This is a genomic window from Micromonospora sp. NPDC048835 (assembly GCF_040649995.1).
Classification (GTDB): Bacteria; Actinomycetota; Actinomycetes; order Mycobacteriales; family Micromonosporaceae; genus Micromonospora.
The window spans coordinates 1-57,096 of the sequence record NZ_JBEZGM010000006.1 but is presented as its reverse complement, the minus strand read 5'-3'; the positions used below and the strand labels follow the sequence as shown (position 1 = coordinate 57,096).

Here is a 57,096-nt window from a genome sequence, read left to right as displayed (position 1 = left end):
CCAGCCACCACGGCTGGTCCGCGGTGCAGGCGACCAGCTCGTTGATCACGGCGTGTTCGTGGGCGTCGAGGTCGACGCCGTCGGGCGGGTAGAAGGTGCCGTACGCCTCGAACACGGGCGGGATCGCGGTGGTGATCGAGAAGCCCGGCGCGACCCGCCCGGGCAGCCAGGCGACGTCGCCGGCCGTGCCGATCCGCCAGGTCCGCCCGTCCTTACCGACCTCTGTGGGTGCGGTCGAGGGCGTTGCCTCTGCCGCGTCGCCGGCGACGGCGGTGGGCGTTGCGTATGGAGCCCAGCCGGGTCGGCCTGCGGCCCGCCACCGATGCCCCTCCGGGCAGACCAGATCCATCGGTCCTTCCAGGTCTGTGTAGACGGTGGGCGTGCCGGGTCGACCACAGGTGGGACAGGTGCCGGCGGGCGACGTCATGCCGCGCACGATACGTGTTCCGCGATCAGGTCCGGCCGTTCTTGCGCGGTCCGGCCGGCCGTCGTGCGTACCGTCGTTGCCACTGCGAGCGCCGTTGCGGCCGTCCGAGCCGCGGCGGGTGTCGGCGATGAGTGGCGCTCCGAGTACCTGTCGAGTTGTCCCACGTACGGGGCGCGGCAGTGTTCGGGGCCCGGAGGTGCTCCGCTCCCCCTCGCTCACCCGCTTCCCGGAAACACGAAAATGCTGCATAATATCCCTTATGCATGACAAAAAGGACGAATCGCTCGGGGTGCTGATCGAGGAGTTCCTGACCGCTCGGGCCACCCGCAAGCCCTCCCCGCACACCCTGGCCGCGTACCGCAGGGATCTGCACACGGTCGCGGCCCTGGTCGCGGAGGCCACTCCCCTCCCCCTCGACGCGCTGTCGATCACCGACCTCTCCCCCCGGGTGATGCGGGCGGCCTTCGCCCGGTTCGCCGCTCCCCGGGCTCCCGCGTCGGTGCACCGGGCCTGGTCCACCTGGAACACCTTCTTCACGTTCCTGGTCGCTGACGGGTTCGTGGCGGGCAACCCGATGCCGGCGGTCGGGCGTCCCCGGGCGCTACTCCCCCAGCCGAAGCCGCTGCGCGGCGCGGACACCCCCGAGGTGCTGCTCGCGTCCGTCGCGCGCGACGAGGGTCGGCAGCGGGACCCGTGGCCGGAGCGGGACGTGGCGGTGTTGGCGGTGGCGCTGTGCGCCGGGCTGCGCCTGTCGGAGCTGCTGGCGTTGCGGGTCGACTCGCTCGGTGGTCGGCCCGGTGAGCGGCGGGTCGAGGTGGCGGGCAAGGGCGGGCGGCCCCGGGTGGTGCCGATCGAGGCGGACCTGGATCGGGTGCTGCGGGACTACCTGGACAGTCGGGTGCGGCGCTTCGGTGCGCGGTCGGTACGCCCCGACTCGGCGTTGCTCGTGGATCGGCGTGGTGAACCGTTGCGCCGTGGCGGCCTGCAGTATCTCGTCGAGTCGTGTTACCGGCGGGCCGGCATCGGTGACCGGGTGCCGCGTGGTGCGCGGTTGCATGCGCTTCGGCACACCTTCGCCACCCGGTTGGCGGAGGACGGTGCGAGCGCGGCGGAGATCATGCGGTTGTTGGGGCACGCGTCGTTGGCGTCGTCGCAGACGTACATCGAGGTGACGGCCGGGCAGCAGCGCGACGCGGTCCGCGCGAACCGGACCAACCGCGCGCTGGCGGGTCTGGTGCGGCCGGAGTGAGGGTGGTCAGTGTGCGCGGTGGCCGGTGCCGTCGGCGGTGACGGGCAGTGGGCCGAGGACCGCGTTGATGATGTGGATGCGGGCGTTGGTGGCCTGGTAGTCGGCGCAGACCGTGTCGGCGCGGTCGCCGAGGCGGGCGGTGGGCCCGGTGCGGGTGACGGTGACGGTGACGCCGTCGAGGGTGGTGGCGGTGCCGGCGGTGGTGAGGTCACCGATCGGGTGGGTTCCGGTGATGAGGTGGGCTTTCAGCAGGGTGCGGAGCTGGTCGGTGTGATGGGTCATGAGGTCGTCCCAGTTGTCCTCGGAGAACGTCGCGGCGAAGGCGTCGTCGGAGGGTGCCAGGACGGTGACGCCGGCGGGCAGGTCGGTGCGGACGCCGCTGGCGCGCAGTGCCGCTTCGAAGGTGGTGAGGGTGGGGATCCAGCGCAGCGCCGCCTCGACGGGTTGACCGGCGAGGAAGCTCGGGTTGCCCGGCTCGGTGCCGGTGGGCAGGGCGGCGCAGAGTGGCCCGGTGACCTGGGGTGCGGCGGTCACTGGCGCGGTGTCCGCGCGGGGGGTTGCGGGGCTGCCGGTGCAGGCGGCGAGCAGCAGTGTCGGCACGAGGAGGAGCCCGAGGGCCCGGAGTCGGGGGTGTCGCGGTGGGGTGGCGGGGTGCGACACGGCGGCCTCCACGGGTACGGGGGTTGGTGGGTTCTCGGGTGCCGGCGGCGGGGGCGGGGCCCGCGCCGCCGGCACGACGGTTCGCTAGTTGTCGGTCACAGTGCCGCGCACTGGGTGGTGCGGGGACCCCTGACGGTGTTGGCGATGCCGAGGTTGTGCGGGGTGGGGTTGTTGCCGGTGCAGGTGAGCGGGCCTCGGATGGTGGTGCCGGCCAGCACGGGTGTGTCGGTGCCGGTGGTGTTGGCGGACAGGTCGACGGGCCCGGCGATGGTGGTGTCGATGATGGAGATCGCGTCGGTGGTGGTGATGCGGAGCGGGCCGTTGACGGTGCTGTCGGCGAGCAGGATGCCTGCGGCGCCGGTGGCGGTGAGTGGGCCGCTGACGGTCGTGCCGGTGGTGACGAGTGCCGCGCCGGCCCGGACGGTGACCGGGCCGTTGATGGTGGCGTCGTCGGCGCAGGTGAAGCCGGTGACGGTCAGGGGTCCGTTGCGGCGGCCGGTGAGGGTGGGGTAGACGCGTTCGCCGTCGGTCAGTTTCTCCACGCCCTTGGCGTCCAGGAGCAGTGGGATGAGGCCGCGTTCGGGTTGGTTGAGAGGTACGTAGTGGTCGTCGCCGATGGTGATGACGGTCCAGCCGTGGGCGGCGATGCGTTGGGCGACGGTGGTGCCGACGCCGCCGGGGCCGTCGGTGCGGGCGCCGTGGTACTGCGCGTCGGTGAGTTTGTAGGCGCAGGGTGGGTTGTCGAGGATCAGGTCGGTGGGGGGCGCGTCGAGTGGTGGTGGGCTGTCGCCGGGGTGGGGTGCGGGGTGGGCGGGGATGGGGCGGGAGCCGCGGAAGACCAGCCGGCCGGTGTTGGCGGCCTGGGAGGTGATGGCGGTGTTGCGGGCGTTCAGGATGTCGGCGCGGTCGGCGCGGTGGTAGTCGAGGAACTGCTGGAACGTCCACAGGGCGGAGTAGGTCTTGCGGCGTCGGTTGTTGGCGGTGTTGCCCTCGTCGGGGCGGGTCTGGCCGCCTGCGCTGCGCAGTTCGAGCAGGGAGTTGGTGACGTTCTTGAGCCCGAGGGTGTTGCGCAGGATGGTTTCCTCGCTGAGGCCGACGTTGCCGCCGCCTTCGCAGCCGTAGGGGCAGGCCCACCAGCCGGCTTCGGCGCCCTTGGCGTACATGTGGCCTTCGATCATGTCCTGGGACTGGTCGAAGATGGGTTGGGCGACGTTCTGGTGTCGGGGTGGGAGCATCGGCAGGTCGCCGGCGCGGGAGTTGCCGAATTCGTGGCCGTCGTAGCCGGCGACGGGTCGGTAGTCGCGGACCATTTCGATGTACGCGGTGGTCTCGGGTTGGCGGATGAGGGAGTAGTCGCGGTTGAGGTCCTGGCCGGTGGAGTTGCCGCGGGTGTTGTTGGCGCGGCCGTCTCCGTTGATGGTGGGGACGATCAGGACGGTGGTGTGGCTGAGCAGGTCGGTGATGCGGGGGTCGGTGCTGAAGGCGAGTTGGCGGGCCATGATGAGGCAGGCTTCGCGGTCGCCGGGTTCGTTGCCGTGCACGTTGCAGTTGATGGCCACGGGTGCGGTGGCGGCGACGGCCTCGGGTGTGGCTGGTGGGGTGGGGTGGCCGATGACGAGCATGTTGATGGGTCGGTTCTGGACGGTGCGGCCGAGTTCGACGACGCGTACGCGGTCGCTGAGGGTGTCGATGGCGGCGGTGTAGGCGTACTCGTCGGTGTCGCTTGTGTACTGCGCGGCGTGGGTGGTTTCCCATTGGGTGCGCAGGTTCTCGCCGGGGGTGTCGGGGTTGCCCCAGGGTGCGGTGGTGGTGGCGGTGACGGGGTCGGAGTAGGGCTGTTCGGTGGTGCCGGTGCGGGCGCGTACCCGCCATTGGAAGGTGTCGCCGGGGTGGTAGCCGGCGTCGGCGAAGGTGGGTGCCTGTTGGTTGATCTGGCGGTTGGGTCGCCAGATGCCGACGATCGTGGGTGCGCCGGTGGGGGTGTTGGTGGCGTCGACGGGGGTGCGTTCGATCTGGTAGTCGGTGGCGCCGTCGACGGGTTGCCAGGCGAGGGTGGTGTATCCGTCGGCCTGGTTGGCGGTGAGGGTGGTGACCTGCCCGGGTGCGGCGGCGCGGTGGGCGTTGGCGGGGGTGGGTGCGGCGGTGAGGGTGACGGCGATGAGGGTTGTCACGGCGATGGCTGCGGGTCGCTGGTGTCTCATGTGGCCTCCGACGAGGTGATCGTGGCGCGTGTCGACCAGCATGATCGTCGGAGTTCGTCGATGCAATGATCTTGAGGGAAACTTGCGCTCCCCCGCCGCGCGTGGCGGCGTGTCCGGTGGTCAGCCGAGGTCGACCAGCAGGGGGCGGTGGTCGGAGATGGTCGATGGTGGGGCGGTGACGGCGCGTACCGGCGGGAGGTCGGCGAGGGCGTGCCGGTCGGCGAGGATGTGGTCGAGTTGGACGCGGGGTTGCCCGGACGGGTAGGTGGGGCGGCGGCCCAGGGGGTGCCAGCCGGAGATGAGGCGGGCCGCGCCGGCGGGCAGGTTGAGGTCGCCGAGCAGGATGCGGGGGGCGGGCAGCGCGCGCAGGGCGCGGATGGTCTGGCGGAGTTGGCGGGCGTTCCAGCCGGGCACGAAGGACAGGTGGGTCGCCGCGACGGTGAGGGGGCCGTGTGGGGTGTCCAGGACGGCGGCGAGGACCACGCGGGGTTCGTCGTGCAGGAGGATGAGGCCGCCGCGGGGGCCGGGCACGTAGACCGGTGAGCGCACGGGTGCCGGTTTGAGTCGGGTGACCTGCCAGCTACGCACGGGGTATCGGCTGATCAGGCCGATGCCGTAGCAGGGTTCGCCGTGGCCGTCGTCGTCGTGGCGCAGTGGGCGGAACTGTTCGCCGGGGGTGCCGACGACGGCGGCGGCGAAGCGGTGGTGCGGTGCGTCGAGGGCGCGGGCGGCGATGGCGGTGAGGTCGAGGTCGCCGCTGCGGGGTTGGTCGCGGTCGACCTCCTGTAGGGCGAGGACGTCGGCGTCGAGGGCGCCGATGGCGGCGGTGAGTCGGGTGGGGTCGACGAGTCCGTCGGTGAGGGATCGTCCGTGCAGCATGTTGAAGGTGGCCAGGCGCACTCCTGCACCTTACGTGCCCGTGGCATGGTTGCCGGGTGGTGAAGGTGTTGCTGTGCTCGGTGCTGGTGTTCGTGGCGGTCGGGGCGTTGGGGGTGTGGTTGCGGCGTACGCGGGGTCGGTGAGCGGGTGAGGCTGGCCACTCGGGTGCCGGTGGGGAGTGTCGCGGTGGGCAGAATGGCGGCCCGTGGACGCCATGACGTTGAGTACTCTGCTGGCCGCCGCGGCGATGGCCGGGTGGGTCGATGCCGTGGTGGGCGGTGGCGGGTTGTTGCTGCTGCCGGCGTTGCTGGTGGCCGCCCCGGGGTTGCCGGTGGCCACCGCGCTGGGCACGAACAAGTTGGCGGCGATCTTCGGTACGTCCACGGCGGCGGTGACGTACGCCAGGCGCACGACCGTCGACTGGCGGGTGGCGGGGCCGGCGGCCGGGTTGGCGGTGCTCAGTGCGGGGGTGGGCGCGGTGTTGGCCGGGGCGGTGCCGGCGTCGGCGTACCGGCCGGTCGTGCTGGTGGTGTTGGTGGCGGTGGCGGTGTTCGTGTTGCTGCGTCCCCGGATGGGGGTGGTGGCGGTGCCGGCGAGGCGGACTCCGGTGCGGGTGGGTGTGGTGGTCGCGGTGGCCGGGGTGGGCATCGCCCTCTACGACGGGTTGATCGGTCCGGGGACCGGGACGTTTCTGGTGTTGGCGTTCACCGCTGTGGTCGGGGCGGACTTCGTGCACGGTTCGGCGATGGCGAAGGTCGTCAACGCGGGCACGAACCTGGGTGCGCTTGTGGTGTTCGGGGTGACCGGGCACGTGTGGTGGTTGCTGGGTGCGGGCATGGCGGTGTGCAACATCGCCGGCTCGGTGCTGGGGGCGCGGATGGCGTTGCGGCGCGGCTCCGGGTTCGTGCGGGTGGTGTTGCTGGTGGTGGTGGCGGCGTTGGTCGTGAAGCTGGGCCACGACCAGTGGGTGGCCTAGGACCTGCGGCTGGGTGAGTCGAAGCGTCCGGCGCGGATCTCGCGTAGGGCGCGGCGGCGGGTGTCGCCGCGCAGGGTGTCGACGTAGAGCCGCCCTTGTAGGTGGTCGGTCTCGTGTTGCAGGGCGCGGGCCAGGAACCCGCTGCCGGTGATGGTGAGGGGCTCGCCGTTCTGGTCGACGCCGTGGGCGGTGGCGTGCAGGGCCCGCACGGTCGGGAAGTACAGCCCGGGGATGGACAGGCAGCCTTCCTCGTCGTCCTGGAGCTCGTCGGACAGCTCCAGGGTGGGGTTGATGAGGTGGCCGCGGTGGCCGTCGGCGTCGTAGACGAACACCTGGGCGCTGACGCCGATCTGCGGTGCGGCGACGCCGGCGCGGCCGGGCTCGCCGAGCAGGGTGTCCATCAGGTCGGTGACGAGGGCGCGCAGCTCGGCGTCGAAGCTGGTGACCGCTTCGCATTCGGTGCGTAGGACGGGGTCGCCGATGATCCGGATGGGCCGCATGGTCATGACCGGCAGCTTATCGCCGACGGCGGGTTCAGCGGCCGGCCAGGGTGGCGCGGATCGGGGTGACCTTCGCGGCGGCTTCGGCGACCTCGGCGGCGGGGTCGCTGTCCCAGGTGATGCCACCGCCGGCCCAGGTGTGCAGGTGGTGGCCGTCGGCGGCGGCGGTGCGGATGGTCAGGCCGAGGTCGACGCGGCCCGGGGCGACCCAGCCCAGCGCGCCCATGCTGGCGCCCCGGCCGACGGGTTCGAGGGCGTTGATCTGGGTCAGCGCGGCGTGTTTCGGTGCCCCGGTGACGGAGCCGCCGGGGCAGGTGGCGCGCAGCAGGTCGGCGAGGCCGAGGCCGTTGGCGGCGGCGGCGCGCACTGTCGACTCGGCCTGCCACAGGTCGCACCAGCGGCGGACGGTGAACAGGTCGTCGACGGTGACGGTGCCGGTGCGGGCGACGCGGGCGAGGTCGTTGCGTTCCAGGTCGACGATCATGATGTGTTCGGCGCGTTCCTTCGCGCTGGTCAGCAGTTCGGCGCGGCCGGCGGCGGTGGCCGGGCGGGTGCCTTTGATCGGTCGGGTGATCAGGTGCCCGTCGGTGACCTCGACGAGGGTTTCCGGGGAGGCGCAGCCGATGGCCCAGCCGTCGCCGGTGAGGACGCCGCCGTAGCGGGCGCCGGGTAGCGCGCCGAGGCGGGCCAGGGCGGGCAGCGGGTCGCCGGTGTAGGGGGCGGCGGCGTGCCCGACGAGGTTGGTCTGGTAGACGTCGCCGCGGCCGATGGCGGCGCGGACCGCGTCGACGGCGGCGGCGTGCTGCTGGGGGGTCCAGCTCTCGGTCCACGCACCGAGCCGCCACGGTCCCGGTGGGGTGGGTCGGGTGGTCGGGGTGCGGCCGTGTTCGTACACGACGACGGCGAGGTCGGGCAGTGTCGGCGCGGGTTCGGGTGCCCCGGTGGGCGCGCCGGCCAGCAGCGCTCCGGCGGCGGCGGACAGGTAGAGCGCCGCACCGCAGACGCCGGTGGCGGCGTGCGGGTGCGCGGGGGTGGGCCGGGACAGGTCGTCCAGGGGTAGGCCGTGCGCGGCGAGGAACTCCTCGGCGAGCGCGGCGGGGTCACCGCCGTCGCCGCGGTGCCAGTGCAGGCGGGCGCGTTCGGTGCGGGCGCCGCCTCGGCACGCGGCCGGGGCCCCGGGCGCGTCGATCGACGCCGACAACACCTGTGGGAGCGTTTCCACGCCGTATGGTCCGACCTTCCTCATCCGTTCAGTGGATTTCCGGTGCGACAGACGGGCACCTGCTCGATGTTGGACACTTTCGCTTGGTACTGTGCGTCACTGGTCATGTGAACCATGACACAGTGCCCCCACAGTCCGGAGAACCCGATGTGCCAGCACCAACCGACCTGCCCCTCCGCTGAAGCCACCGACCGGGAAGCCGCGCGAGTGCTCGCTTGCTTCCGTGAGCAGGGCTGGAGCCTGCTCTGCAATGGTGTCATCGTCTTCGAGGACACCGGCGAGTTGCTCCCCGACGGCAGCAGCATCGCACCGCACCGAGGCCCCGCCCGCCACGCCCTCGTGGCCTAACCGACCACTCAGCGTCACCGACTAGCCGCCGTCGACCCGGCCAAGTCCCCCGGTAAGGGACACCACGCCCAGGTCGCCGCGGCTGCCGGGGCGGCTCGCAACCGCCCGCCCCGGCATGCCCGTCGCCAAGCTCAGTCTTCGAACGCCTCCGGCGACGGGCACGAGCAGACCAGGTTCCGGTCGCCGTACGCGCCGTCGATGCGCCGCACCGGCGGCCAGTACTTCCCGGCCCGGTCCACCCCGGCCGGGTACGCGCCCACCGACCGCGGGTACGGGTGCGGCCACTCGTCACCGCTGACCATCGCCGCGGTGTGCGGCGCGTTCGCCAGGGGGTTGTCCCCCGCCGGCCACTGACCCGAGGCGACCTGCTCGATCTCCGCGCGGATCGCGATCATCGCGTCGCAGAACCGGTCCAGCTCGGCCAGGTCCTCGCTCTCGGTCGGCTCCACCATCAGCGTCCCCGCCACCGGGAACGACATCGTCGGCGCGTGGAAGCCGTAGTCGATCAGCCGCTTCGCCACGTCGTCCACGCTCACGCCGGTCGCCTTCGTCAACGGCCGCAGGTCGAGGATGCACTCGTGCGCCACCAGGCCCTTGTTGCCGGCGTACAGCACCGGGAAGTGCCCGCGCAGCCGCGCCGCCACGTAGTTCGCGGCGAGGACCGCCACACCTGTCGCCCGGGTCAGCCCCTCGGCGCCCATCATCCGCAGGTACGCCCACGGGATCGGCAGGATGCCCGCCGACCCGTACTTCGCCGCCGAGATCGCCGGCGTCGCGTCGACGTGCGCGCCCAGCGGGTCGCCGGGCAGGAACGGCGCCAGGTGCGCGCGGACCGCCACCGGGCCCACACCGGGGCCACCGCCGCCGTGCGGGATGCAGAACGTCTTGTGCAGGTTCAGGTGCGACACGTCCGCCCCGAACTTGCCGGGCTTGGCGAACCCGACCAGGGCGTTGAGGTTCGCCCCGTCGACGTACACCTGCCCGCCGGCGTCGTGGACCTTCGCGCACAACGACGCGATGCCCGTCTCGTAGACGCCGTGCGTCGACGGGTACGTCACCATGATCGCGGCGAGCGCGTCCCGGTGCTTGTCGATCTTCGCGTCCAGGTCGACGAGGTCGACGTTGCCGTCGTCGTCGCAGGCCACCACGACGACCCGCATGCCGGCCATCACCGCCGACGCCGCGTTCGTGCCGTGCGCCGACGACGGGATCAGGCACACGTCGCGGTGCGTCTCACCCCGCGACGCGTGGTACGAGCGGATCGCCAGCAACCCGGCCAGTTCGCCCTGCGAACCCGCGTTGGGCTGCACGCTGACCGCGTCGTAGCCGGTCACCTCGGCCAGCCACGACTCCAGCTGGCCGATCATCTCCCGGTACCCGGCGGTCTGCGCGTCCGGTGCGAACGGGTGGATGTGCGCGAACTCCGCCCAGCTGACCGGCTCCATCTCGGTGGTCGCGTTCAGCTTCATCGTGCACGACCCGAGCGGGATCATGCCCCGGTCCAGGGCGTAGTCGAAGTCCGACAGCCGCCGCAGGTAGCGCAGCATCGCCGTCTCCGAGTGGTGGCTGCGGAACACCGGGTGGGTGAGGAAGTCGCCGCCGCGGGTCAGGTCGGCCGGCAGGGCCGCGTCCACGTCGCCGTCGAACGCCGGCACCCCGAACGCCGCCCACACCCGCGCCAGGTGCGCGTCCGTCGTGGTCTCGTCGCAGGACACCCCCACCCGGTCGGCGTCGACCAGCCGCAGGTTCACGCCCCGCTGCGCGGCCGCCGCGACGACAGCCGCCGCCCGGCCCGGCACGCTCGCGGTGACGGTGTCGAAGAACGCGACGTCGGCGACGTCCACGCCGCCGGCGCGCAGCCCGGCCGCGAGCCGCGCCGCCATGTCATGGGTACGCGTCGCGATGTCCCGCAACCCGTCCGGCCCGTGGTAGACGGCGTACATGCCGGCCATCACCGCGAGCAGCACCTGCGCGGTGCAGATGTTGCTCGTCGCCTTCTCCCGCCGGATGTGCTGCTCCCGGGTCTGCAACGCCAACCGGTAGGCCGGGTTGCCGTCCACGTCACGCGACACCCCGACCAGGCGCCCGGGCAGCATCCGCTCCAGGCCCGAACGCACCGCCAGGTAACCGGCGTGCGGCCCACCGAATCCCATGGGTACGCCGAAACGCTGGGTGGTGCCGGCGGCGATGTCCGCCCCGATCTCCCCCGGTGCGCGCAGCAGCGTCAACGCCAACAGGTCCGCCGCGACCGTGACCAGGGCGCCGACGGCGTGCGCCGCCTCGACGAGACCCGCGTGGTCACGCACCGCCCCGGACGCCCCCGGGTACTGCAGGTGCAGACCGAAGAACTCCGCCGGCAACTCGTCGCGCCCGACGTCGAGGACCCGCACGTCGATGCCGAGCGGCTCGGCCCGGCTGGTGATCACCGCGATGGTCTGCGGCAGGGCGTCGGCGTCGACGACGTACACCGGGCTCTTGGTCTTGCAGGCCCGGCGGGCGAGGGTCATCGCCTCCGCCGCCGCGGTGCCCTCGTCGAGCATGGAGGCGTTCGCGGTGGCCAGGCCGGTCAGGTCGGTGACCATGGTCTGGAAGTTCAGCAGCGCCTCCAGGCGGCCCTGGCTGATCTCCGGCTGGTACGGCGTGTACGCCGTGTACCAGGCCGGGTCCTCGAGGACGTTGCGGCGGATCACCGCCGGGGTGTGCGTGCCGTGGTACCCCAGGCCGATCATGGAGACGGCGACGGTGTTACGCGCCGCGAGGGCCCGCAGCTCGGCGATCGTCTCGGCCTCGGTGGCCGCCTCCGGCAGGTCGAGGGTGCCGTGCCAGCGGATCACCTCGGGGATCGCGGCGTCCATCAGCTCGTCGATCGAGTCGTGCCCGACGACCTCCAACATCCGACGCTCGTCGTCGGGGCCGGGACCGATGTGACGGGTGGCGAACTGCTCTACGGTCATCAGGGGCACTCCCGGGGCGAGGTCGACGTGTCGGCCTCCCCCTCTGTCGCACCCACAGGGGCGCTCCACAGTGCCTGCCCACGAGGTCCTTTTGCCTGAGAGGTTCCGGGGAGGATTTGCCCCTTCGGCGCCGCCCTGCGTGCTGTCGGGCGGTCTCTCCCACGTGGGTGTTACCGGCGTTCCCAACGCTACCAGCGTTGGTGTTTCCGGCAGATGTCCTACCCCGGCCGCCGGCCAGGGCCGGCCGTCACACCCCCAGCGGAGTCCCGGCGCCGACCCGCGCGGCCACCTGCGGCAGCACCACACCCAACGGGGCGTCGACGCACACGGTGGCGTGGCCGTCACCCCGGGTCGGCCCCTGGTTGACGATCGCGACCGGGATGCCCCTTTTCGCGGCCCGAATCACGAAACGACGCCCCGACATCACCGTCAACGACGACCCCAGCACCAGCACCGCGCGGGCCTGCTCCACGGCCGCGAAACACCGCGCCACCCGCTGCGGCGGCACCGTCTCACCGAAGAACACCACGTCCGGTTTCAACATCCCGGTGCCGCAGATCGCGCAGTCCACCGTCCGGAACGCCGCCACCTGCCCATCAGGGAGATCAACATCACCGTCCGGGTTGACGGCGTCGGCGCGGGCCACGAAGTCCGGGTTGGCCTCACGCAGCCGCCGGTCCAGCTCCTCCCGGGAGGTCAGGTTGCCGCAGTCCAGGCAGGTCACCTCGTCGAGGCGACCGTGCAACTCGATCACCGACGTGCTGCCGGCCGCGCCGTGCAAACCGTCCACGTTCTGGGTGATCACGGTGTCGACGAGCCCCGCGTGTTGCAACCCGGCCACCGCCAGGTGCCCGGCGTTGGGCGCCGCGCCCGCGACCAACCGCCACCCCAGATGACTGCGCGCCCAGTAGCGCCGCCGGGCCAACGGATCACGGGTGAACGCCTGGAACGTCATCGGCGTGTGCCGCCGCGCCACCCCGCTGGGCCCCCGGTAGTCCGGAATACCCGACTCGGTGGACAGGCCGGCACCGCTGAGCACCACCACCCGACCACCGGCCACCAGCGAGGCCAACCCGTCCAGACTCTCCATCACCTCTCCATGCTGCCTCAACCCACCCACCAACGCCGAACCCCGCACCGGCCGGCCGGTGCGGGGTTCGGCGGCGGTCACGCCGGCACGACGTCGGCCACGACGCAGGCGACGTTGTCCGGGGCACCCTCGGCCCGCGCCAGAGCGATCAACTCCCGCACCGTGTCCTGCGGCGTCGCGGCAGCCACCAACGCCGAGCGCAGGTCGGCCCGGTCGACGACCGCGGACAGCCCGTCGGAGCACAGCAGATACCGGTCACCGGGCAGCGCGGTACGCAGCGCCAGGTCCGCCTCGACCTGCCGACCGCCACCCAGGGCGCGCACCAACACCGCGCGCTGCGGGTGCGTCGCCGCCTGCTCCCGATCGAGCCGCCCCTGATCCACCTGGGCCTGCACCCAGGTGTGATCCTGCGTGAGCAGGGACAACTCACCGCCGCGCAGCAGGTACGCGCGGGTGTCACCGACGTGCACCACCGCCAGCCGGGAACCACTGAACAGCAGCGCGGTCACCGTGGTGACCGGCTGGTCGGCGTCGGTCGCCAACCCCTGTACGGCGCGGTCCGCGTCGCTCACCGCACCGGCCAGCACCGTCAGCAGGTCGGCGGCCGGCACGTCGACGACGCCCAACGGCTTAAGGGCGTCCACCGCGGCGGCGCTGGCGGCCGCCCCACCGGGCCCCCGCATGCCGTCGGCCACCACCAGCAACCGCTCACCGGCGTACGCGTTGTCCTCGTTGCTGTCGCGCACCAGCCCGGTGTCACACCCGGCGGCACAGCGCAGCACCACTGGGGAATTCAGGTCAGACACGGTGGTACCCCCTTCAGACAGGTGGTCCACGAGGAGAGTGGCGAGCCGGGCGCGCGCCGCGGTGTCGGCACTCACCTCCCGCCAGTACGCGGCGATCGCCGCAGCCGCCGCCGGGGGCTCCAGAGCACACACGGCCCGGACCGTCGCCAGCGGCATTCCGAGCCGGCGCAGCTGGGCGACCAGCCGCGCCACCGGCAGCTGCACCGGGTCGTAGAGCCGGTAGCCGGACTCCGGGTCGACCGCCGCCGGCACCAGCAGCCCCACCCGGTCGTACAGGCGCAACGCCTTCGGCGTCAGCCTCGCCGCCCGGGCGAACGCCCCGATGGTCATCAGCCCCACGTCGACATCCTCCTCGTGCCGGCCACGGCGACCGGCACCCGCCACCCTCAGGCTTACCCGAAGGTCAAGGTCAAGCCGCCCGCCCCGACACCCCCGGTAGGTTGGACGCATGCGCGTCGTCATCGCCGGAGGCCACGGCAAGATCGCCCTGCTGCTGCAGCGTCACCTCGTCGGGCGCGGCGACACCGCCGTCGGCCTCATCCGCAACCCCGAACAGGCCGCCACCCTGCGCGCCGCCGGCGCCACCCCCGTCGTCTGCGACCTGGAACACACCGACGTCGCGCACCTCGCCGCGCACCTCGAGCACGCCGACGCGGTGGTCTTCGCCGCCGGCGCCGGCCCCGGCAGCGGCGCCGCCCGCAAGGACACCGTCGACCGGGCCGCCGCCGCGCTGCTCGCCGACGCCGCCACCCGCGCCGGAGTGCACCGCTACCTGCTCGTCTCCTCGATGGGCGTGGACACACCACCCGCCCCCGGCGGCGACGACGTGTGGGCGGCGTACCTGCGCGCCAAACGCGCCGCCGAGGACGACCTACGCGGCCGCGACCTGGCCTGGACGGTGCTGCGACCCGGCCGGCTCACCGACGACCCACCCACCGGACAGGTCACCCTCACCCCCCACGCCGGCCGTGGCGCGATCAGCCGCACCGACGTCGCCCACGTCCTCGCCGCCCTCCTCGACGAACCACGCACCACCGGCGCGACCCTGGAACTCGTCGACGGACCCACCCCCATCGCCGAGGCCGTCCGCGCCGCCATCACCTGACGCGAAGCCCCGGGCCGGGCTGTGCCGGGCCGGGGCTGTGCCGGGCCGGGGCTGTGCCGGGCCGTCCCCCGCTCGCCCTGTCCTACCGTCGTGATCGACTCGGTTTCCTTGATGTCGGGGTGTTGGCCCGCTTCCGACACCCCGACTTCCGTGATGTCGAGTCGATCAAGCGGACGTGGGGTGAGTGGAGCGCGCGGCAACCAGCACCGGCCCACCCGGCACCGTCGGGAACCGGCGGACACCACCCAACCCCGCCCCCGCCAGCACCTGCGCCATCCGGTCCGCGTCGAAGGCGTTACCGCCGTTGCGCACGGCGTTCCACCTGTTGACGGCCGCCCGCAACGGATCCTCGGCCGGCGGGTTGGTGCCCGCCACCAACCACCCACCGGGTCGCAGCGCCTGCACCAGCCGGGGCAACGCCACAGTCAACGTCTGCTCAGGAATGAACGGCGCCGGCACCCACACCAGGTCGTAACCGCCCGGCTCGGCCACCTCCGCGACGTCCTGACGGCGCAGACTGATCCGGTCCGCGACGTCACCCGCCTCGGCCAGCTCCCCGCGGGCCAGGTCCAACGCGCGCGCCAACACGTCGATACCCACCACCGACGCCCGGGGCAACGCGCGCGCCAACGCGACAGCCAACGCCGCCACCCCGGTGCCCACGTCCAGCACCCGGCCGTCCGCCCCGCCCAGACGCTCCGCCAGCCCTGGCAACTCGGGCACCACCCGGGTGGCCAACGCGCGGCCCGTCGCCGCCGACGCGCGCCCCTGATGCAGCAACACCTCGTCGGTCACCTCCGCCCACCCGGCCCCACGCGGCCCGGACGGCTCCTGCGCCGCCGCGGCGACGGCCTGCCGCAGCGAACTCAACCGCGCCTGCACGGCGCTGCGCCCGGTCGGCCCGTCAGCGGCCACCAACGACGGGTGCGCGAGATGCACCCCACCATCCCAGGAGAGCAGACCAGCAGCCTCCAACACGGCGCTGCGATGTGGTGACCCCACGAGAACCTCGGCGAGCGGAGCCGACAGGGCATCACTCATGGTGCCGACCGCGGCCGCCAGAGCCCACGCCGACGCCTCCAACGCGGCCAACGGGTCCGAAGAGCCGCCGGGCGGAGACGGTGAGACAGACACGGCGGCACCCTTCCCAGGGGCGGGCCACGGGTCAGCCCCGCTCGTGGGTCACGAACCCCGCCTGGCCCCTCCGACTATGCCACCGCCACCAACACGCCGGGTGGGGTCCACCGCAGCGAACCCCACCCGGCGACGATCAACGCTGCTGGTGCCGCGGCAACGCCGACTGCCCCACCACACCACCCACGAACGGCGCCCCCGGCGTCTCCGCCGCGATCCGGTCCATGGTGCGCGCCAACTGCTCACTACCGTCGTCGAGGTGCCGCGCCGCCGCCTGCATGTGCGACACCATCATCTCCCCGAAGATCCGCAACGCCTCCCGGGTCGCGACCGTGTCGTCGAAACTCGACCCGGCGGTGCTGCGGTACTCCGCCACCGCCCGCTCCGCCTCCTGCTTCGCCTCCGCCTCGGCGGCATGCATATAGCTCTCGTACTGCACCCGGGCGTACTCGGCGACCCGCCGCGCATAGTCGTGCGCCTGCGCGATGATCTGCTCCGCCTCCCGCTGCGCCGCCGACAGCAGATTCACCTCCCGCGCCGCCGGAACCTTCGACGCCGCCCCCGCACTCGGAATAACCCCGTGCCGGTGCAACTCCACCCGGTCGTTGAGCCGCTCGTTCTCCGCCCGCAACGTCGCGATCTGCGTCGCCAACAGATCCAACTCGTCAGCGACCTGCACCCGGAACCGGTCCACATCAGCGTTGTCGTAACCACGCCGAGCGAACGACGCGGCACCGAACTCCCACCGCCGAACCCGATCGGCCGTGATCCGCACCTGCACACCGCCGGAAACCTGCACCCCGTCATACCGACTGATCGGCGTCGCGCTCACCTGTACGAACCCCCGTTCGCGACTGCGGGGCTCGCAAGCTCACTCCTCGCGCTCACCTGTGCCCACCTCCCGAAGCGTCACCCGGAGCCGACTGCTGCACCGCCGTCCGCCACGCCGGGCCGTACCACTGCGCACCCAGGCCCTCGTGGTGCACCTGACCCGCGTGGAAACCCGCCTGGACCAACGTCCGCACCGCGTACGACACCATCTCGTCCGACCCACACACGAACACGTGCCGGGAACGCCAGTCACCGTCGGCCAACGCCCGGTCCACCGCCTGCACGAACTCCCCTGGCCGGTGCACGTCGGCACCCACCACGTACGTCACCGTCAACCACGGGTACGACGACGCCAACTTGTCGATCGCGTCGCTGTCGTAGAACTCGCTGCGCGAACGGGCACCCACGTACAGGTCCACCCGCCGGCGGGACCCCTCCGCGGCCACCTGCTCCACCAACGCCTTCACCGGCGCCCAGCCGGTGCCCGCGACCAACAGCAACAGATCGCTGGAGCCCGCCGACCACAACCCCAACCGGTCCCCCACCGGCGCAGCCAGGTGGATCCGGTCACCCACCGCCGACCCGTACACCAGCCGCGACGACACCGCCCCACCCGGCGCGGCCCGCACATGCAACTCCAACGTGCCGTCCGTCCGCGGCGCGTTCGCCGGGGAGTAGTACCGCCACGACCGCACCGACGGGTGCGACACCCCGATCGACTGACCCGGCGTGAACGGCAACAGGTACTGCGGACGCACCGTCAACACCGCCACGTCGAACGCCCGCCGCTCGTGCGCCACGATCTCCGCCACCCACCACGGCGGATTCACCGCCTCGGCGGCCTGCGCGGCGTCCATCATCACCTGGGCGACCAACCCGTACGCGGCCGTCCAGTCCGCAGCCAACTCGTCGGTCCACTGCTCGGCGAGGAAATGCTGCAACGTCGCGACGAGGGCCTCACCGACCGCCGGGTAGTGCTCCGGGCGGACCGCGAACTTGCGGTGGTCAGCGCCGAGATCCTGCAGGAAACCCACAAGCCCGTCGACCTGGTCCACGTTGGACACGATGTGACCCAACGCGGTCACGAGGCGGTCCCGCTGACCGGCCATGTTCGTGGGGAACATCTGCCGTGTCTCGGGATGGGTGAGGAACAACGTCGAGTAGAAGTAGAGCGGCACCTGGTCGCCGTGACCGGCGACCACCGACCAGCTCTGCTTGAGGCGAGCCGCGTCCACGCTCAGGCGCCCGACCGGTCTCCGGCAGCCACCACCTGGTCCTGCACCTGCCCCAGCACTGTCTGCACGTCGGCAAGGATGTCCGCCGGCACACCCAGCTCGGTCAACGTCACCGTCAGGTGCTCGCCCACCTTCACGTAGTGCCCCACCGGGATGTTCAACGGCTGGTGCGCCTCAGCCAACCCACGACCGGCGTACTCGTTGGGGCCACCAAGCACCACCGTCAACATCAACGCCAGGTGCCGACGCTGACCCGCCATGTCCACATCGGAGAAGTAACCAGCCAACTCCTGGTCGGCGAGCACCTTGTCGTAGAACAGGTCAACGGCCGCCTTGACCGAGCTGGCACCACCAATGCGGTCGTAGTGCGAAGCGGGCGCCGTCTCTTCCGTAACCGTCACGGTCGTTCCTTCCGGGGATGAAGGGTCCAGAACCGTGAGGGACCATAGCGTGTCGACCGCCTCCGGTCAGCGCCGCCTTATCGGATTCCCGACAACACGACGACACGGTGCGTCACCACTACCGATCGGTATCTCCACAACCGGCCACCAGGAAGACACCCACAGTATCCACAATGGACTAACGTGACCGGCAGATACCCGCGACCGTCACCGACCGTCGCGATAAAACCACCGAAAAAAAACCGGAAGCCCGACCGGTCAGCCGGCGCGCCGCCGCGCCCGCCGCGCCGCCAACTCGTCACCCATCGGGTCCGACGCCACCGCCGGCTCCACCGGGCCACTCACCGCCGGCTCCGCCGGCAGATGCGACAACGACCCCTGGATCTCCTTGAAAGCGCCGCCTATCGCGATGCCGAAGACACCCTGGCCACCCTGCAACAGGTCGACCACCTCCTCCGGAGACCGGCACTCATACACCGTCGTCCCATCAGAGATCAGCGTGATCCCCGCCAGATCCTCCACACCCCGCGACCGCAGCGCCTCGATCGCCTTACGGATGTTCTGCAGGGACACCCCCGCATCCAACAACCGCTTCACGACCTTCAACACCACCAGGTCCCGGAACGAGTACAACCGCTGCGTCCCCGAACCCGAGGCATCACGAACGCTCGGCACCACAAGCGTCGTACGCGCCCAGTAATCCAACTGCCGGTAACTGATGCCCACCGCATGGCAGGCCGTCACACCCCGGTAGCCGACCGAACCGTCACCCTCAGCCGCCACACCTGGCGACGAGGCACCCGACTCGTCGAAATCTGCACCCGGATCGGAATCCCGCGGCTCATGCATCCGGACAACCTCCCCGTCAGTGTGGCGACGCATCGTTTCCTCCGACGCGCACCCCTCGACATGGAAACCCTATAGCCACCGCCAGGGGTTACCACGGAGGAACCGACGCGACACGCCGCGCAGCCACCGAGAAAGATCACCAACCGAGCCCGGGTACACCTCAGCCCGCGAAATCCTCCGGACGCACCTGCTCCAGGAACTCGCGGAACTTCTCCACCTCGTCCTCCTGCTCGTCAGGGATAACGATCCCCGCCTCACTGAGGACCTGCTCCGCACAACGAATCGGCGCACCGACACGCAACGCCAACGCGATCGAATCGCTCGGCCGCGCCGACACCCGCACCCCATCGCCGATCAACAGATCCGCGTAGAAGACGTTCTCCTTCAGCTCGGTGATCTCCACCGCCTGCAAGGGCGCCTTCAACGCCGCCAACACATCCCGCAGAAGATCGTGCGTCAACGGCCGGGCCGGCTTGACCCCCTGCTGCTCATAAGCGATAGCCGTCGCCTCGACCGCACCGATCCAGATCGGCAGATAGCGGTCCCCCTCGACCTCCCTGAGCAGGACGATCGGCTGGTTGCTGGGCAGCTCCACCCGAACTCCGACCACGCTCAGCTCGCGCACCGCCGCCTCCGTGTCGTTGTCACCTACGCCGCACCGCGCCCTTCCCTGCACGGTACACGGACCGCGACACGGCCGTCCCATGCGCTACAGCACCACGCCCGCGCCGAAAAGGGGTTACCCCGGCAAGCCTACGGCACGCTTCCCCGAAGAGATCTTTCCGCTCAGCCGCCACCCACCGGGCACCCGTCACCGACCCAACGTCGACCGCAGACCCACCCGCACCAACGCCGCGTGCAACTGCTCCGACAACGCCACCAACTCACGCGCCGTCTCCGCCGCCCGCGCCCGCGCCGCCGGATCACTCTGCCGCGCCAACGGCGCCACCAACTGCGCGAACAAACCGACCTCCCGATCCGCCGCCGTCCGGTAACCCCGCAGGTGCCGCGGCTCCAACCCGTACGACGCCAACCCCGCCACCGCCGAAGCGATGATCAGAGCATCCGCGTCATACCAGCCCGGCGGATCCGACACCAGCACACCGAGCCGCTCCAACTCCGCCAACGTCGACTCGTCGATCCCACTGCGCGCCACCAGATCCGCCCGGCCGAGCCGCACCTGCGACGACTCGGCCGGCTCGGCCACCTCACGACCCGGCACCGCACCATCAGGACCGACCGCCACCAACGCCGGCCGCGACCGCTCCGGCTGCTCACCAGACGAATCCCACTGGGCCAACTGCTCCCGGATCACCCGCAACGGCAGATACCTGTCCCGCTGCGCGGTCAACACGAACCGCAAACGCGCCACATCGTCCCAGCTGTACTTCCGGTAACCCGCCGCCGTCCGCTGCGGCTCGACCAGACCCTCGGCCTCAAGAAACCGCAGCTTCGAAATAGTGGTATCCGGAAAATCCACCCGCAACTGCCCAAGCACCTCACCGATGCTCATCAGCGGCTGAGACCGAGCCGCCCCGGGTGACATGGAGGCCGCAGGCTCATTCACCCCCGGCTGGCCTCCTCCTCCGGGCGCGGACCGGCGATGAACACCACCCGGAACTTACCGATCTGGACCTCGTCACCATTGCTCAACGTGGCCGCCTCGACCCGCTCACGATTGACGTACGTGCCATTCAGGCTGCCCACGTCCCGCACCGTGAACGTCCCACCATCACGGTGGAACTCCGCATGCCGACGCGACACCGTCACGTCATCGAGGAAAATGTCACTGTCCGGGTGCCGGCCACTCGTCGTCACATCGTGGTCCAACAGGAACCGGGCACCCGCATTCGGGCCTCGACGAACCACCAGCAGCGCCATACCCGGCGGCAACGAACCGGACATCCGGCTCGGCACCACATCGGTATCCGGCCCCTCCAGCACTTCGTCGAGCGAACCGAGATTGAGCGTCGAAGTGACGTCGAGTGGGGGGAACTCGTCGTCTGGCCGCGTCATGGGACCACCTCACGGATCTGTTCGGTCGGCGTCGGGTAATGGCGGGTCTGGCCGCCGGGCAGGTGAACACCCGGCGGCTGGCTCCCCGTGCCCGGGAAGGCAATTCCGCAACGCTCAACTATTGGGTTCTCGGTCGACTGGGCGAGCCTAGCCAGCGCCGAAATGCAGGGCAACCGGACGCGCGCAGACATCCCACGCACCGGATCAAGCACACTCAGCCTTCGGTGATCTTCTGATACGCGGCCGCCGTCAGCAACCCATCCGTCGCCGTCGGATCATCCGGCGTGATCTCCACCAACCAACCCTCACCGTACGGGTCAGTGTTGATCAGCTCAGGCGTGTCACCCAACGCGTCGTTGCGCGCCGCCACCGTACCGGCCACCGGCGCGTAGATCTCCGACACACTCTTGGTCGACTCGATCTCACCCAACGAGTCACCGGCCGCGACCACCGCACCCGCCTCGGGCAACTGCACGTACACGATGTCACCGAGCGCGTCCTGCGCGAAGTGGGTGATGCCGACCCGGATCGAAGCCGTGCCGTCACCCGCCACCCACTCATGCTCGGCGGTGTATCGCAGATCCTCGGGAATCACCAGACGCGTCCTTCATCCATCGGTGCCCCGGACCACCCGGGTCCGGCGCGGCCGCGCCGGTCAGGAGACCGGACGGGCGTGTTCCAACTTGATCGGCACGTGCAGCGCCGAAACCTCGGCAACCTCACGCTCCCCAAACGTCACGTTACCGCCGTCACCCCGGACCGACGCCACCACCCCACCAGGAATGTTCAACGCCGTACGCATCGTCGCCGGATCACCGATCACCGTGATCGTGTACGGCCCCGTCAACCGACGCCCCTCCACCACCAACGACCCGTTGTCCCCATCGAGGAAGTACGTCGACGCGATGATCCGCACCGTCGCCCGATCCCCACCGGAAATCTGCATCGCCTCGGCGCCCGCACCACGCAGCTCCTGCACCGCGTCCAACACCCGGTTCGCCGAGATCGGCTTCACCCCGGAGTCGAACTGCACCGTCAACCCCGGGCCCACCGCCGGCAACGTCCCCGCCAGGATGCCCAACTCGTCCGCCCGCCGCGTCGCCTCGTCCAACGCCGCCTGACGACCCTGCTCACCCGAGCGCAACTGCCGCTGACTGTCCTCCAGAGCACGGATGTCCTGCTGTAGGCGATTCTCCCGCGCATCCAGGTCCGACAGAATCCGGACCAGGTCCTCCTGCCGGGTCGCCCCCAACGTCGGGTCCGTCGACGTCGTCTTCAACTGCACGACAAGCGTGAACCCCAGCAACGCCAACAACGCCGCGATCATCACCCCGGCCGTACTCCACCGGGACCGACCCGCCACCACCGGCGCCGGCGGCTCCCCCACCGGCTCCGCCACCTCGTCGGCATCCGCAGCCGGCTCCCCCGACCGCGACACCGCGGTCAGGTCCACCGTCGCACCGTCGTCGACCGGCTCCACACCCGGCTCCACCGCAGGCTCGTCATCCGACGGCTGCGCCGGCCCCTGCGGCGCCAACGGGCTCAGCTCATCCGGATCCGGCGCATCCGGCCGCGGATCCGGCTCACCCGCCGGACCACCCGGCCGCACCGGACCCGCCGGCTGCGGCCACCCGGTCCCCGTGTCGGTCTGCTCGTCACTCATCGCAACCCAACCTACGCCCGGAACAGGTGCCGGCGGATCGCCGCCACGTTGCCGAAGATACGCACACCCAACACGACGACCACGCCGGTGGACAACTGCCCGCCAACCCCCAACTGGTCACCCAGATACACGATCAGACCAGCCACCAGCACATTCGAGATGAACGACACCACGAACTGCTTGTCGTCGAAGATGCGGTCCAACCGGGCCCGCACCCCACCGAACACCGCATCCAACGCAGCCACCACCGCGATCGGCAGGTACGGCTGCAACGCCGCCGGCACCGTGGGGTCAAGCCACACGCCCAGCACCACACCGGCGAGCAACGCCAGCACCGCGATCATCGGCCACCTCCGGAGGGGCTAACACTGGTCGCCGGACCGGACGACCCGGGACTGCCGGACCGGACACCCGACGCGGAAGGGCTCGGACTGACCGACGGCTTGGCGTAGCGTAGCTGCGGCTCCGGCGCCGCCGGCAGGGTGAGGTCATCCGACTCCCGCACACCGAACGACAACCCGGTCCCCTGCGCCACCTTCCGCATCAACGCCGCGTTCCGGCTCTCCTCGAACTTGCGCCGCATCGAACCCGGCCCGATCGCCGACACCTCGTACGGCCCGGTCACCGGCCGGAAGTCCACGAGCATCGCCTCACCCGCCGACCGGATCGTCGACGTCGCCGTCAACCGCTGCCCGTTGATGGCGATCGCCTCCGCGCCCGCGCTCCACAACGCGTTCGCCACCCCCTGCAGGTCGCTGTAGAGCACCCGCGGCGGCCCGGCACCGGCACCGGTCACCGCGTCCGCGTTGTCCGGCGCGTCCGCCAACCGCACCACCACACCGTCACCACGCACCCGACCGAGCCCGGTGCTGGCCTCCAGGTTGCGCAACCGCGCGGCGGCCGACCCACTCAACGCCGCGTCGCGCTGCCGACCGACCTCCTCGCGCAACTGGTCCGCACGCGTGGACAACCGATCGGTCTGGCTCTCCCGCTCCTTGATCTGCGTCACCAGACCCGAGCGGGCCTGGCTGCGCCCCGGCTCGTCGGCCATGGTCTGCCGGTACGCCACCGCGAACAGAAACCCGAGCATCACCACCACGACCAGGCTGACCGACCGCGTCGACCAGGCCCGCCAGCCCCGTGCGGCGGGAGACCCCGCGGAGCGCCGACGGGCGGCGGCCGCGTCCGCGTACCCCGGATCCAACGGGTTGCGGAACAGTTCGGTGAGGAAATCCGGTGCGTACACCCGGTCCTGGCCGGGTTTTCCCAACCGGGGCGCGCTCACGCCACCGCTCCCCGGTCGCGGGACGCGCGCACCAACCGCGCCGCCTGTACGACGTACATCCCGCCGGCCACCCAGTAGAGCACCAGCCCCCACCAGGCCAACCCCCAGCCGATCGCGGCGGTGGCCGTCGCCGCGGCACTCCACTCGGTGGCCAACAGCAGCACCGGGAACGCCGCGAGCAGCAGGAACGTGGCGGTCTTGCCGACGTAGTGCACCGGCGGCGGCCCGTACCCGTAGCGGCGCAGCACCGCCAGCGACACGAGCAGGAGCAGCTCACGGGCCAGCAGCGCCGCGGTGAACTGCCACGGCACCACCTCCCGCGCGGTGAAGGCGACCAGGATGGCGAGGATGTAGAGCCGGTCGGCGAGCGGGTCGAGCAGTTCACCGAGGCGGCTCACCTGGTGCAGGCGGCGGGCGATCCACCCGTCGACCCAGTCGGTGGTGCCGCCGATGGCCAGCACGACGATCGCCGCCACGTCGGCCCGCGCCACCAGGAACAGGTAGAGAAACAGCGGCACGCCCAGCAGCCGCCCGAAGCTGATCAGGTTGGGCAGGGTGAGCACCTGGTTGCCGGGAGCCTCGTCACCGGTGTCCGGCGGTTGCTCTGCCCGAGCCGGCCGACGCGACACCGATCCTCCTTCACGGCACGCGGGCCCCCGGCCGACGCCGGGCGCGGCTGAGGGTCGTACGCGCTGTCGGGCCGACCAGCGCCGGCTCTTCGCTACGGCCCCGGACGGGACCCCTTCCCCTGACACGGCCCGCGATCTCGGTGATCGCGGGCCGGGTAGGTGCGCTGCCACTATATCGGGCTCCCTCTGCCTGGCCGGGGCGCTGCGGGCTCTCGGTGCGGCGGTGCCGCACTGTGGTGTGGATCACCACGCGTAAAGCGTCCTAGGATACTGGTGGACGAGAGGACAGGCGACGGTCAGGCCGTCTGGACCGCGGCGGAGTCGGTCTGCTGCTCGGGAACCGAGGTCGCCGCCCGAGCGAAACCGACAAGCGCCAGCAACAGGTCGTGCTGCGTTCGCGCCGGCATCCGGTCCAGGACCGTCTGCACCGCGCGCTGCCGCCGCTCGGCCAGCTCCCCCAGCAGGGTCAGCGCGGCAGCCGTCGGCACCAACCGCACCTCACGCCGGTCACGCGGATCCGGCACCCGGCGAAGCAGCCCGGTCGCCTCCAGCCGGTCGCAGAGCCGGCTCGCCGACGACGGCACCACGTCCAGCAGCTCCGCCAGCCCGTTGACGTTTGTCTCCGGTCGACGGCTGATCAGCGTGAGCACCCTCAGCTGGGTGGGCGGCACCTGGTGCCGCGACGCGGCCGAGTCGAGCACGGCGATCAGCGTCTCGGCGGCCGCGTTGATCGCCGCGGCGAGATCCGCAGGTCGCTCCACCTGATGTCCCCTGCCGTTGTCGCGCTGGTGCCCGCCCGGCAACGCGGCGGCGAAACTCACCCCACGCCCCGCTCACGTGCACCGTGCCAGTCGAGACAGACCACGACGGCGTCGTCGCGCAGATCGGATTCCGCGTGGTAGGCGTGCAGTTCGCGCATTACCGTACCAACCGCCTCGGCCGGTGGCTGCAGCCGCGTGGCGCGCAGGGAACGCGCCATCATCCGCTGCCCGTACGGCTCCTGGCCCGGCGGCTCGGCCGCCCACACCCCGTCGCTGACCACGAAGAGGCGGTCGCCCGGCTCGAGGTGCAGCTCCTGGAGCTCGTAGCGCGTCTCGGCGAACATGCCCAGCGGCAGTTGCTGGTCCAGTTTCAACGGCTCGACGGTGGACCCGCGCATCCGCAACAGGTGCGGGGAACCCGCGTCGACAGCCCGTACCCGGCCGGCGCGAGTGTCCACCTCGAGCAGCAGAGTGGCCACGTACCGGGCGCCGCGGTGTTGGTAGAAGACCGTGTCCGAGGCCAACTCGGCCTGCTCCACCAGGCCGCCACCGGAGCGACGCGCGTTGCGCATCGCGTTGACCGTGACGGCGGTCAGCAGGGACGCGGCCAGACCACTGCCCTCGCCGTTGAGGACCGTCACCGTCAGCCGGTCGCCGTCGAGCGACCAGTCGAAGTGGTCGCCACCCACCGTGTACGCCGGTTCGAGTTGACCGGCCAGGTCGAACGCGTGGTGTGCCACACCCCGACCGGGCAGCAGGTCCCACTGCATCTCGGCGGCCATGGTCAGGCGTTCGCGACGCCGCGCCCGCCGGTACCTGTCGGTCTCCCGGTCCGCCGCGCGCATCGCCACCGCCAGGGCACCGGCGATGTCCGCCGCGAGACCGGTGACCGCCGCGTTCGGCACGGTCGGCAGCTCGATCATCAGCACGCCCAGCCGCTCCCCCCACACCGTCAACGGCAGGTAGAGCCGGCACGGGCCCTCGCCGTCGCGTACCGGCTGCTGACTGCTGAAACACCGCTGCGCCATGGTGTGACAGGACAGGAACCCACCCGCCGGCAGGTCCGGGTCCAGCACCGGCCAGAGCCCGCTGATCCGGTAGTCGGCGACGAAGACGTCGGTGCGCAGCGCCCCCATCGCCGACCGGATCGCCCGGTCCGCCGCCTCCGCCAACTGGTCGGGCGGGGCCTCGCGCAACGCGCGCGACACCACGTCCGGCGCGTCCACCATCGTCGTCCTCCCCAGAAACTTGCTATAGGGCAAGCATCATACGGACGCCTCCGGACCGGCGATCAGCGCGGTCAGCCCCCCGCGCGGGTCGCGAGCACGCCGTGGAAGGCGTCGGGCACCTGCACCGGCGGGCCCTCCGGTCGCCACTCGGCGACCGGGACCACCCCGTCGGCCGTCGGCGCCCACCGACCCAGCAGCGGAGCGAACGCCGCCGGTGGACGCATCCGGAACTGTGGGCCCATCATGGCCAGCGCACGCGGATGACCGGCCAGTTCCTCGGTGTCGAAGTCCACCGCGAGCAGGCTGCCGGGCGCCGCGGCAGCGTACAACTCGTCGAGGGTGCGGGTCAGCGTGGCGTCGTCGAGAAACGCGGCCAACCCCAGGAAGACCACCCCGACCGGCCGCCGACCCCAGCCCGGCACGAAACGGTGCAGCTGCGCCGGGTCGATCGTGCCGATGTCGGTCGCGTCACCGAAGCCGTAGCCGGCCCGGTCGCTGCCGGCGAGGATGCTCTGCCCGAGGCGGATGGTGACCGGGTCGACGTCGGTGTAGAGCACCGTCGCGTCGGTGGCGACCTCGTGCACGTTGCCCATCGTCGGCACCCCGGCGCCGAACACCAGGAACCCGTCGACACCCTCGGCGACCATGGCCCGCACAGCCCGGCCCAGAAACGCCCGCAGCTCCCGGAACACCGGCGCGCACGGCCCGTACGCCTGCTCGAACGCGCTCGCGGCGGCCACGTCCACGGGGAAGTGGTGCTGGCCGCCGAGCCAGAAGTCGATCATGCGAGCGGTGCTCGGCTGGTCTGGTTCACCCATCGGCGACGCTCCCTCCCCGGCCGGTCGTCGCCAGCGTACCGACCGGAGCGCGCTCAGCGGTATCGCGACGCGGAGGCGTCCGGGGCCGCGATACTTGCCGCGAGCGGAGGTGGGCGGTGAACTCGGCGAACAACGCGGCGGTGGTGGTCGGCGTCGACGGCTCGGAGGCGGCGCTTCGTGCCGTACGACTCGCCGCCACCGAGGCGGCGCGCCGGCACCGCCCGCTGCGGATCGTGCACGGCTTCATCTGGCCGCTGCTGCACGTTCCGGTCTCCCCCGCACCGGACGCGCCGCCCGGCGGCGGGCTGCGTCACCGGGCCGAGGAGCTGGTCGAGGCAGCGGTGCGCGAGGCCGAAGCGACAGTGCCCGGGCTGTCGACCTCCGGCGAGATCATCGACGGTGAGGCCGCCGCAGTGTTGGTGGGCGAGTCCCCCGGCGCCGCGCTGATCGTGCTCGGCGACCGCGGGCTGGGTGGGTTCTCCGCGCTCGTGGTCGGCTCGGTCGCGGTGCAGGTCGCCGCGTACGCCGACTGCCCGGTGTTCGTCGCGCGCGGCACGCAACGCCCCGACGCGCCGGTGCTGGTCGCGGTGGACGGCTCGGAGGCCTCCCGGCGGGCGGCCGACTTCGCCGCCGACACCGCCGTCTCGCTCGGCGTGCCGCTGCTGGCGGTGCACGCCTATCACCACCCCGGCAGCAGCGGACCTGGCGACATGCAACCCCTGGTGTACGACGAGGCGAAGCTGCGCGGCGAGCAGGAACGGATGCTCGCCGGGTGGTTGACCGGGCTCACCGAGGAGCATCCGGGTCTGCGGTTGACCTGCCAGGTGGTGCGTGGTCGGACCGGCAGTGTGCTCGCCGAGGCGTCGCGCTCCACCCAACTGGCGGTGGTCGGTGGGCGCGGGCGCGGTGAGGTGACCGGGTTGCTGTTGGGGTCGGTGAGCCAGTCGATGCTGCACCACGCCGAGTGCCCGGTCGTGGTGGTCCGCGCGCCCCACTGACCGGCCGGGGTTGGTCGGCCGCCAGGCGGGTAGACGGCCGCGGTACGCCCAGCGGACGGCGGGCGGCAGCAGGTGCCCAGACCGACGAAGGAGGCACAGATGCCAGGACCACGGCCGGGCAGTAACGCCTACGACAAGCAGCGCGCGCGGTTGCGCAACGCGATCGACGACTCCGGGCGCCGGGTACCCGACGGCAAGGCCAACCAGGTCGCCAACCGGATCCTCCAGGAGGACCGCGGCCAACGGGGTGTGGTGCGCGGCGACCGGACGTACGGCCCGAAGAGCGAACGTGAACCGGGCGATCCGAAGTGAGCAGGGTCGACGTTGCCGACGGCGCGATCGCGGGCGCCGTCGGCAGCACCGCGCTGAACGTGGTCAGCTACCTGGACATGGCGCTGCGGGGTCGGCCGGAGAGCGACACCCCACAGGAGACCGTCGACCGGCTGGCCGGCATCGCGCACGTGGACCTGGGAAACGGGGCCCGGGCGGCGAACCGCCGCTCGGGCCTCGGGCCTCTGATCGGGTACGGGCTGGGCATCGCGGCCGGGGTTGGTTTCGCCCTGTACGCCGGTGGGCGGCGTCAGCCGTTGCCGGTGGCCACCGGCCTGCTCGGCGCGGGCGTGATGACCATGACGGACGGTTCGATCACCGTGCTCGGGATCAGCGATCCGCGTACCTGGCGGCGCTCCGACTGGATCTCCGACATCATCCCGCACCTGGCGTACGGGCTGGCGGCCGCCGCCACCTGGAACAGGTTGCGGCGGCCGCCAGGGCGCGGTCGCTAGGTCCGTCAGCGGGTGTCGCTGTCGTCCTCGGCCACCGGCTCGCCGGCCGGGCCGTACGGCGACACCTGCCCCCTGGGCACCGGTCGACCCGTGTCGCCGCGCGACGTGCCACGGTTGGCCGGGTGCCCGCCCGGGGCGGGGCCCTTGTTGTCCTGGCTGGTGGCGCCCAGTGCGTTGCGGCGCAACTCCTGCTGCTGCGGGTTCGTCACGGGGTGTCTCCCTCCGGTACGGCAGGCGGCAGGAGCCGCCTCCCCCGCCGGCATACCCGCCCGCCCCGGTGGCATTCCGGCCGTGGGCGCCGGTGCGACGGCTAGCGCGTCCATAACTGGGTAACCCGCCAAGATGGGCAATGACCGACGGGTGGTGCGGGTCCTGCTCGACCGGCGCAGCCGCACGTACGCCGAGGAGGCCGGTATCCGGCTCGCGGACCGGCCGGGGCCGCTGTACCAACTGTTGGTGCTGACCACGCTGCTGAGCACCCGGATCCGGGCGTGTGTGGCGGTGGACGCCGCGCGGGAGTTGTTCGCCGCCGGCTACCGCACTCCGCAGGCCATGGAGGCGGCCGGCTGGCAGGACCGCGTCGACGCGCTGGGGCGGGGCCACTACCGCCGCTACGACGAGCGGACCGCCACCATGCTCGGCACCGGTGCCCGGCTGTTGCTGGACCGCTGGCACGGTGACCTGCGACGCCTGCACCGGGAGGCCCAGGGTGACCCCGCCGGGCTGCGGCGGCGGCTGACCGAGTTTCCCGGCATCGGCCCCACCGGCGCGGACATCTATCTGCGCGAGGCGCAGGCGGTCTGGTCGGACGTGCGCCCGTACGCCGACCGTCGGGCCCTGGCCGGGGCGAAACGGCTGGGCCTGCCGGGCTCTCCGGACCGGCTCGCCGGGCTGGTCGACGAACCGGACTTCGGCCGGCTCGCCTCAGCGCTGGTGCGGGTGGCGCTGGGCGAGGAGTCCGCCGGTGAGGTCACCCGCGTCGCCGCCGGCTGAGGCGCTCACTTGACGGTCTTGTCTCCCGGGCGGGTCAGGTGCCACACCAGCAACGCGGCGAGCAACGCCAGGACCACCACCCCGCCGGAGATGCCACGGCCCTCCTCGGGGCTGCGGCCGGCGCTGCCGAAGTAGATCACCGCGAGGCCGGCCAGCACCGTGACGAACGTACGCAACCCTCGGTCCTTCACGTCTGGCACACTAGGTGGGCCACGGCCGCCGTCGTACCATTTTGTGGTTTTTGTCAGCCTTCTGGGTGAACTGTCAGCGCTCGGTGACGAACCCGCAGAGCCGCACCCGGCGTACCGCCCGGTCGGCGACCTCGACCACCTGCAGGGTCAACCCGGGCAGCCGCACCGTCTCGCCCGGCTGGTCCGGCAGGTGCCGCAACCGGGCCAGCACCAGACCAGCCACCGTCGTGTAGTCCCGGGACAACGGAAAGCTCAGCCGCACCCCCAGGTCGGGCAGGTCGTGCAGCGGGAAGTCACCGGGCACCAGCAGCGACCCGTCGGCCTCCCGAACGACGCCGTGCACGTCCCGGTCGGTCTCGTCGTACAACTCGCCGACCACCTCGGCCAGCAGGTCCTCCATGGTGACCATGCCGTCGATGCCCCCGTGTTCGTCGACGACCAGGGCCAGTTGCTGGTGCTCCTGCCGCAACTGACGCATCGCGTCGGCGACCGGCAGGGTCACCGGCAGCAGCAGCGGCGAACGGACCCGCTCCCCCACCGGGGCGGCGCCGGCCCGGACCAGGTCGCGGATGTGCACCACCCCGAGCACCTCGTCCAGGCCGCCGGGGCCAGTGACCGGAGCGCGGGACCGCCCGGCGGCGGCCAACCGCCGAACCCCCTCGTCGGCGGGCAGGCCGGCCGGCAGGGTCGTCACGGCCCGCCGGGCCACCAGGATCTCGCGCAACGTCCGGCCGGCGATGTCGAACGCGCCGGTCAGGATCTCCCGCTGCTGGGCCGACAGGCCGCGCTGGCTGGCCAGCACCTCCCGCAACTCCTCCTCGGTCATCTCCTCCCGGTTGGCCCGCGGGTCACCACCGGCGAGCCGCACGACCGCGTCGGTGGCCCGGCTGAGCAACCACACCGCCGGCCGGGACACCCGGGCCAGCAGATCCAGCGGGCCGGCGCTCAGCAGCGCCCACCGCTCGGCCCGCTGCATGGCCAGCCGCTTCGGGGCCAACTCGCCGAGCACCAGCGTCACGAACGTCAGCAGCACCGTCACCAGCAGCACCGCCGCGGGACGCGCCGCCGCGCCGAGGAACCCCAACGGGCCCACGAGTGGGCTGGCCAACGACACCGCGGCCGCCGCCGAGGCGAGGAACCCGGCCAGGGTGATGCCGAGCTGAATGGTGGCCAGGTAGCGGTTCGGGTCGCGGGACAACTGCACCAGCCGGTCGCCGGCGCGGCTGCGCCGACCCAACCGCCGCAACTGCCCCTCGCGCAGCGTCACCAGCGCCATCTCACTGCCCGAGAGCGCGGCGTTGACGAGCACCAGCACGGCCACCAACGCCAACTGCCCGAGCTGACCGCCCATCGCGCACCCCCGTCCGCCTCCTGAGGCCACTCAACCGCAGCGGGGCGCACCGTGGGTGCGGTTTGCGGGCGCGCCCCCGCTCAGTCGACCTCCAGGTCGTCGAGCGAGATGGAGTGCGTCATCAACCACCGGGCCAGCGCCGACATCCCGAACAGCCACAGCGGCACCGACTCGGTCGGACCATTCGTGGCGTAGATGGCGAAACGGAGGTCCGGCGCCCGGTACGCCTCGATCCGCCACTGGTGCTGCCGGTCGCGCCAGACCGCCGAAGGGTCCATGGCGTCACCGTAGGTGACCGTCGCCGATCAGGTGGCCGGTTGGCCCAGCACGGCTGCCGCCGCGCTCAGGTGACGACGATCCGGGCGTCGTCGGGCAGTCGACGGGTCGCGCCCCGCCGGTCCAGCAACTCCAGCAGGGGCACCGCCACCCGGCGGGTGGTGTCCAACGCCTGCCGCGCCGCGGAGAGGGTGAACGGCTGCGGCAACCCGGCCAGCACCCGGACCGCGTCGTCGAGCACGTCGGGCAGCAGCACCACGTTGTCGGCGAGCCGCAACAGGGCCCCGGCCCGCACCGCGGCGCCGATCTCGCGGGGGCCCAGACCGAGGTCGACGAGGCGGTCCGTTTCCGGGGCGCGGAAGGGCCGGTCACCGTACTCGGCGCGGACCCGCCGCACGGCCCGGGCCACCGCCTCGGGCAGCACGTCGACGCCGGCCGCCCCGACCCGGCCGGCGTGGATCCGCAGCGGCGGCCGGACCAGCGCCTCGACAAGCACCCGGTCGGGCAGGGCGAGACGCTGACGCAGCGCGTCGACGGGCATCCCGGGCTCCAACGGGTGCTCCCGCGCGTACCGGGTGACCTGCTCGGTCACCTGTTCGCCGAGCCACCGCCAGTGCCCGGGGTCGGCCAACCAGTCACCGGCCACCGGCGACGGGCTGTCGCGCCCCGGGCCGGTCGGCACCGGCACACCCATCCGGACCAACGCGCCGGCCCGGATCAGCCGGCGACGGCGCAGCTCCCCGGCCAGGTCGGGTCGACCGTCCAGCTCGGCGAGGACCTGGGCGCGGGCGGCGGCCGCACCCCGTCGGCCCAGCGGTGGGGGTGCCACGTCGAGCACCCGCACCCCGCCGCTGACATGGTGGCGGCCCGGGTCCCGCAGCAGCGCCCGGTCACCGACCAGCAGCGGCAACGGACGGGCCAACCGCAGCCGGACGGTGTCCGGGCCGAGCGGACGCACCCGTACCGGCACCGCAGCCGACCCGACGTGCAGGGTGAGGGTGGCCGGCAGGTCGGCGGCCGGGTCGCCGGTGAGCCGGACGTCGACGAGGTCGGTGTGGTGGAACCGGCCCGGGGTGAGCAGCGCGTCGCCCCGGCCGAGCCGGTCGCGGGGCGTACCCCGCAGGTTGACCGCCACCCGGGCGACCGCCGCCGCCTCCGCGCGGGCCTCGCCCAGGCAGTGCAGGCCACGGACGCGGACCGGCTCGTCGGCGCCGGCCAGCTCCAGTTCGTCGCCGACCCGCAGCCGGCCGCCGCCGAGGGTGCCAGTGACGACGGTCCCGCTGCCCCGCACGGTGAAGCTGCGGTCCACCCAGAGGCGGACCGGGTCGTCCACGACCGGCGCGGGTAGCTGGGCGCCGAGCCGGTCCAGGGCGGCCCGCAGCTCCGGCAGGCCGGCGCCGGTCAGCCCACTGACCGCCACCGCCGGCACCGCGCCGAGGCTTGTCGCGGCGATCTCGGTGCGGGCGCGGGCGGTGGCCGGGCCCGGGTCGGCCAGGTCCGCGCGGGTCACCGCCAGCAGGCCGTGCCCGACACCGAGCGCGTCGAGCGCGGCCAGGTGCTCGGCGGACTGCGGCATCCAGCCCTCGTCGGCGGCTACCACGATCAGCGCCGCCGGAACCGGGCCGACCCCGGCGAGCATGTTCGGCACGAACCGTTCGTGCCCGGGTACGTCGACGAAGGCGACGGTGCCGCCGGACGGCAACGTCGTCCAGGCGAAGCCCAGGTCGATGGTCATCCCCCGGCGGCGTTCCTCGGCCCACCTGTCGGGTTCCATCCCGGTCAACGCCCGGACCAGTGTCGACTTGCCGTGGTCGACGTGCCCGGCGGTCGCGACGACGAACACGTTCAGTCGTCCCCGGGTACGCGCAGCACCGCCGCACGGACGGCGTCGTCGGCGTCGGCGGGCACACAGCGCAGGTCGAGCAGGAGTCGCCCGCGCACCACCCGGCCGAGAACCGGCTGGTCGCCAGTGCGCAGTGGGAACGCGTACCGCTCGGGCAGGCTCAACGCCCACGAGTCCAACTCCACGCCGGGGGCGCCGCCCCCGCCGACCACCGCGACGGCCGGCACCACCTCCGCCTTGCGGCCGTCCGCGCCGAGGCGGTCCCGCAGCCGCTCCACCCGTTCCCGCAGGACGCCCGGGTCGGCGTGCAGCGCCGCCCGGGTCGGGGTGTCCGGTTGGTGCAGGGTGGCGGCGAGCGCGGCCAGGGTGAGCTTGTCCACCCGCAGCGCCCGGGCCAGCGGGTGACGGCGCAGCCGGTCGACCACCTCGGCGTCGCCGAACAGCAGCCCCGCCTGCGGCCCACCGAGCAGCTTGTCGCCGCTGGCGGTGACGAGTGCGGCGCCGGCGCGCAGGGTGCTTGCCGCGTCCGGTTCGTCGGGCAGCAACGAGTCCGCGGTGAGCAGACCGGAGCCGATGTCGGCGACCACCGGCACCCCGAGGGTGGCCAGGTGCCGCACCGGGGTCGCCGAGGTGAAGCCGGTGACCCGGAAGTTCGACGGATGCACCTTGAGCACGAAACCGGTCTGCGGGCCGAGCGCCGCCGCGTAGTCCGCGAGAGTGGTGCGGTTGGTGGTGCCCACCTCGCGCAGCCGCGCGCCGGTGCTCTCCAGCAGGTCGGGCAGGCGGAAACCGTCCCCGATCTCGACCAGCTCGCCCCGACTGACCACGATCTCCCGGCCGGCGGCCAACGCGGTGGCGGCAAGCACCAGCGCGGCGGCGCCGTTGTTCACCACGTGCACGGCGCCCGCGTCGGGCACGGCGGCGGCCAGCGCGTCGAGCGCGCCCCTGCCCCGACGGGCCCGCCGGCCGGTGGCCAGGTCCAACTCGACGTCGGTGTGCCCGGCGGCGGCCACCACCGCGGCGACCGCGGCGGACGACAACGGCGCCCGGCCCAGGTTGGTGTGCAGCACGACACCGGTGGCGTTGAGCACCACCCGGGGGCCGGGCGTGGGCAGCGCGGCGACCGCGTCGTCGCGTACCTCGTCGGGGTTGATCTCACCGCGGCGGGCGCGGGCCTGCGCGCGGGAGACGACCGCCTTGACCTGCTCCCGGCCGAGAGTCGCGGTGGCGGCGGCCAGCACCGGATCGGCCAGCAGCGTATCCGTACGGGGCACCCGGCGTCGCGGGTCCACCGGGCCGTCGCCCATCACGTCATCTCCTGCAAGCGGTGTGGCGGAGACGGACGGGAATCGAACCCGCCTGGCCCGGGTCCCGGACCACTCCGGTTTTGAAGACCGGGAGGGGCACCAGCCGCCTGAACGCCTCCACCGGACATTCGATCACACCACGGGCGGGTCCGCCCGATCAGATGGAAGATCCATGCCGGCCCGCCGCGCCTGCACCCGCTCGCGCTGCGGCACCACCGTGTACCGGGGGTCGCGGGCCGAGGCGACCCCGCCGTAGAAGATGCCGAACCGGGTCAGCACCGACGCGGCCAGCAGCGCGGTCCCGGAGAGCGCCCCGACCAGCCGGTGCCGCCGGCCCAGCAGCGCGCCCGCCACCCCGCCGACGGTCAGCAGCCGCGCGTCGCGCAGCATCCGCCCCGGCCGGCCCACTCGGTAGGGCTCGCTGAGCAGGCCGAGGCGGCTCTCCACCCGATGCGTGCCGTACAGCTCCAGGGCCGCGCCGGCCACCGCCATCCGGCGGGCCGGCCCGGCCTGGGCCGGCGGCGCGGCGAGCAGACCCACGCCGGCGCCGCTGGCCAACGCGCTGCCCGCGAAGATCACCGGCAACTCGGGGTACGCCTCGTGCCACGACGGCACCGCCGTGTCGGCGAGCAACACCCCGGTGTACGTGGCCAGCGCCGGCGCGGTGCCGGCGGCGAGCAGACCGGCGGCGTGCCCGATCGGCGGCAACGCCCGGCCGACCAGCCCCAGCGGACCGCGCCGGGGCAGCAACTCGGCCGCCTCGGCGATCGCGGCGACGCCCGCCGCCGGCCCGTACACGGTGAGGATCCAGGTGCCCACCGACATCGGCGAGGTCAGCTTGGCCACCCGGAGCATGTGGTGGAACCGCGCCGGCCGGCCCAGGTCCTTGACCAGGAAGACGGCGCTCGCGCTGACGGCGGCGAGCGCGGTGACCCGACCGGCGCGCCGCAGCGCCGGTCGCCCGGTGAGCTGCCCGCCCGCGGCGAGCAACGACGAGCCGGCGGCCAGACCCCCGGTGAACAGGTACGCGGCGATGTCCCACTTCCAGACCGGCCCCTTGAGGATGGGCCGACCGTAGTACGACGTGAATTCGGCCTCCGGCACCCGCAACTCCTCGCCGCCACCGCCGCGCCGCCGACGCCGCCGGCCTTCGGCGTCCCGCCGTACCGTCAGGTCGCCCGGGGCGGTGCTGACCGAGGGCTGGTTGCCGTGTTCGTCAGCGAGCCGTTCTCGGAAGCGACGGAACCGGTCGCCCACGGGGCCCGGTGAGGTCATGAGGAACCTCCGACGAACGCGGCGACGGTCGCCGCCGCCATGGCGAGCGCGGCGAGGCCGGCGCGCTTCCACATCTTCGGCAGGTCGCGGGTGGTCACCACCGGGTCCGGTGGCAGCCCGTACACCTCCGGCTCGTCCAGCAGCAGGAAGAACGCCCCGTCACCACCCACCCCGTCGTTCGGGTCGTGCCCGTACAGACGCGCCTCCGGCACCCCCCTGCCCCGCAACGTCGCCACCCGCGTCGCGGCCCGCTCCCGCAACTCGTCCAGGGGCCCGTACTGGATCGACTCGGTCGGACACGCCTGCGCACACGCCGGCGTCATCCCCGCACCCAACCGGTCGTAACACAACGTGCACTTCCACGCCCGACCATCGTCCTTACGCTGATCGATCACCCCGTACGGACACGCCGAGATGCAGTACCCACACCCGTTGCAGATGTCCTCCTGCACCACCACCGTCCCGAACTCGGTCCGGAACAACGAACCCGTCGGACACACATCCAGACACGCCGCATGCGTGCAGTGCTTACAGACGTCCGACATCATCAACCAGCGGAAATCCGTCCGACCCTCGACGCCCGACCCCCGGCCCGGCGGCTGCGCCCCCGGCATCCCCAGGAACTGCGGGCCCGCGTCGACCGGCCGGTCAGTGCCGGCGTCGACCGGCGCGCCGAGGACGTCCGCCGGCGCGGCGCGGTGCCCGGCCGGGCGGGGTTGCTCGATGAACGCGACGTGTCGCCACGAGTTCGCGGTCAACGCCCCGGTGTTGTCGTACGACATGCCGAGCAGATCCAACCCGCTCTCCGGAACCCCGTTCCACTCCTTGCAGGCAACCTCACAGGCCTTACAACCGATGCAGACACTGGTATCGGTGAAGAACCCCATCCGCGGCGGAGCGTTCTCATAGCCCGCGTCGGGCGCCGGGTCCAGCGGACCGTACAGGCTGTTCGGGTCAGGAAGCACCGTGCTCCTTCCCCTCGTTGTTCGTGGTCACGGCCGGGGCGTGCTGGCCCGGGGCGATGCCGGCGCGCCGCTGGTAGTCGGCCACCAGATCGAGCAACGCCGGGCCGGTCGGGCGACGGCCCGGCCGCACGTCGCAGGTGCCGACCTTGCTCTCCTGGATCAGCACGTTCGGGTCCAGGCTGATGCCGAACAGGTCGTTGGCCGAGTCGCCGGTCACCAGACCCTCGAAACCGAAGTGGTACGGCAACCACACCTGGTGGATGACCCGACCGTCCACCCGCAGCGGGGTGAGTCGATCGGTGACCAGCACCTTCGCCTCGATCACCGCGCGCCCGCTGACCAGGTGCGCCCAGCCCAGATGCGTCAGCCCGACCTCGGCGGCCAGGGCCGGGGACACCTCGACGAACATCTCCGGTTGCAGCTCCGCGAGCGGTGACACCGTCCGGCTCATCCCACCGGCGGTGTGGTGCTCGGTGAGCCGGCTGACCGTGAACACGTACGGGAACACCTGGTCGTGCTCCTGCGGCGGGCTCGGGTTCACCGAGTTCACCGGATGCGCGTACATCTTGCGGGTCGGGTTGGCCTGCTGACCGTAGAGCGGGTTACGCACCGGCGACTCCACCGGCTCGTAGTGCGTCGGCAGCGGGCCGTCCAGCACACCGCTTGGCGCGTACAGCCAGCCCTTACCGTCGCCCTGCATGATGAACGGGTCGTCACCGGCGATGCCCTCCGTGCCCGAGGCCCCGGGTGGCGGCCGGTACGACGGCGGTTTTGTCTTCTCGAAGTCCGGCACGTCGTAGCCGGTCCACTCGCCCTTCTCCGCGTCCCACCACACGTACCGCTTGCGCTCGGACCACGGGTTCCCGTCCGGGTCGGCGGACGCGCGGTTGTAGAGGATGCGCCGGTTCGCCGGCCACGCCCAACCCCACTCGGCGGCCACCCAGTCCTGCTCGTGCCGGGACTTTCGCCTGGCCGCCTGGTTGACGCCATCCGCGTACACCCCGGTGTAGATCCAGCAGCCGACGGCTGTGGAACCGTCCGCGCGGGCCTCCGCGAAGCTGGACAGTGGACGGCCGGTCGCCACGTCGTACCCGTTGATCTCGCGCAGCACCGCCTCGGCGCTCGGCTCCGCGTGCGGACCGTGCGTGGGGTAGTCCCAGGTGAGGTCGAGCAGCGCCCGGTCGCGCGGCAGTGGCGACCCGGCCAGCTTCTCCCGCAGTTTACGGCCCAGGTGGTAGAAGAACCACAGTTCGGAACGGGCGTCGCCCGGCGGCTCGACGGCCTTCTCCCGCCACTGCAACAGCCGCTGCGTCTGGGTGAACGTGCCCTCCTTCTCCACATGCGACGCGGCGGGCAGGAAGAACACCTCCGTGCGGCACTCCTCCGGCACCAGTTCCCCGGTGGCGACCTCCGGACCGTTCTGCCAGAACGTCGCACTCTCGATCATGAACAGGTCGCGGACCACCAACCAGTCGAGGTTGGCCATCCCGAGCCGCTGCGCCCGACCGTGCGCCGAGCCCACCGCCGGGTTCTGCCCGAGCAGGAAGTACCCCTTGATCTTCCCGTCGATCATGTTCAGGACCTGCTGGTACGTCCCGTGGTCACCGGTCAGACGGGGTAGGTAGCCGTAACAGAAGTCATTCTCCGGCGTCGCCGCGTCACCCCAGTACGCCTTCAACAGGCTCGCGGCGAACGACCGCGCGTTGCCCCAGAAACCCTTCTGCCCCGGATGCCGGATGCTGTCCACCCACTCGTCGAAGGTCGGGTGCTCGGCGTGGTGCGGCATCGGCAGATAACCGGGCAGCAGGTTGAACAGCGTCGGGATGTCGGTCGAACCCTGGATGCTGGCGTGCCCGCGCAGGGCCATCACCCCACCACCCGGGCGACCCATGTTGCCCAACAACAACTGGATGATCGCGCCGGTACGGATGTACTGCACACCCACACTGTGCTGCGTCCACCCCACCGAATAGATCAGCATCCCGGTGCGGTCGCGACCCGAGTTCGCCGTCCACGCCCGGGCCAACTCCAGGAACTGCTCCTGCGAAATCCCGCAGACCCGCTCCACCATCTCCGGGGTGTAGCGGGCGAAGTGGCGCTTCAAGATCTGGTAGACGCAGCGCGGATGCTGCAACGTCTCGTCCCGTTGCGTCTGCCCGCCGACCTCCGCGCCGTGCGACTCGTGCTCCAGCCCGGCCGCGGTGTCCCGCTCCTTCGCGGTGTGTCCGCTGCCCGAGGAGCCCTCATGCCCCTCGTACTGCCAACTGTCCTGCACGTACGTGCCGGTCTCCGGGTCGAAGCCGGAGAAGAAGCCGTCGCCGTCCTCGGTGTCGCTGAACCGCTCGCTGACGATCGTCGCCGCGTTCGTGTACGACAGCACGTACTCCCGGAAGTCCAACTCGTTGTCCAGGATGAAGCGCACCACCCCACCAAGCAGCGCGATGTCCGTGCCCGCGCGGATCGGCAGGTACGAGTCCGCGACCGCACTGGTACGGGTGAACCGCGGGTCGACGTGGAAGACCTTCGCCCCCCGACGCTTGGCCTCCATCACCCACTGGAAGCCCACCGGGTGCGCCTCAGCCATGTTCGAACCCTGGATGACGATCACGTCAGCGTTGGCGATGTCCTGCTGGAAGTCCGTCGCACCGCCACGACCGAAGCTGGCCCCCAGACCGGGGACGGTGGCGGAGTGTCAAATACGGGCCTGGTTCTCGATCTGGAGCGCCCCCATCGCGGTGAACAACTTCTTGATGAGGTAGTTCTCCTCGTTGTCCAGCGTCGCCCCACCCAGGCTGGAGAAACCCAGCGTCCGGTTGAGCGGCCGGCCCTGCGTGTCGACGTCCTCCCAGGTCTGCTCGCGGGCCGCGAGCATCCGGTCGGCAATCATGTCGAGCGCGGTGTCGAGCTCCAGATCCTCCCACTGCGTCGAGTACGGACGCCGGTAACGGATCGTGGTCTGCCGCAGCGGACTGGTGACCAGGCTCTTGCTCGCCGAACCCTTCGGGCAGAGCCGACCACGCGAGATCGGACTGTCCGGGTCACCCTCGATCTGACTGACCCGCCCGTCCTTGACGAACACCCGCTGACCACAACCCACCGCGCAGTACGGACAGACCGACCGCGCCACCGAATCGGCGGTCTCGGTGCGGGCGGTGAGCGCACGGGACCCGTCCGACTTCGCCGCCACACCCCGACCCAGCGGGTCCGTGCCGGTGAGCTGCCGGTAGACCGGCCAACCCTCGATGAAGGTCCGCAGACCCAACCCCGACACCCCCTCCCGCGCGAGCGACCCCCTGAACATAGGGCACCTGAGACATGTTCGCGAGCGGGAGGGTGCTCGGATCCGGATCCGCGAGGAGCCGGTTGAGTCAGCGACCCGACAGCGGCTCGGTACACAGTGGTCGATGCTCAACCGAACCTGGGTTCCCGTGGGAGGTTTGATGCCAACCGAGCTGATGCGTGTCCGCACCGAGGACGGAGAGGTGGTCGTCTTCGAAATCGACAGGCGGGAGGCCGGTTTCGGTGAGGCGGGCCTCGGTGCGGACCAGATCGTCGAGGCGCGGAAGCGATTCGAGGCCGGCCTGCGAGAGATCAACGTCGCGGCGCAGAAGGCCCTCGCGACCTTCCGCGAAGCCGTCCACCGCCCGGACGACATCGAGATCGAGTTCGGGGTCAACTTCACCACGGAGGCCGGTGCCGTCTTCGCCAGGACCGGCGTCGACGCTCATCTCACGGTCAAGCTCAGCTGGTCAGGCGGTGCCCCGCGCATCGAGAACGCCGAACGGTGAGTGCCGCGCCGCGGTGGCAGGTGCGAGTCGACGCCGCGGGCGGATCCGGCAGCGGCTTCCTGATCGACACCCAACACATCCTGACCTGCGCGCACGTGGTGGGTGACGCGCCAACCGTGCGGGTGTCGTTCCTGCAGCCCAGCCTCGGCGGCCTCGACGGTGCCGTGGTGTTCCGGGGCCCCTGGTCGGCAGGCAGGGTCGACGAGGGTGACGTCGCGGTGATCCGCCTCTCCGAGCCCGTGGAGGTGGAGCCGGCGCGGCTCGCACCACTGAACGGGGTGGAGATCTTCGCCGGACAGGAGCTGGGCGCGTTCGGCTTCCCTGACGGCTACCGGAAGACCGGCCAGATCGCCCACTTCCACGCCGACGCGTACCCCCGGCTGGCCGGGCAGGCGTGCCAGACCACCGCGAGCGAGACCAGAGGCACCCGCCTGGAGCGCGGTTACAGTGGCTCGGCCGCCTACGTACAGGGGACCTACGAGGTCGTCGGCATGGTGATCTCCGCCGACCGGGACCCGGACATGCGCACCGGCGTGGTGCTGCCGCTCGACGAGATCGGCCGGCACTGGCCACCCATCATCGACCGCATGCGACTCGGCCCGTTCGACCCGACCGCGTACCGGGAGCTGCGGTCCATCCTGGACGGCCTGACGCTCCCCGACATGCGCCGGCTGCCGACGGCGGTGCTGGGGCACCCCACCCGGCTCATCCCCGACCTGCCGCAACGGCCGATGAGCAGCGTGCTCGCCATGGTCGAGTGGCTGGCGGTGAACACCACCTTCCCCGACGACGAGGTTGTCGAACTCGTCGTCACCCTCCTGCGGCGGATCGGCCTGAAGTCCCCCGAACACAGCGTCGCCCTGCGCAAGTGGGTGGAACGACACGCGTGGAACGCGGAGGACGCGGCGCCGGTGGAGCCGGCAGTCGACGACCTCGGATCCCGGCCCGGGTGGGTGGTGGTCCGGATCGCGCCGTCGGCGGAAGGGCGCAAGGCCCACCACGTCACCATCTGGACCGCCACGAACCCCGACGGTGGCCTCGACGAGCGGATCCTTGAGGAGACGGTCACCGAGGACAGGATCCAGGAGACCGTCGAGCAGCACCTGCCCGAGGCGTACCGGAAGATGGCGCACGCCACGTACGAGACGATCGCCGTCGAGTTCGTGCTGCCCCGTGGTCACCTCGGCTGGCCCGTCGACTCCTGGCGTGCCCTCGACGACCACGACCAGGTACCGCTCGGTTGGAGCCGGCCGGTCGTGGTCCGCGCCCTGGAATGGTTCGACACCACCGATCCGCGCATGATCGAGGAACGGACCCGACAGCTCCGCGAGCGTCCCGACCACCTGAACGCCACGATGAGCTGGCTCGACTGCTCCCACCGCACCAAAGAGCTGCGGAAGTTCAAGGCGTGGTTGCGCTCCGCGAAACGCCCGCTGGCGCTCGGGCTGGCGGGCCGCTGGACAGAACCGGACCGGATCGGCTCCGCGGTGGCGAGTGGCCTGCCGGTCCTGCTGTGGCAGCGGACGGCCTGCGCCTGCCCCGACACCGAGACCATCTGCGCCAGCAGGCGGTTCAGCGGCACGATGGCCACCAGACTGAGCGACATCCGCAGCGAGGAGTTGCCCGCGCGGGTCCGCGATCTACGGGTGGAGGCCGGCGAACTCGACGACGAGGACGAACACTGCGGCCGCGATGTGACCCTGCTGTGGGACGAACCTCGACGTCGACCGACCGGCCTGAGCTTCGCGGAGTGAGGAGTGAACGTGTCCGAGAAACCAGGATGGTGGATCTATGAAGGCACCGGAGTTCCTCACGACGGTGTCGACCGGCTGCCCAACCCACCACCGTGGCGGGTCTTCGACGACACCGCCACCCCCACCGCACCGCACGTGGACGAGACCGAGGCGGACATCCGTCGAGGCGCGAACTATCGGCCGGACCCGGACACCGTCGAACTGGTGAACGCCGCCCTGTACCTACGTCGTCCACTGCTGGTGACGGGCCACCCGGGCACCGGAAAGTCGACGCTCGCGACGGCGATCGCCCACGAGCTGAAACTCGGCCGACCCCTGCGCTGGAACATCACCAGCCGGGTGACCCTGAAGGACGGTCTGTACCAGTACGACCCGTTGGCACGGCTCTACCAGACCAGCCGACATGCCGACGGCGGCACCGCACCTGACGACGGTGAAGACCTGGGCCGTTTCATCCGGCTGGGTCCGCTGGGCACCGCCCTGCTGCCCTCGACCAAACCCCGGGTGCTGCTGATCGACGAGATCGACAAGGGCGACCTCGACCTTCCCAACGATCTGCTCACCATCTTCGAGGACGGCGCGTACGAGATCGGCGAGCTGGTGCGGCAGGCGGACCGTACCGCCGACGCCCAGGTGATGACGGCGGACAGCACCGATCGCGTGCCCGTCCACCAGGGGCAGGTCAGGTGTCGCGCCTTCCCGGTCATCGTCATGACCAGCAACGACGAACGGGAGTTCCCACCGGCGTTCCTGCGGCGGTGCATCCAGGTCACCCTCCCGCAGCCGGACGAGGACAAGCTGACAAGCATCGTCGACGCGCACCTCGACGGTCTGGCCCAGGACAGCGCCGACCTGATCGACACCTTCCTCGCGCGTCGGGAGCCGGGCGACCTCGCCACGGACCAGTTGCTCAACGCGATCTACCTGACTGACCAGGCAGGCCGCTCCGGCGGTGTGGACCGGGTGCATCTCGCCGAGAAGGTGATGACTCACCTGTCCCGCCGGTCCGATGACGATTGACAGACTCCGCGATGCCATTGTCGCGGCGGGTGGTGATCCGACCGCGCGGGACCTCGCGGAGACGCTCTGGCTCGGGCACCACCTGCGACCACGCGCCCCTGCCGTACAACCCGGGCCGGCGGCGGACACCCTGGCTGAGCCCGAGCCGGTCGACGACGCCCTCGCCGACGCGCCGGCACCGGTCAGTGGGCCGGACCCGGCGCCCGCGCCGGTGCCGCCCCGCCCGCCGACACCCACCAGCCTGCACGTACCCCCGACCCGGACCGCAACGGCGACCGCCGCCGAAGTCGCGGTACCCCGCTCGATCGCGCTCGCCGACCGACTGAGATTCCAGCGATCGTTGCGTCCGCTGATGCGGAGGGTGCCGAACCGGCGGCTCGACGTCCTCGACGAGGAGGCGACGGTACGTGCCGTCGCCGAACACATGCTTGTCGACCAACCCTGGCGTGCGGTGCTGACACCGTCGACGGAGCGGTGGCTCGACGCGGCAGTGGTGGTGGACAGCACCCCTTCCATGACGCTGTGGCGGGACTTGTCCACAAGCGTGGCCGACACGCTCGCCTCCTCGGGGGTCTTCCGGCAGGTCAGCAGGTGGCGGCTGCACGGCGATGACGCCGGAGTCGATGCCGCGCTGTCGAGCTGGCGTGGGGAAGCCCGTCGCCCCGCCGAACTCGTCGACCCCACCGGACGACGCGTCGTCATCGTCATCAGCGACTGCGTCCACCGGATCTGGCACACCGGTGCGGCGGGTGCCTTCCTCCACCGCTGGGCCCGGCACGGCCCGGTGTCGATCCTGCAACCGTTACCGGAACGCATGTGGTCCCGTACCGGCGGACGGACCGTGGTGGGAGCGCTCAGCGCTCCACGCCCGGGCGCGCCGAACACGGACCTGCGGTTCGCCGCGTTCGACGGCCTGCCCGCCTCGGACGGCACCGTGGTACCGGTGCTGGAGGTCTCGCCGCGCTGGGTCGGCCGCTGGACCCGGCTCCTGTCCGGCACGACGGCCGTGACGGCGGCGGTGACCGTGGTCACCAACGAACGAACCCCCAGCATGCCGGTCCGGGAACGGGTGGCGCCCAGCCCGACCGACCGCGTCCGGCACTTCCGCTCGTCGGCGTCGCCCGAGGCGTTCCGTCTCGCCGGGTACGTCGCGATGAGCGAGCCGGTGCTGCCGGTGATCCGCTACATCCAACACGCCATGTTCCGTCCCGCCCCGCCGTCGCAACTGGCCGAGGTGCTGCTCAGCGGCCTGCTGCGGGTCGTCGACGGGCAGGCTGGACGCTACCGCTTCGTCGAGGGAGTCCAACCCCTGCTCCTGGACACCCTGCAGCGTCCAGACCTGTTCCGTGCCGGGGAACTGCTGGACGAGCTGTCCCAGGCGGTGCAGGCCCGGGTGGGGGTGGCTCGCGACCACTTCACCGCGCTCACCCCGGGCCCCGGACGGGCCGGGATCACCACCGACAGCCGCCCCTTCGCGGTGATCAACAACATTGGCCGGGCGAGGCTGGACCGCGTCGCGGCACGGACGACCGCACGCGCCGCGGCCTCGCCCACCGATACCGCGGAACTGGCTGACAGCGACCCGGACCTCGACCCGTTGCCGGGTGACGGAGGTGGCGAGGATCCCGCGGCGCACGACGAGACCACGGCGACGGACGGACCCGCGGACCTGCTCGCGCCACACCATCGGGTGGTGCGCTTCAGCGGCCGTTCGGCGGAACTGGCCGACCTGCGACGGTGGTGCGACAGCCCCGGCTCGGCGGTACGGGTGATCACCGGCGGCGCCGGCCAGGGCAAGACCAGACTGGTGCTCGAACTTCTCGACAGCCGTGCGGGGCGCTGGCGCAACGCGTCGGTGTCCGGCGCCGACACTGTCGACGGCGGGCTGGTCGTGGTGGACCACGCCGAGCGGCGACCGGACGCGGTGCGCCGAGAGCTCGCCCGCGCGGCACACGGCACGAAGCCGCTGCGTCTGCTCCTGCTCGCCCGTTCCGCCGGCGACTGGTGGCAGGAACTGCGCCGCACCGATCCCCTGTCCCGGGAGGGGACGGTCCAGCAGTTGCCTGCGCCCTGGGCGGCGGGGCGCGCCCGGCAGGCCGCCCTCGGCGACGCCCTGACCGACCTCGCGGCACGGTTGGACGCCGGGTCCGGCACCGACTACTGGCGGCGGCACGCCGCCTCGATGACCCTGCCCAACGCCGACGACGACCATTACTCCGCCCCGGTCACGCTGCACCTGGCCGCGCTGCGACTCCTCGTGCGCACCGGGACCCAGCGGCCTCCCGTCTCCGTACCGGAGGTCGTCGCCGCGTTGGTCGACCAGGAGCGCCGGTACGGCGAGGGCACTGCCGTGGCCGCCCGGATCTCGTACGCACGACCGGGCCAACTCGACGAGTACATGGGGGCGGCCGCCCTCTACGGCGCGGACCGGATCACCGACGCCCACGAGGTCGTCCGGCGGGTCCGCCCGGAGGACGCCACCGACCGGTCCACCGTGCACCGCCTGGCGACCTGGCTGCACGAGCTGTATCCGGGCGCCGACGGCGAATACTGGGGGCCGGTCGAGCCCGACGCGGTGCGACACGATCTCGCGGTGACCGCCGCGGTGCGCAACCCTGCCGTGGTCACCGGCATCGTCGGGTTCTGCACGCCGGCGCAAGCTGGTCGAGCGATGACGGTGCTCGGCCCGGCGTGTCACCGGCACCCACACCTCGCCGAACCACTCTGGCAGGTGGTACGCGACCAGCCGGCTCTCCTGGTGACGTTGCTGCGGGCACTCGGCACCACCGCCCACACCCTGCCGCCGGCCCTGGCGGCCCGGCTGCGCGGGTTGGTGCGGGATCCCCGCACCCCGCACCCGATGGTGCGGGCCGTGGCCGACGGCATGCCCGACCCGGGGCCCCTCTTCGCCGACCAGCCGGCGGCCGAGTCGGCCACCCTCGTCCAGGGCGCCCGCCGACTGGGCGAGATCGACCGTTACCTGCCCTGGCTTGCGGAGGCGCTCGGTCAGCACCGTCGGCTCCTGCTGAGCCAGGGATCAGACGCGGACGTGCTCGACGTGCTCGCCGACGAGGTGGACCTGTGGCAACGGATCGTCGACGCCGCCGGGCAGTCGGCTTCGGCGCGGTTGGTGCAGCGGCTGACCTCGACCCTGGACGCCTGGGCCGACCACCTGCACCGCGCCGGTCTGACCGTACAGGCGCTCACCGCCACGAACCGGGCGGTGACCCACCATCACCAGATTCACCTCGACGAACCGGACAGCCGCCTCACCCCGGTGTGCACCAGCGAGATCCGGCAGGCCCGGCTCCTCGGTGAGCTGGACCGCACCGACGAGGGGCTCGCCGCGGCGGAGTCGGCCGTACGGCACGCGCGGCTGCTCGTCGACGCGGAACGACGCCGCAGCGACCGGACGACCGGGGCGGGCGAAGGATCGGCGCACGACCAGGCGGCGGTCCTCGGTCACCTCGGTGACGCGCTCGGCACTCTGTCCGCGCTGCACCGGCTCCGCCACGACGCCGCGTCCGCTCTCGCGGTGCAGGACGAGCGGGTGGGGGTGCACCGCCAACTCGTCACCGGCGACCAGGTCAGCCATGTCCCGGCCCTCGCGAAGGCCCTGCTGAGGCAGGCCATGGACCTCGGGGAGGTCGGGTCGCCGCAGGCGGCGCTGACGGCCGCGGACGAGGCCGTACGGCTCTACCGCACCCTCGCCGCGGACGGGAGCGCCGACGTCCTCGCGGCACTGGCGACGGCCCACCACTGTCGGGCCGTCCTGATGCACGACCTCGAACGGCACGACGAGGCCATCCTGGCGTTCCGCGACGTGGTGCTCATCCACCGCCGACTTGCCACCGCCGACCCGGCCCGTTACGGGAAGGACCTGGCGACGGTACTCGGGCAGCAGGCCGGCCTGCTGCTGGAGGTCGACGACGTCGGAGCGGCCATCGAGGCGCTCACCGAGAGCTGCGAGATCCGGGGCCGACTGTTCCGCGACGACGCGGCGAACGCCACGCTGCGCGAGCGCCTGGCGCGCGAGCACCGCCAACTCGCCGGCCTGTGGGAGCGGGTCGGCGACGAGACGCACGCCAACCGCCACCGGGTGCAGGCTCGCCTGCTGGACGAGGGACGACGCGCCCGCGGCCAGGGCTAGCTGAACGGGCTCCACACCCACCAGGAGGCCCGCAGCACGCCTGCCATGGTGCCCGAGACCGCCTGCGGCAGGCCGACCCACACCGACCACGCCACCGACGCCATCGCGGCGGCGAACGTCAGGACCAGGATGGCCAGTCGGGTCGCCCGATAGGAGGTGGGCAGGTCAGCGGAGCGCACGTGCCACCTCCGAGCGGAGGGAGCGCTCGCCGCACAGCAGCCACATCAGCGGACCGGGCGACGGCGGGTCGCTCTGGCCGTGCAGGAAGTACCGAACCTCGCCGAAGTCCCGGTTCGCCGAGGTCACGAGACCGTCGAGGTCATGATCGACCAGAAGTCGCTCGATGTCGGTCGAACCCGCCCGAAGCGGTGCGCTCCCCGGTAGCAGGCTGAGCAGGTCACCCTTGGACAGCACCACCGCGAGCCGGCAGCGGCTCGTGTCGACCCCCCGATACCGCATACCGATGACCACTGCCTCGTACGAGTCCACCAGATCGTGCTCGGCGACCGGCACTCTCGGCGCCAGGTGCGGTGGCAGCTCCGCTACCTGCTCACGCAGCCCCGGCAGTGCCAGGGGGTCGAGGACGAAGACGAAGTTCCGCGTGTCGTCCAGGTAACCGTAGGTCGCACAGGTCTCCCGGTCGACGAGGCCCCGGCCGGGGGCGTCGAACACCTGCACCCGTTGCGGGGCGCGGTGGGCCTGCAGTGTCACGCCGACGGCTCGCAACCCGTCGTGCCCGTCGCGCCGTCGCACGACAGCGCAGCGGTCCGGGGGGAAACGTGCGGCGAGCGCGGCCACCATGGCGTCGACGAGCGTCGACTTGCCCGCGTCGGGTGCGCCGAAGAGTGCCACCCTGATCTCGGTGGCCCGCCCGGTGCCGGTGGCCAACGGGGTGTCGCACTTGGGACACCGCGCCGTGAGCCGCGTGCCCGCCGACGCCTGCCGGACCGGCAACGACGTTCCACAGCCACAGCGCCGCCGCCACAGCCCCTGGGTGCCGGGCCGCAGCGCCCGGTGCCGGTCGGAACCGGCCGGGGCAGGCGACGGGTGGGCCGTCGGGCAGGCGAAGACCGGCAGGTCGACCAGGTAGTAGCAGTGCGGACAGCAGGTCTGCGTGTGCCAGGAGGCCCGCCACCGCCGATCGGCGACGCGTAACCCCGCGGTCACCGCCGCCCCGAAGATCCAGATCGACACGACGACCGCCACGACGACGGCACTGAGCACGGCGACGCCGGTCACCACGCCCACGGTGAGGCCGGCGAGCCCCGCGCCGGGCAGGGCGAGCACCGGCCAGGCCAGCAGCACCGTCCAGGTTCGGGTCCGGGTCGACCCGTCCGGGCCGGCGCCGTCCGAGGACCTGTGCCCGAAACGCCGGTGAAAGCGGGGCAGTCGGGGCAGCGACCGCCACCCGGAGGTCCACGACCGGGTCACGTGGCGGTGGCAACGCTCGACGACGGCCCACAGGTCGTACCCCGCCTGCCAGACGGCGTAGTGCGACCACGCGAAGTCCCTGTGCCGCGACAAGGGCCTGCGGGGGCGCACCGCCGTGAACTGGCCCGACGGGGTACGCACCCGCGGCGGGTCGAGCAGCCCTGCGTAGGTCCGGGCGGCCTCGACCAGGGCGAGGACCAGCCCGGCGAGGAAGCCGGCCGACAGCACGTAGAGCACGTACGGCGTCAGGACGATCACGACCAGGCCGTACGCGGTCACCACGACGAGCAGCGCCAGCACGACGAGCGGGACACCGATCAGCCCAGGCATCCATCACCTCCGTCTACGCTGCCGCAGGCGCCTGACCAGACCACGCCGGTGCGAGCGCGTGAACGTCTTCCACAGTGCCGACCACATCGGCCCCAGCCCGTCGATGTGCGTCGTTATCTCCCGAAACCGCTTCTCCGAACAGCGGGACACCACATTTCGCACCTGCCGCTCAAGGTCGGCGCGTACCCGCGCCTGAATCATCGAGGCCATCACGGCCGACTGCGACCCGATGTTCAGCAGCACGAATGCCAGGGCGACGTGTGTGGGGTTGGAGTTGTTCATCAACTCGCCGCACAGCTTGCGGGAACAGGGCTCGGTGAGCTGCTGGACGTGCACGTGGGTGAGGACGGTGAGAGCCACCGCGACCACCGGCGCCCGGGCTATCGCCTCGCAGAGGTCCGGCATCTGCGCCCACACCAGATGTGGTGGCACGTCGTCCAGGGCCCGGAGCAGCGTCGACCCGTCGAACGTCGGGTCGGCCAGTTCGTCGAACACGTAGGCGAGCGCACGGTGCCCGGCGATGGCGCGGAGTGTGTCCACCTGCGGCGCCCACAGGCCGTGCGCTATCACGACGAGCGCCGCGTCGACGTACTCCCGCTGTGACCGGTGAGCGACGACCTCCTGGTGCAGCAGCGCGAACACCCGTGGGTCCAGCGGGGTGTCGCGGGGCAGCAGGTGCGCCAACAGGTGTGCCTCGGCACGATTGACGGCACGGTGTGTCCAGATGACCGAGGCGGTGCGGTTCACCATCGCGACCGGGCGCGTCGCGGCCAACGCGGTGCGCAGGCACTGTTCGACCAGGTCGATCTGCTGGCGTGCGGGCAGATGACGCAGGGCGGCCTCCACCACCGCCGCGTCCAACGGCTCGTCGAGTCGCATGGGTTCGCGCAACAGTACGTCCCACCAACTGTCGCCGAGTTCGTACGCCCGGTCCGGCTCGTGCGCCAGGCGCTCGCCGAGTTCGTGGCGCAGGAGCCGTTGGATCTCTTCCGCGCAGGCCCACGACGCGATCTGGTAGGTGTGATCCGGGTTGTCGGCCCAGTCGAGCACGAACCGATCCAGGCCGGGTTGCAGATCGGCGGGTGCCGGACGGAGCCCGAAGCGCCCGCACAGCCGCAGCAGGGCCTCGAACAGGGGCGGTTGGGCGAGGCGCATCTCCCTGGTGATCGCGGCGAGTGACCGCTCGTGCTCGGCCGGAGTCCACTCACCGCCCAGCGGGGCGGCCCGCTCCGGGCGGACGACCCCCGCCACCGTCGCCTCGCGCAACTCGGCCTCGATCAGCGCGAGCCGCACCTGCGCCGCGCGATGCCAGGAGGTGGTGGCGCGACTGACCTCGTCGAGGCTGCGCACCACCTCCACCGGCCACTGCGGCGCCGCCGCCACCAGCAGGTCGACGATGCCGCCGCCGTAACGCTTTACCAGCTGCGGCGGCCCCTGCCGCAGCCAACCGACCAACCCGGCAACCCGCTCCGGAGGGGGGCAGCGGCCAAGGATGGCCGCGAGAGCGACAGTGGTGCCACCGTCGTCGTCGAGCCCGGACGCCGCTGCGACCTCGACGGCGTCCACCACGTCCATCGGGTCCTCGGCGAGGAACAGCTCGGTCCACTGCCGCGCCGCCCGGGTGTGGGTGACCCGACTCCAGTCGTGCCGGACCAGGTCGAACACGGCGTAGCCCTGATCGTTGTCGAGCGTGGTCTCCGCCCCACCCCAGTCGGGGTGCACGGCGAGGATGCGATGCGGCGCGAACGCGGGATTGAGCGTGAACACCTTGAACCCGATCCGCAGGGCCTCCCGCTGCGGTATCAACAGCGTGACCGCGGTGATCCATCGCATCACCTCGGCCGCCTCACTGGCGACGAAGAGAACGCGCCGGTCACGCTGGCCGGAGGGAGGGCGCAGCGTCGACAACAGCGCACCGAGCAACTCGTCCCCGTCGGGCGTGCCGCGAACGAACGTCTGCGCCTCGGCCGCGCCGAACGAGCCCGGATGCCAGCCCGGGAGCAGTGCCGGGCACTGCGTCGACCGTGCCGGCTCAGCGGTCCAGAACGGCGCACCGAACATCTGGGCCGGCCGCACGAGGCCGTACGCGGCCGGGTCGTCGGTGACGATGGCGTGGGTGAGCTGGTTACCCTCCCGGCCCCCCACACTCTCCCGACCCAGGTATACGCCGGCGGCGGTGGCGAGCAACCCGTCCCAGACGTGGGCGAACGAGGCGGGGTAGTCGCTGACCGGCCGACGCTGCCCCATCCACCGTGGCGGTGGCTCGTAGAGCAGGTTCCGCTGTACGACGGCCTCCGCCCTGCGGTCCGCGCCCGCGGACCGGGCCTGGAACTGGAGACCAGGTGTCCCGCGCAGCCCCTGGCCCTCCCGACAATCAGTCCAGATCAGCGCCTCGAACCGCCCCGTCATTCAGCGCTGCCTCGGTACGACGCCGAAACGGCGCAGGCTGAGCAGCCAGAGCAACGGCTCGTCGATCCGGTACGGGCGGACGCCTCCGGGCTCGACCATGGCGTTGTCGTAATCCGGTGGGGCCCCCAGCGCGGAGACGAAGAAGTACCTGAAGGTCGTGTAGTTCATGCGCAGGTGCTGCTCGATGTCGTCGCCCTCCCAGTCCCGCAGCAGGGCGGCGACCTGCTCGTGGGTGGCCCGGCCCACCTGTTCGTCGTACGCCGGCCCAGGCTTGGGCTCATGGCACAGCGGGTGGTCCCGGCCCAACACGTCGAAGAAGGCATCCATCTTGGCGAACGCGACCGCGACCGGCTTGGTGATCCGCTGGCTGCCACCCACCCCGTTACTGGAGCGCAGGCTCTGGGTGAGCCGGTCGACCACCGCGATGGTGTCCTCCGTCGACCGGATCGCCGACGGCGGCAGTCGAAGCCGATCCCGCGCCTCGGGCAGCATGAACGGATCGAGCAGCAGGATCAGGCCGTCGGCGGCGCCGATGTAGGCCAGGTCGTTGGCGCCGCTGAGGGTGCCGACATCCTCGCCCGCCGTGTCGTGGAACGACAGGTAGCTGGTGCGGTACACCGGCTTGCGCCGCCACCGACGGCGCTCACCACGCCACTCGAACACCAGCGGACTCTGCCGGCCGCCCACCGCGGGCGGGGTGGCCTCGAACAGCTTGTGCTCGGTGAACATCCGGTCGACGTTCTGCTCCAGCCACGCCCGCGGAGCTTTGAAGCCACCCTGCCCGTCGCCGGTCATCCTGATGTCCGCGCCGAACCGACGACGCAGGTCGCGGCTGCGCATCGCATGAGCGAGAACGGTCAGGTAGACGGTCTTGCCGGTGCCCTTCCCGCCGAACATGGCGATCATCGGGCTGGACGCCTCCCCGAAGTTGGGTGGCACCGGGGTGTGGCAGGAGGGGCACGCTCGGATACCGGTGCGGCCACCGCAGTCCGGGCACCAGGCGATCCGTGCCGGCCGGAGACGCTGGTTGCGTGGGGGTGCGAAGACCGGAAGCATCGTCTCGGTGAAACCGGTCATGTTGTGGCGCGCCGTGTCGGTGCCGGGCGCGCAACCCTTGTGGTCCGCGTCGCCCTTGCCCAGGCACTGGAACCACAGCTCCGAGCCGTCGATGCGCTCGTAACAGAACGGGCAGGCGACGTTCACCACTATGTCAACCTCATCGATTCGATGGGAGGGCCGGTGACCACTGTCGGTACCGGACCGCGCAGGAAACACCGGACCCAGTACGGGTCTTGACGCCGGGGCAGCACCGGAACGGGGATCGTCAACTCTCGGGCCTGGTGGGCGACCAGGCTGAGGCCCTCGTGCTCGACGAGCACGGTCCCGTGTTCCGCGGACGGCGGCATCGCGAGATCCGTGCCGAGCACGACGGTGACGACGAGGTCGACGAGATCCGCCTCCGCCCGCAGCCGGACAGCGAGATCCCGCCGGCCGAACCTCCACAGCCGGTGCCGGGTCAGGGTGTACGAAACGGGTATCGACCGCGGCGGTAGCTCGACTTCGCGCGCCCGCGAACACGCCTCGTCGGCGGCGACGGCGGTGAGCACCGAGACCCGGACCACCCCAGGATCCAGGGCGGCCGGGATGCGAAAACCGTTGGACCCCGCGTAGCCGGAGCGGGTGACACGCTCCTGCCGTACGCCGCTCCGCGCCGTCCACTCGACAGTCGCCAGCCGCGATCCCTCCGGCCAGACCCAGGTGACGATGACGTCGTCCCCACGGCGTTCGGCCCTCAGTCGTCGGACCGGCTCAGCCAGACCGAGCGCGACGAACCGACCAACCACAGCCTGGTCCCGCTCCACCACGTACGGCACGTAGAGGTGGTAGCCCACCGGTACGTCGGCGAGGAGACTCACCTCGCCGACGTGCACCTGGCGGGTGCCCGCCAGTTCCCTGCCGAAGGCCGTCAGCGCCCACACGGGAAGGACGCTCCCGGACGGCCAGGGCGGCGGCGTGTCCCCCCAGCGGATCCCCAATCCCTCGGCATCCGCCGCTGACCAGGACACCCGCACCTGGCACATGTCGTCGCGGGCACCGAGCGCCTGGATGGTGAGTTCGGCGGGTTGGACCGACCGCACCCACTCGTTCAGGTCCGCGGGCGCACCTGCCTGCCGTGTGGCGGCCTCCGCATCCGATGCTCCGTCCGACACCTTCGGCGCACCGTCCGGGGAGCCACCGCTCCCGGCGACCCGACCGAGTCGAGCGGCAGGTCGCTGTGGTTGACGCGGGACAGCGGCGCCGGAGTCGTCGAGGCGGGCACGGATGAAGTCACGTGCCTCGTCCCGCCACCCGGGGGCGTCATCCGGGACCGCGGCGGGTGGCTCGGCAGGTCGAGGTGGCTCCGCCCGAGCCAGGCTCGGCGGGGGTGTCCGCGACGGCCGCGCCGCGTCGCTCCGCGTCGCCGCCGCCTGTTCCTGCCACCACGCGGGGTCGTTCATCAGGGCACCGACGTTGCGAACGAGTGCCTCGTCGGCCTGAATCAGCAGTTGGCAGATCTCTGCCCGGCTGTCCGGCCCTTCGGCGCGGTCCTGCCAGAACTGTCGTAGCTGCCTGAGATGTACGGCCAACTGCTCAGCGGTCCAGCCGGGCTCGACCGCGTAGCGCAGGAGAAGGTCACCGGCGGGGAGTCGTCCGTGTCGACCGCGCAGCGGCTTGATGACCTCGCGGTCGTAACGCTCGGCGTCGAACGCCATCGAGTTAGCAAACGCCGGTCTGCGGCTGAACGAAACAGTCGAAGACACCATTAGCAACCACTGTGGACCGTCACCGCCCATCCATTCACGACAACGACTCGAGATCATCACAATCCTGAAGGTGTTTACAAGCATCTGTCAGTCCACGGACACTCCGACTTCGCGTGGAGATGCCGCTGGCCGGCACCCGAGTCAGGGGTGCCGGCCAGCGGCCGCTGTCGTGCGGTGGTGCTGTGGTGCAGGTCAGCTGTTCCAGTGCTGGGTGACGAGGTCGGTGGCCTGCTGCTCCCACTGGGCGTAGGCGTCCGGGTACGCGGAGACCTGCACGGTCTGCGCCGCCTCGGTCAGGGGCATGTCCTGCCACCCGTCGACCTGCTTGAGGCCCTTGAGGAACGCCGTCGTGGAGTACTCGGGGTTGGTGATCTGCTCCGGCGTACCCCAACCGCTGGTCGGGCGCTGCTGGAACAGGCCCAGCGAGTCGTGGTCGTTGGCGTCACCCAGGTGACCCAGGTTCTCCAACTTCGACTCCTGCAGGCTTGTGGCGATCGAGATCACCGCGGCCCGCTCCGGGAGGCCGGCCTTCTTCGTGGCGGCGATGATCGCCTTGACGTTGGCGGTCTGCTCGTCGGTGAGGGTGATGTGCGACTGCTCGCCCTGCGGCTTCGGCGCGGCCGTGTGCACGCTCATCGCCGCGGCGACGGGCTTGGTGTCGGTGGGGGTGGCGGCGTGGGCGGCGATCGGGCCGGCGAAGACACCACCGGCGAACGCGAGACCAGCAACGGACAGCATGCTCTTACGGAAGATCGTGTTCATGGGGGTAGCTCCTTCGGGGGTAAGGACACCCGCACACGCTGCCGCGGGTGTGAGCACCTCGTCCGGCGCTGCACGTACACAAGGGGGGAAAGTCTGAAGGGGTGACGCCCTGCCGGGGCGTCGGGGTCGGCGACCTCACGGGCGCAGGGCTCGTGGCGCCGGGTTCCTGTGTAACGACCGGGGGGCCGGGGTCATTCCGGGGGTGGCCCTATCCGTTCGGCACCCACATCGCGGCGGTGCCTGCGGTCGCCCGTGGGAGGTGTAACGAACCGGGGGCCGAGGCCATTCCGGGGGCGACTCAACCATCCGGCAGCCACATCGCGGCGGTACCTGCGGTCGTGGGGACTGCAACGACCGGGCGGAGGCCGCCATTCCCACCCGCGACCAGCCCCCGAAAGGGGCGGCCGGCGGGTTGGTGCTGCGATCGTCAGAGTGTGTAACGACCCCGCCCCGGCCACGATTCCGACCCATCGGTGCACCCAGTCACAGGACAGACCTCGCGAAACGCCCAAACCACCCGCATGACACCAGACGCCGGGCTTCATCCGATCCACAACCGGGAGATCCACTCGGGTTTACGGAAACCGGGCGTCCCGGACGGAAGGACACCCCGGTCCCAAGGAACGCGAGTCGATCACGAACGGCCAAGCACGTCGGTCCGGCGGCTCAGGTGCCCAGGTAGCGCAGGACCGCGAGGATTCGGCGGCTGTAGCCGGTCGTGTGCGCGAGGTCGAGTTTGTCGAAGACGGCGTTGACGTGTTTCTCGACCGCGCTCTGCGACACGTGCAGCCGCTGGGCGATGGTGAGGTTCGTGTGCCCCTGGGCCATCTCGTGCAACACGTCACGTTCGCGCGGCGTGAGTCGGCCGAGCGGGTCGGGCCGGTCCGAGCCGGCCACCACCTGACGGACCACCTCCGGGTCGAGGGCGGTGCCTCCGGCGGCTACCCGGTCGAGTGCGTCGAGGAAGTCGTCCACCTGGGCAACCCGGTCCTTGAGCAGGTAGCCGACCCCCTCGGGGCGGTCGGCGAGCAGCCGTGCGGCGTAACGCCGCTCCACGTACTGGGAGAGCACGAGGACGCCGGTGTCGGGCCACCGACGGCGGATCTCCAGGGCGGCCCGCAGCCCGTCGTCGGTGTGGGTCGGTGGCATCCGGACGTCGGTGACGACCACGTCGGGACGGGACTGTCCGACCGCCTCGACAAGCTGATCCGCGGTTCCGACCGCCGCCAACACCTGGTGGTCCTCGTCGGCGAGGAGCCGCGTCAGGCCCTCGCGGAGCAGCGTGGAGTCTTCGGCGAGGACTAAGGCCTGTTTCATAAGAACTGGCCGGCCTGCGGCGGGCCCGGACGACGCCCGGCGGCGTTGCGGTTTCGTCCGGATACAACACCGGTATCCG

At 71.7% G+C, this 57,096-nt stretch carries 53 protein-coding genes, 1 tRNA gene and 1 riboswitch (1 of these 55 only partly in view); of the genes, 12 read left to right on the top strand and 42 right to left on the bottom strand.

What is annotated here, in order from left to right; all coding sequences use genetic code 11:
- Positions 1-427, bottom strand: the 5' portion of a protein-coding gene (locus AB0C15_RS09500; protein ID WP_357350443.1) for a hypothetical protein. It extends 329 nt beyond the left edge of the window; the window shows 427 of its 756 coding nt (coding positions 1-427); it begins with the start codon at positions 425-427; its stop codon lies off the left edge, out of view.
- 259 nt (positions 428-686) lie between these two features.
- On the opposite strand from AB0C15_RS09500, the gene AB0C15_RS09495 reads away from it, so the two are divergent.
- On the top strand, positions 687-1,676 hold the full coding sequence (locus AB0C15_RS09495) for a tyrosine-type recombinase/integrase (RefSeq protein WP_357350441.1): 990 nt from the start codon (positions 687-689) through the stop codon (positions 1,674-1,676).
- 6 nt (positions 1,677-1,682) lie between these two features.
- On the opposite strand, the gene AB0C15_RS09490 is transcribed toward AB0C15_RS09495, so the two are convergent.
- The 3 genes from AB0C15_RS09490 to AB0C15_RS09480 form a co-directional block, all read right to left on the bottom strand.
- Positions 1,683-2,336 (bottom strand): fasciclin domain-containing protein, encoded by a 654-nt coding sequence (locus AB0C15_RS09490; protein ID WP_357350439.1) that lies wholly within the window; start codon positions 2,334-2,336, stop codon positions 1,683-1,685.
- Positions 2,337-2,431: 95 nt separating this feature from the next.
- A complete protein-coding gene (locus AB0C15_RS09485; RefSeq protein ID WP_357350437.1) occupies positions 2,432-4,537 on the bottom strand; it encodes a M14 family zinc carboxypeptidase in 2,106 nt (701 codons plus the stop codon).
- A 120-nt stretch (positions 4,538-4,657) separates the two neighbouring features.
- Entirely contained in the window at positions 4,658-5,437 is a 780-nt protein-coding gene (locus AB0C15_RS09480) for an endonuclease/exonuclease/phosphatase family protein (protein ID WP_357350435.1), read from the bottom strand.
- A 193-nt stretch (positions 5,438-5,630) separates the two neighbouring features.
- On the opposite strand from AB0C15_RS09480, the gene AB0C15_RS09475 reads away from it, so the two are divergent.
- Complete coding sequence (locus tag AB0C15_RS09475; protein ID WP_357350834.1) at positions 5,631-6,392, top strand: TSUP family transporter; 762 nt, start codon at positions 5,631-5,633, stop codon at positions 6,390-6,392.
- On the opposite strand, the gene def is transcribed toward AB0C15_RS09475, so the two are convergent.
- Together def and AB0C15_RS09465 are read right to left on the bottom strand one after the other, a co-directional pair.
- Positions 6,389-6,898 carry a peptide deformylase gene (gene def / locus AB0C15_RS09470; protein ID WP_357350433.1) on the bottom strand — a complete coding sequence of 170 codons (510 nt, stop codon included), beginning with the start codon at positions 6,896-6,898 and terminating at the stop codon, positions 6,389-6,391. The genes AB0C15_RS09475 and def overlap by 4 nt on opposite strands.
- 28 nt (positions 6,899-6,926) lie before the next feature.
- The gene (locus tag AB0C15_RS09465; protein ID WP_357350832.1) at positions 6,927-8,165 is read right to left on the bottom strand and encodes a chorismate-binding protein; all 1,239 of its coding nucleotides are present in this window, start codon (positions 8,163-8,165) and stop codon (positions 6,927-6,929) included.
- Between the two features lie 96 nt (positions 8,166-8,261).
- On the opposite strand from AB0C15_RS09465, the gene AB0C15_RS09460 reads away from it, so the two are divergent.
- Complete coding sequence (locus tag AB0C15_RS09460) at positions 8,262-8,462, top strand: DUF5999 family protein (RefSeq protein ID WP_007460326.1); 201 nt, start codon at positions 8,262-8,264, stop codon at positions 8,460-8,462.
- 131 nt (positions 8,463-8,593) lie between these two features.
- Here AB0C15_RS09460 and gcvP read toward each other — a convergent pair whose 3' ends face one another.
- From gcvP to AB0C15_RS09445, 3 genes are all read right to left on the bottom strand, one after another.
- Complete coding sequence (gene gcvP, locus AB0C15_RS09455; protein WP_357350431.1) at positions 8,594-11,416, bottom strand: aminomethyl-transferring glycine dehydrogenase; 2,823 nt, start codon at positions 11,414-11,416, stop codon at positions 8,594-8,596.
- Between the two features lie 73 nt (positions 11,417-11,489).
- Positions 11,490-11,588: riboswitch (glycine riboswitch) on the bottom strand.
- Positions 11,589-11,663: 75 nt separating this feature from the next.
- The gene (locus AB0C15_RS09450) at positions 11,664-12,506 is read right to left on the bottom strand and encodes an NAD-dependent protein deacetylase (protein WP_357350429.1); all 843 of its coding nucleotides are present in this window, start codon (positions 12,504-12,506) and stop codon (positions 11,664-11,666) included.
- A gap of 77 nt (positions 12,507-12,583) precedes the next feature.
- Positions 12,584-13,651, bottom strand: coding sequence for a MerR family transcriptional regulator (locus AB0C15_RS09445; protein ID WP_357350427.1), 1,068 nt, complete (start codon positions 13,649-13,651; stop codon positions 12,584-12,586).
- A gap of 109 nt (positions 13,652-13,760) precedes the next feature.
- Between AB0C15_RS09445 and AB0C15_RS09440 the strand changes: the two genes are divergently transcribed.
- Positions 13,761-14,417 (top strand): NAD(P)H-binding protein, encoded by a 657-nt coding sequence (locus AB0C15_RS09440; protein WP_357350425.1) that lies wholly within the window; start codon positions 13,761-13,763, stop codon positions 14,415-14,417.
- Positions 14,418-14,582: 165 nt separating this feature from the next.
- Here the strand turns inward: AB0C15_RS09440 and AB0C15_RS09435 are convergent, their stop codons facing one another.
- The 16 genes from AB0C15_RS09435 to AB0C15_RS09360 all read right to left on the bottom strand — a co-directional run bounded on the left by AB0C15_RS09435 (position 14,583) and on the right by AB0C15_RS09360 (position 27,268).
- Entirely contained in the window at positions 14,583-15,551 is a 969-nt protein-coding gene (locus tag AB0C15_RS09435) for a methyltransferase domain-containing protein (protein WP_357350423.1), read from the bottom strand.
- Between the two features lie 136 nt (positions 15,552-15,687).
- Positions 15,688-16,383, bottom strand: a complete 696-nt coding sequence (locus AB0C15_RS09430; protein WP_357350421.1) for a cell division protein DivIVA — start codon at positions 16,381-16,383, stop codon at positions 15,688-15,690.
- Between the two features lie 52 nt (positions 16,384-16,435).
- Positions 16,436-17,617: a globin domain-containing protein gene (locus AB0C15_RS09425; RefSeq protein WP_357350419.1), complete on the bottom strand. Its 1,182-nt coding sequence runs from the start codon at positions 17,615-17,617 to the stop codon at positions 16,436-16,438.
- A gap of 2 nt (positions 17,618-17,619) precedes the next feature.
- Positions 17,620-18,018 (bottom strand): group 1 truncated hemoglobin, encoded by a 399-nt coding sequence (locus AB0C15_RS09420; protein ID WP_357350418.1) that lies wholly within the window; start codon positions 18,016-18,018, stop codon positions 17,620-17,622.
- Positions 18,019-18,276: 258 nt separating this feature from the next.
- The gene (locus tag AB0C15_RS09415; RefSeq protein ID WP_357350416.1) at positions 18,277-18,867 is read right to left on the bottom strand and encodes a MerR family transcriptional regulator; all 591 of its coding nucleotides are present in this window, start codon (positions 18,865-18,867) and stop codon (positions 18,277-18,279) included.
- A gap of 160 nt (positions 18,868-19,027) precedes the next feature.
- On the bottom strand, positions 19,028-19,492 hold the full coding sequence (locus AB0C15_RS09410; RefSeq protein ID WP_030327706.1) for a bifunctional nuclease family protein: 465 nt from the start codon (positions 19,490-19,492) through the stop codon (positions 19,028-19,030).
- Between the two features lie 186 nt (positions 19,493-19,678).
- Positions 19,679-20,380, bottom strand: coding sequence for a MerR family transcriptional regulator (locus tag AB0C15_RS09405; RefSeq protein WP_357350414.1), 702 nt, complete (start codon positions 20,378-20,380; stop codon positions 19,679-19,681).
- A gap of 50 nt (positions 20,381-20,430) precedes the next feature.
- Positions 20,431-20,883: an FHA domain-containing protein gene (locus AB0C15_RS09400; protein ID WP_357350413.1), complete on the bottom strand. Its 453-nt coding sequence runs from the start codon at positions 20,881-20,883 to the stop codon at positions 20,431-20,433.
- A 214-nt stretch (positions 20,884-21,097) separates the two neighbouring features.
- Positions 21,098-21,478, bottom strand: a complete 381-nt coding sequence (gene gcvH / locus AB0C15_RS09395) for a glycine cleavage system protein GcvH (protein WP_357350411.1) — start codon at positions 21,476-21,478, stop codon at positions 21,098-21,100.
- A 60-nt stretch (positions 21,479-21,538) separates the two neighbouring features.
- The gene (locus AB0C15_RS09390; protein WP_357350409.1) at positions 21,539-22,546 is read right to left on the bottom strand and encodes a DUF881 domain-containing protein; all 1,008 of its coding nucleotides are present in this window, start codon (positions 22,544-22,546) and stop codon (positions 21,539-21,541) included.
- Between the two features lie 11 nt (positions 22,547-22,557).
- Entirely contained in the window at positions 22,558-22,890 is a 333-nt protein-coding gene (locus AB0C15_RS09385; RefSeq protein WP_030327710.1) for a small basic family protein, read from the bottom strand.
- Positions 22,887-23,831: a DUF881 domain-containing protein gene (locus AB0C15_RS09380; RefSeq protein WP_357350407.1), complete on the bottom strand. Its 945-nt coding sequence runs from the start codon at positions 23,829-23,831 to the stop codon at positions 22,887-22,889. Before AB0C15_RS09380 ends, AB0C15_RS09385 begins: the two co-directional genes overlap by 4 nt.
- The gene (locus AB0C15_RS09375; protein WP_357350406.1) at positions 23,828-24,460 is read right to left on the bottom strand and encodes a CDP-alcohol phosphatidyltransferase family protein; all 633 of its coding nucleotides are present in this window, start codon (positions 24,458-24,460) and stop codon (positions 23,828-23,830) included. Before AB0C15_RS09375 ends, AB0C15_RS09380 begins: the two co-directional genes overlap by 4 nt.
- A gap of 296 nt (positions 24,461-24,756) precedes the next feature.
- Complete coding sequence (locus tag AB0C15_RS09370; RefSeq protein ID WP_357350404.1) at positions 24,757-25,221, bottom strand: MarR family transcriptional regulator; 465 nt, start codon at positions 25,219-25,221, stop codon at positions 24,757-24,759.
- Between the two features lie 56 nt (positions 25,222-25,277).
- Positions 25,278-26,450, bottom strand: coding sequence for a PP2C family protein-serine/threonine phosphatase (locus AB0C15_RS09365; protein ID WP_357350403.1), 1,173 nt, complete (start codon positions 26,448-26,450; stop codon positions 25,278-25,280).
- A 71-nt stretch (positions 26,451-26,521) separates the two neighbouring features.
- The gene (locus tag AB0C15_RS09360) at positions 26,522-27,268 is read right to left on the bottom strand and encodes an SAM-dependent methyltransferase (RefSeq protein ID WP_357350401.1); all 747 of its coding nucleotides are present in this window, start codon (positions 27,266-27,268) and stop codon (positions 26,522-26,524) included.
- Positions 27,269-27,384: 116 nt separating this feature from the next.
- Here AB0C15_RS09360 and AB0C15_RS09355 point away from each other — a divergent pair, with 116 nt between their 5' ends.
- From AB0C15_RS09355 to AB0C15_RS09345, 3 genes are all read left to right on the top strand, one after another.
- Positions 27,385-28,266, top strand: coding sequence for a universal stress protein (locus AB0C15_RS09355; RefSeq protein WP_357350399.1), 882 nt, complete (start codon positions 27,385-27,387; stop codon positions 28,264-28,266).
- A gap of 99 nt (positions 28,267-28,365) precedes the next feature.
- Positions 28,366-28,578: a phosphatidylethanolamine-binding protein gene (locus AB0C15_RS09350; protein WP_088989541.1), complete on the top strand. Its 213-nt coding sequence runs from the start codon at positions 28,366-28,368 to the stop codon at positions 28,576-28,578.
- Positions 28,575-29,051 (top strand): hypothetical protein, encoded by a 477-nt coding sequence (locus tag AB0C15_RS09345; RefSeq protein ID WP_357350397.1) that lies wholly within the window; start codon positions 28,575-28,577, stop codon positions 29,049-29,051. Before AB0C15_RS09350 ends, AB0C15_RS09345 begins: the two co-directional genes overlap by 4 nt.
- A gap of 5 nt (positions 29,052-29,056) precedes the next feature.
- Here the strand turns inward: AB0C15_RS09345 and AB0C15_RS09340 are convergent, their stop codons facing one another.
- Positions 29,057-29,260 (bottom strand): hypothetical protein, encoded by a 204-nt coding sequence (locus AB0C15_RS09340; RefSeq protein WP_357350395.1) that lies wholly within the window; start codon positions 29,258-29,260, stop codon positions 29,057-29,059.
- A 133-nt stretch (positions 29,261-29,393) separates the two neighbouring features.
- Here AB0C15_RS09340 and AB0C15_RS09335 point away from each other — a divergent pair, with 133 nt between their 5' ends.
- Positions 29,394-30,044 (top strand): hypothetical protein, encoded by a 651-nt coding sequence (locus AB0C15_RS09335; protein WP_357350393.1) that lies wholly within the window; start codon positions 29,394-29,396, stop codon positions 30,042-30,044.
- Positions 30,045-30,049: 5 nt separating this feature from the next.
- Here AB0C15_RS09335 and AB0C15_RS09330 read toward each other — a convergent pair whose 3' ends face one another.
- The 9 genes from AB0C15_RS09330 to fdh form a co-directional block, all read right to left on the bottom strand.
- Entirely contained in the window at positions 30,050-30,235 is a 186-nt protein-coding gene (locus AB0C15_RS09330) for a hypothetical protein (protein ID WP_036410487.1), read from the bottom strand.
- A gap of 73 nt (positions 30,236-30,308) precedes the next feature.
- The gene (locus tag AB0C15_RS09325; protein ID WP_357350391.1) at positions 30,309-31,586 is read right to left on the bottom strand and encodes a hemolysin family protein; all 1,278 of its coding nucleotides are present in this window, start codon (positions 31,584-31,586) and stop codon (positions 30,309-30,311) included.
- 80 nt (positions 31,587-31,666) lie between these two features.
- Entirely contained in the window at positions 31,667-31,864 is a 198-nt protein-coding gene (locus AB0C15_RS09320) for a hypothetical protein (RefSeq protein ID WP_088989536.1), read from the bottom strand.
- 65 nt (positions 31,865-31,929) lie between these two features.
- Positions 31,930-33,705 (bottom strand): selenocysteine-specific translation elongation factor, encoded by a 1,776-nt coding sequence (selB, locus tag AB0C15_RS09315; RefSeq protein WP_357350389.1) that lies wholly within the window; start codon positions 33,703-33,705, stop codon positions 31,930-31,932.
- Positions 33,706-33,707: 2 nt separating this feature from the next.
- Positions 33,708-35,012, bottom strand: coding sequence for an L-seryl-tRNA(Sec) selenium transferase (selA, locus tag AB0C15_RS09310; RefSeq protein ID WP_357350387.1), 1,305 nt, complete (start codon positions 35,010-35,012; stop codon positions 33,708-33,710).
- Positions 35,013-35,035: 23 nt separating this feature from the next.
- A tRNA-Sec gene (locus AB0C15_RS09305) sits at positions 35,036-35,131 on the bottom strand.
- Positions 35,132-35,144: 13 nt separating this feature from the next.
- On the bottom strand, positions 35,145-36,287 hold the full coding sequence (gene nrfD, locus AB0C15_RS09300; RefSeq protein ID WP_357350385.1) for an NrfD/PsrC family molybdoenzyme membrane anchor subunit: 1,143 nt from the start codon (positions 36,285-36,287) through the stop codon (positions 35,145-35,147).
- Complete coding sequence (locus AB0C15_RS09295; protein WP_357350384.1) at positions 36,284-37,252, bottom strand: 4Fe-4S dicluster domain-containing protein; 969 nt, start codon at positions 37,250-37,252, stop codon at positions 36,284-36,286. The genes nrfD and AB0C15_RS09295 overlap by 4 nt, the downstream gene beginning before the upstream one ends.
- Positions 37,242-40,514, bottom strand: coding sequence for a formate dehydrogenase (gene fdh / locus AB0C15_RS09290; protein ID WP_357350830.1), 3,273 nt, complete (start codon positions 40,512-40,514; stop codon positions 37,242-37,244). The genes AB0C15_RS09295 and fdh overlap by 11 nt, the downstream gene beginning before the upstream one ends.
- A 178-nt stretch (positions 40,515-40,692) precedes the next feature.
- Here fdh and AB0C15_RS09285 point away from each other — a divergent pair, with 178 nt between their 5' ends.
- The 4 genes from AB0C15_RS09285 to AB0C15_RS09270 are packed head-to-tail and all read left to right on the top strand — an operon-like array spanning position 40,693 to position 47,964.
- Positions 40,693-41,040, top strand: coding sequence for a CU044_2847 family protein (locus AB0C15_RS09285; RefSeq protein WP_357350382.1), 348 nt, complete (start codon positions 40,693-40,695; stop codon positions 41,038-41,040).
- A 20-nt stretch (positions 41,041-41,060) separates the two neighbouring features.
- Positions 41,061-42,794, top strand: a complete 1,734-nt coding sequence (locus AB0C15_RS09280; protein ID WP_357350380.1) for a trypsin-like peptidase domain-containing protein — start codon at positions 41,061-41,063, stop codon at positions 42,792-42,794.
- Positions 42,795-42,803: 9 nt separating this feature from the next.
- Complete coding sequence (locus AB0C15_RS09275; protein ID WP_357350378.1) at positions 42,804-43,814, top strand: MoxR family ATPase; 1,011 nt, start codon at positions 42,804-42,806, stop codon at positions 43,812-43,814.
- Complete coding sequence (locus tag AB0C15_RS09270) at positions 43,804-47,964, top strand: tetratricopeptide repeat protein (protein WP_357350376.1); 4,161 nt, start codon at positions 43,804-43,806, stop codon at positions 47,962-47,964. The genes AB0C15_RS09275 and AB0C15_RS09270 overlap by 11 nt, the downstream gene beginning before the upstream one ends.
- Here the strand turns inward: AB0C15_RS09270 and AB0C15_RS09265 are convergent.
- The 7 genes from AB0C15_RS09265 to AB0C15_RS09235 form a co-directional block, all read right to left on the bottom strand.
- The gene (locus AB0C15_RS09265) at positions 47,961-48,143 is read right to left on the bottom strand and encodes a hypothetical protein (RefSeq protein ID WP_357350374.1); all 183 of its coding nucleotides are present in this window, start codon (positions 48,141-48,143) and stop codon (positions 47,961-47,963) included. The two genes, AB0C15_RS09270 and AB0C15_RS09265, sit on opposite strands and share 4 nt — an antisense overlap.
- A complete protein-coding gene (locus AB0C15_RS09260; RefSeq protein ID WP_357350372.1) occupies positions 48,130-49,725 on the bottom strand; it encodes a hypothetical protein in 1,596 nt (531 codons plus the stop codon). The genes AB0C15_RS09265 and AB0C15_RS09260 overlap by 14 nt, the downstream gene beginning before the upstream one ends.
- 3 nt (positions 49,726-49,728) lie before the next feature.
- Complete coding sequence (locus AB0C15_RS09255) at positions 49,729-52,134, bottom strand: GTPase-associated protein 1-related protein (RefSeq protein WP_357350370.1); 2,406 nt, start codon at positions 52,132-52,134, stop codon at positions 49,729-49,731.
- On the bottom strand, positions 52,135-53,340 hold the full coding sequence (locus tag AB0C15_RS09250) for a zinc ribbon domain-containing protein (protein ID WP_357350368.1): 1,206 nt from the start codon (positions 53,338-53,340) through the stop codon (positions 52,135-52,137). It lies immediately after the preceding gene.
- On the bottom strand, positions 53,340-54,887 hold the full coding sequence (locus tag AB0C15_RS09245; RefSeq protein ID WP_357350366.1) for a hypothetical protein: 1,548 nt from the start codon (positions 54,885-54,887) through the stop codon (positions 53,340-53,342). The genes AB0C15_RS09250 and AB0C15_RS09245 overlap by 1 nt, the downstream gene beginning before the upstream one ends.
- 243 nt (positions 54,888-55,130) lie before the next feature.
- A complete protein-coding gene (locus AB0C15_RS09240; protein WP_357350364.1) occupies positions 55,131-55,700 on the bottom strand; it encodes a hypothetical protein in 570 nt (189 codons plus the stop codon).
- 666 nt (positions 55,701-56,366) lie between these two features.
- On the bottom strand, positions 56,367-57,017 hold the full coding sequence (locus AB0C15_RS09235) for a response regulator transcription factor (RefSeq protein ID WP_357350362.1): 651 nt from the start codon (positions 57,015-57,017) through the stop codon (positions 56,367-56,369).
- Between the last annotated feature and the right edge of the window lie 79 nt (positions 57,018-57,096).

Excerpts from the sequence above, each read along its gene's own strand:
- AB0C15_RS09350 (WP_088989541.1), top strand. The coding sequence starts at position 28,366 with ATGCCAGGACCACGGCCGGGCAGTAACGCCTACGACAAGCAGCGCGCG.
- AB0C15_RS09460 (WP_007460326.1), top strand. The coding sequence starts at position 8,262 with ATGTGCCAGCACCAACCGACCTGCCCCTCCGCTGAAGCCACCGACCGG.
- AB0C15_RS09485 (WP_357350437.1), bottom strand. The coding sequence starts at position 4,537 with ATGAGACACCAGCGACCCGCAGCCATCGCCGTGACAACCCTCATCGCC.
- gcvP (WP_357350431.1), bottom strand. The coding sequence starts at position 11,416 with ATGACCGTAGAGCAGTTCGCCACCCGTCACATCGGTCCCGGCCCCGAC.
- AB0C15_RS09235 (WP_357350362.1), bottom strand. The coding sequence starts at position 57,017 with ATGAAACAGGCCTTAGTCCTCGCCGAAGACTCCACGCTGCTCCGCGAG.
- AB0C15_RS09400 (WP_357350413.1), bottom strand. The coding sequence starts at position 20,883 with ATGACGCGGCCAGACGACGAGTTCCCCCCACTCGACGTCACTTCGACG.
- AB0C15_RS09285 (WP_357350382.1), top strand. The coding sequence starts at position 40,693 with ATGCCAACCGAGCTGATGCGTGTCCGCACCGAGGACGGAGAGGTGGTC.
- AB0C15_RS09475 (WP_357350834.1), top strand. The coding sequence starts at position 5,631 with ATGACGTTGAGTACTCTGCTGGCCGCCGCGGCGATGGCCGGGTGGGTC.
- AB0C15_RS09450 (WP_357350429.1), bottom strand. The coding sequence starts at position 12,506 with ATGGAGAGTCTGGACGGGTTGGCCTCGCTGGTGGCCGGTGGTCGGGTG.
- AB0C15_RS09240 (WP_357350364.1), bottom strand. The coding sequence starts at position 55,700 with ATGAACACGATCTTCCGTAAGAGCATGCTGTCCGTTGCTGGTCTCGCG.
- selA (WP_357350387.1), bottom strand. The coding sequence starts at position 35,012 with ATGGGCGACGGCCCGGTGGACCCGCGACGCCGGGTGCCCCGTACGGAT.
- AB0C15_RS09320 (WP_088989536.1), bottom strand. The coding sequence starts at position 31,864 with ATGGACCCTTCGGCGGTCTGGCGCGACCGGCAGCACCAGTGGCGGATC.
- AB0C15_RS09335 (WP_357350393.1), top strand. The coding sequence starts at position 29,394 with ATGGGCAATGACCGACGGGTGGTGCGGGTCCTGCTCGACCGGCGCAGC.
- def (WP_357350433.1), bottom strand. The coding sequence starts at position 6,898 with ATGACCATGCGGCCCATCCGGATCATCGGCGACCCCGTCCTACGCACC.
- AB0C15_RS09270 (WP_357350376.1), top strand. The coding sequence starts at position 43,804 with ATGACGATTGACAGACTCCGCGATGCCATTGTCGCGGCGGGTGGTGAT.
- AB0C15_RS09325 (WP_357350391.1), bottom strand. The coding sequence starts at position 31,586 with ATGGGCGGTCAGCTCGGGCAGTTGGCGTTGGTGGCCGTGCTGGTGCTC.
- AB0C15_RS09385 (WP_030327710.1), bottom strand. The coding sequence starts at position 22,890 with ATGATCGCGGTGCTGGCGTTGCTCGCCGGTGTGGTGCTGGGCGTGTGG.
- AB0C15_RS09405 (WP_357350414.1), bottom strand. The coding sequence starts at position 20,380 with ATGAGCATCGGTGAGGTGCTTGGGCAGTTGCGGGTGGATTTTCCGGAT.
- AB0C15_RS09390 (WP_357350409.1), bottom strand. The coding sequence starts at position 22,546 with ATGAGTGACGAGCAGACCGACACGGGGACCGGGTGGCCGCAGCCGGCG.
- AB0C15_RS09415 (WP_357350416.1), bottom strand. The coding sequence starts at position 18,867 with ATGCATGAGCCGCGGGATTCCGATCCGGGTGCAGATTTCGACGAGTCG.
- AB0C15_RS09260 (WP_357350372.1), bottom strand. The coding sequence starts at position 49,725 with ATGCCTGGGCTGATCGGTGTCCCGCTCGTCGTGCTGGCGCTGCTCGTC.
- AB0C15_RS09440 (WP_357350425.1), top strand. The coding sequence starts at position 13,761 with ATGCGCGTCGTCATCGCCGGAGGCCACGGCAAGATCGCCCTGCTGCTG.
- nrfD (WP_357350385.1), bottom strand. The coding sequence starts at position 36,287 with ATGACCTCACCGGGCCCCGTGGGCGACCGGTTCCGTCGCTTCCGAGAA.
- AB0C15_RS09365 (WP_357350403.1), bottom strand. The coding sequence starts at position 26,450 with ATGGTGGACGCGCCGGACGTGGTGTCGCGCGCGTTGCGCGAGGCCCCG.
- AB0C15_RS09360 (WP_357350401.1), bottom strand. The coding sequence starts at position 27,268 with ATGGGTGAACCAGACCAGCCGAGCACCGCTCGCATGATCGACTTCTGG.
- AB0C15_RS09495 (WP_357350441.1), top strand. The coding sequence starts at position 687 with ATGCATGACAAAAAGGACGAATCGCTCGGGGTGCTGATCGAGGAGTTC.
- AB0C15_RS09255 (WP_357350370.1), bottom strand. The coding sequence starts at position 52,134 with ATGACGGGGCGGTTCGAGGCGCTGATCTGGACTGATTGTCGGGAGGGC.
- AB0C15_RS09245 (WP_357350366.1), bottom strand. The coding sequence starts at position 54,887 with ATGGCGTTCGACGCCGAGCGTTACGACCGCGAGGTCATCAAGCCGCTG.